The following is a 56864-nucleotide window of genomic DNA, read 5'->3' on the forward strand; positions in this document are numbered from 1 at the left end:
CTTACGCCGGACTGGCGCTCTCAAAGCGCTGTCCGCACCTTTTCCCTGGCGGCTATAGCGCTGTGGTCCCACCCGATCCCATCCCGAACTCGGAAGTGAAACGCAGCTGCGCCGATGGTAGTGTGGCGTTGCCCATGCAAGAGTAGGTCACCGCCAGGGGCTTCATCCTCAAACGCCTTCCCATTTGGGAAGGCGTTTGTCTTTGGGCGTTTCGCGCTTTACGCGCCGCTCGATCCGAAACCCTCGCGGCTCACGCTGCGGGGGTTTTTCGTTTGGACTTTCGACAACGCCGGGCGATGCGAATGGCCCGAATAAACCTCACCGTCATCCCCGCGAAGGCGGGGATCCAGTGCCTGTGCACGGGATGGACAACGCGACGGTCGTCGCGTCATGCCGCTCACGCCAAAGGCGCTGGATCCCCGCTTTCGCGGGGATGACGGTGAGGGGGAACTGGCGGTGAAGGAGGGCCGACGGTGAGGGGGATGATGGTGAGGAGAGACGACGGTAGGGAGGGCGGTGGAAGCATCCGCGCTGCTACCTATTCGCGCCGTCGTCAACGAATGCGGCCGTTCGTTATCGCCTATGATGCAGCGTGCCCTTGAGCGGCGTCCCGCGGAGCGACCTTCACGTGTTTGTCCATGTCGAAACCCGACGTCGTAAGCATGTGCAATGGGCGTCGACCCTGCTGGTGGTCGCTTGTGTGATCAGTTTCGTCTGGTTGGCCTTGCTGCCCGCGCCGCAACGCGTCTCGATGTGGCTGGAGTGGGGTACCGTGCCGGCCAACATCTTCGATGCGAAGTTGCCGATCCTCCCGCAGCTGCACGACCCGGCGCTGCTGCGCCTAGCCACGGCGTTGTTCATTCATCTGGCCTGGCTGCACTTGCTGGGCAATTTGCTGTTCCTGGTGATCTTCGGCATTCCGGCCGAACGCACGCTCGGCTCGTTGCGCTTTTTGTTGCTCTTCATGCTTGGAGGCATCGTCGCCAACCTGGTTGGCGCGCTGTCACTGGCTGGCGTGCGATCGCCCATCATCGGCTGTAGCGGCGCAGTGTCGGCGGTGCTTGGCACGTATATCGCGCTATTTCCGCGTGCGCGTCTCGGCCTGGTATTGCCACTGGGTCTGTATCTGGAGTTCGTGCGGGTACCGGCGTTTTTACTCATCGGTATCTGGGTCTTGCTGCAGCTGCTCTTCACCTATGCAGGTCCAAGCTATGGCGCCGTGGTCTGGTGGACGCATATCGCCGGGTTCCTGTTTGGCGTGGTATTTGGGCTATTGTCACGCGATGCGATCGCGCGTCGTCTGCGCGGATAACCTAGGCCTATGCGTAACAAGAAACTCTACAAAGTGACCTTCCTCCATCTGGGCAAGTGCTACGAGCTCTACGCTCGCCACGTGGCGTCCAGCAGCCTTTGGGGATTCACCGAAGTGGGCGAGCTGGTGTTCGAGCCGGTCGGTGAGGGCTTGTTGGTCGACCCGACCGAAGAGCGTTTGCGCGAGGAGTTCAAGGACACTCACGTGCTTCATCTGCCGATGCAGTCGGTCGTGCGCATCGAAGAGGTTGAGAGCAAGGGCGCGCTGGTCATTCGCGACGCCAGTGACGGGCAGAAGATCACGCCGTTTCCCATGCCGCCCCGGAACCGCTGAGATCCGCTCGGCGGGCGCTTAGACGTGCCGCATCACGGCGATGACGATCTCCACCACGATCAGCAAGATGATTGCCAGTTCCAGCAATTCGCCGCGCTTGCTTGACGCTTCTTCATAGAGCGCAGCGTAGCTGTCGCGAATGATGGCCAGCTTGCGGTCGACGGCCTTGCTCACGTGCGAGACGCGGAACAACCCCAACGCGGAGGCATAGACGCGGGCAAGGTACACGTCTTCGGTCACTTGCAGCGCGTTGTCGACTTTTTCGGTGATCTCGGTGACTTCGGCGACCAACGTATAAAGATGACGGGCCAGGTCCGCATAGCGGCGCGCAGCGAAGGGACTGGCGACGTGCAGGGTCGCTTCGACGAGGTCGTACATGCGCGGCAGTTCGGCATCGAGCAATTCGTCGTAGTAGCGCAATTCCAACAGCTGCGCATTGGCGACCTCGAGGATATCCACGACATCGGAATCGTTGCGCGGCTCGACGATGAAGGCGCGATCCCAGGTCAGCACGACCAGGTCATCGGCATAGTAAGAAAAGCGCTGCCGCAACAGCTCCTGGCGAGCCTGCTCGGACAGGGGCCGCGACTCGCCGGACAGCATCGGCACGAGGTCGATCTCGTGATGCAATGAAGCTGTCGTGCTCACGCCCTCCATCGCGTGTACGAGCCCCAGCAGATAGTCCTCCTGCAACGGGACGACGCTGGGCCGCGAGAGCGCAGGACGCATGATCGTGGTGATCTGTTCCACCAGCTTTGGCCACACCGATGCGTCCGAAGCCAGCCCTAGCGCAGCATCGACGGCGTTGACGCGCGAGGTGAAGTCGGCCCAGGAAAGGTCATCGGCCGCTACGCGCAGGGAAAAGGCGACGGCGCCAAAATCATAAAGCCGCGCCATGACGGTGGCCTGCATCGGCCGCCCGCCGATGTCGATCAGCTGGGGATCAAGCGTGAGCTGAACTGGCGGCACCCCAAATGCCACCGCCTTCGGCGGCGCGTTGATCAGTCGACCGCGCGCAGCGGCCGTACGTGCGTGATGTGCCCATAACGATTCGGCGGCGGTCAGATCAATGGCGTCGGCGATATCGACCAGACGCATCGCGATCACGGCGGCGCGATGTACATGCGGCTGCTTCAATGCCATATCGCCCATCCTCTCGCGGAGGGCGCGCTATACGCGGGAATGCGCCCGGCAAGCCATTCTAGGCGGACACTGTGACTTACCCGTGTTTGGCGAGCCCATGGTGCCGGGAGAACTGCCGCATCAGCCGGCGTGCCAGCGGGGTCGCTGCCACCTGGCGGAACGTGTGATGCGGATCGAAGCCTTCCTTGTCCATGGCATCGCGCTTGCGATGGATATACGCGCGCATGACGTCGGCGTTGAACTCGGGATGGAACTGCACGCTGACGGCGTTCGCGCCATAACGAAGCAAGTGGTGCGGGTCGCGCTCCGAGCTGGCCAGCACGGTGGCGCCCTTGGGCACTTCCAGCACGCTTTGCTCGTGCGTGGTGTGGGCACGAAATTCGGACGGCAGATCGGCGGCAAGCGGATCGTGCTTGGCGGCATCGAGCAGCTTGATCGGTAGCGTGCCGATCTCGCGTCCACCCGGCAGGTAGTCGACACGGCCACCGAGTGCGTGCGACATCAGCTGGTGGCCATAGCAGACGCCAAACATCGGCAGCTCAAGGTCCATCGCATCGCGGATCCAGCCCGCGGTGCGCTCGCTCCAGGGCGCGCGCTCGGTCACCATGGCGGCCGAGCCCGTGATCAGCGCCCCCGCTACCTCGGACGCCGCGGGAAGTGTCTCGCCTGCTTCCACATCGATGATTCGTACCCGCTCTGGCGACAGATTGGCGCCCAGGCGGAACCAGTGTGGAAAATCGCCGTGGCGAGCCCGGATGGCATCAGGGGCGCGACCGGTGCGGATGATCAGGACGGGTTTCATGCGATGCGGCGACTTCATAGGACGGAGAGACAGTGTGATGATGCGGATTCAAACTGAACTGTGTTCGATCGGCGGGATCACGTGGAGTACTTCCTGCACGGTAGTCACGCCGCGCGCGACCTGTGCGGCAGCGGAAATGCGCAATGGAGTCATGCCTTCGGCGAGCGCGGCATGACCGAAATGCCCAAGATCAAGTTGTGAAGAGATAAGGCCGCGCAGGCGCGAGGACAACTGCATCATTTCGTAAATGCCGGTGCGCCCCATGAAGCCGGTGTTGCGGCATTCCAGGCAACCGAGCGGCTTGAAGACCTTTTCGGGCAACGGAATGGACCAGCCATGGGTCAACGCTGTCCACTCGTGCGGATCCTGCGTCGTTTCCTGTTTGCAGTGCGCACACAGCGTGCGCACCAGACGCTGTGCCACCACGCCGGTAAGCGTGGACTGAATCAGATAGTGCGGCACACCCAAATCCAGCAGACGGGTGACCGCACTGGGTGCATCGTTGGTATGTAGCGTCGACAGCACCAAATGGCCGGTGAGCGAGGCCTGCACCGCCATCTGCGCGGTTTCCAGGTCGCGAATTTCGCCGACCATGATGATGTCTGGGTCCTGCCGTAGCAGGGTCCGCACGCCCGTGGCGAAATCGAGATCGATCGCCGCCTGCACCTGCATCTGGTTGAACTCGGGCGAGACCATCTCGATCGGGTCTTCCACCGTGCACACGTTAAGTTCGGGCGTGGCCAGGTGCCTGAGCGTCGAATACAGCGTGGTGGTCTTGCCGGAACCGGTCGGTCCGGTCACCAGCACGATGCCGTGTGGGCGTTCCACCATCGAGCGCCAGATGGCGCCTTCTTCGGCGGAAAAGCCCAATTGCCCGAAATCCTTGGCCACCAGATCCGGGTCGAAAATACGCATCACCACCTTCTCGCCGAACGCGGTGGGCATGGTCGAGATACGCAGTTCCACCTCGCGACCCGATGACGAACGGGTCTTGATGCGGCCATCCTGCGGCCTGCGCTTTTCCGCCACGTCCATGCGCGAAAGGATCTTGATGCGCGCGGTGACGGCCGTCATCACGGGCGGCGGCAGTTCGAATACCTTGTGCATCACGCCGTCGATGCGGAAACGCATGCGGCCAGCGTCGCGTCGCGGCTCCAGGTGAATGTCCGATGCGCGCTGCTCGAAAGCGTATTGCAGCAGCCAGTCGACGATATGCACGACATGGCGATCGTCCGCGCCGATTTCGCCGCCCTTGCCCAGCTCCACCAACTGCTCGAAATTGAGGATGGCGGAAGAGTCGTAGCCAGAGCCCTTGGCGTCCTGCGCCAGCTGGATCGAGCGCTGGACGCCGTAGAACTCCAGCAGGTAGCGGTTGATGTCCAGCGGATTGGACACCACCCGCCGCACGTCCCGCCGAATCATCTGGGCCAGATCCTTGGCCCAGGCGGCGTCGAACGGTTCGCAGGTGGCGAACGTGACCTCGCCCGGCGCAACGCCAACCGGCAGGATGCGATGCCGCTGCGCGTAGGCATGGCTGACCACCTGGGTCACCGCAGCCGCGTTGATCTTCATCGGATCGATCTTGAGGTAGGGCAGGCTGGCCTGGCCGGCCAGCCATTCCGTCAAGGCTTCGAGACCCAGGGGGCGGCCCGGCTCCCGTTGATTGGGCAGCTTCGCGTTGGCCACCAGTACCAGCGGATGCAGCTCCACCGTGCTGCGGCCGCTGCGTGCGCCCATGCGCACCAGCTTGGCGTCCTCGGCAAGCAGGTAGCCATCGACCACCAGCGTTGCCAGCAGCTCGTCCAGTTCCAGTCGGCCACGGCGACCGAGCAGGGACGCGGATTGCGGTGAAGCGACCATGCGGCAATCTCTCCGATGAGGGTTTCGCGCCGAAACGCCAGCAGCGAAAGCGGTCGCGGCTATACTAACGCGCTTTATTCAAGCCCACGGAAAGCCATGTCCGCGCGCACCTTCCAGGATGTGATCCAGACCCTGAACCGCTATTGGGCGGCCCAGGGTTGTGTCTTGCTGCAGCCCCTCGATACCGAGGTCGGTGCTGGCACCTTCCACCCCGCAACCTTCCTGCGCTCACTCGGTCCGGAGCCGTGGGCCGCTGCCTATGTGCAGCCCTCGCGCCGACCGACCGACGGCCGCTACGGCCAGAATCCGAACCGCCTGCAGCATTACTACCAGTATCAGGTGGTGATGAAGCCCAATCCGGACAACATCCTGGATCTGTACATCGGTTCGCTGAAGGAGCTGGGGCTTGACCCACTGGTGCATGACTTGCGCTTCGTCGAGGACAACTGGGAATCACCCACCTTGGGTGCCTGGGGCCTGGGCTGGGAAGTCTGGCTCAATGGCATGGAAGTCACCCAGTTCACCTACTTCCAGCAGGCCGGTGGCCTGGAATGCCGTCCCGTGACAGGTGAGATCACCTACGGTCTCGAGCGCCTGGCGATGTACCTGCAGAACGTCGACAACGTCTACGACCTGATCTGGACCGAAGGCCCGCGCGGCACGGTCACCTACGGCGACGTGTTCCATCAGAACGAAGTGGAGCAGAGCACCTACAACTTCGAGCACGCCAATGTGCCCGAGCTGCTCCGTTGGTTCGACGTCTGCGAGGGCGAGGCGAACAAGTTGATCGCCGCCGGGCTGCCGCTGCCTGCCTATGAGCAGGTGATGAAGGCCAGTCACACGTTCAATCTGCTCGATGCGCGCCGTGCCATCAGTGTGACCGAGCGCCAGCGTTACATCCTGCGCGTACGCACACTGGCCCGCAGCGTGGCCGAGGCGTATGTGGGGCAGCGCGAGAAGCTCGGTTTTCCGGGCCTTAAAAGGAACGTGAAGGAGCAGGCTGCATGAGCGCCGCCAGCAAGCCATTGTTGATCGAACTGGGTACGGAAGAACTGCCGCCCAAGGCGCTGGACGAACTTGCCGCGGCCTTTCTGCGCGGCATCTGCGATGGCCTCGCCAAGCGTGGTGTTGGCGGCGCGCTGGATGTCGCCAGGTCCTATGCATCGCCACGGCGTTTGGCCGTCTATATCCCGGATGTGGCGGTGAACCAGCCGGAGCAAACCATCGAACGTCGTGGCCCGGCGGTCAACGCCGCCCTCGACGCTAATGGCCAGCCTGGCAAGGCCCTGCTGGGTTTTGCGCAGTCCTGCGGTGTGACGGTCGAGCAGCTGGAAAAGCTCGAAACCGACAAGGGTTCCTGGTTCGTTTTCCGCGCCACCAAGCCCGGTCAGCCCGTGGCTGCGTTGCTGCCTGAGATCGTGGATGAGGCGCTCAAGGGCCTACCTATCCCCAAGCCGATGCGCTGGGGCGACCACGACTATAGCTTCGTGCGTCCCGTGCATTGGCTGGTGATGCTGCATGGCGCCGATATCATCGATGGCAAGGTGCTTGGCCTTACCAGTGGGCGCAAGTCACGTGGTCATCGCTTCATGCATCCGCAGCCGTTGCACGTGGTCGATGCCGACAGCTGGCTGGACGGCATGCGTTCGGCCAAGGTGCTGGCCGATCCGTTCGAGCGGCGCCAGAAGATTCGCGATGAAGTGGCGCGTGTTTCGAAAGAAACCGGTGGCGTGCCGCGGCTCGATGACGCGCTGCTCGACGAAATCGCCAACCTTACCGAATGGCCGGTTGCCATCGCCTGTACCTTCGAGCGCGAATTCCTCGCGGTGCCGCCAGAAGCATTGGTCACCACGATGGAGACCAACCAGAAATTCGTGCCGGTGTTCGATGCGGACGGCAAGCTCACTGAACATTTCATCGGCGTTGCCAATATCGACAGCAAGCAGCCCAGCGAAATTCGCAAAGGCTACGAGCGCGTGATCCGTCCGCGTTTTGCCGATGCGAAGTTCTTCTGGGACGAGGACCTGAAGACACCACTTGCTGGCTACCAGGACCAGCTCAAGAACGTCACCTATCAACAGTCGCTGGGCAGCCTGTGGGACAAGAGCATTCGCGTGGCCGAGCTGGCACGCATCATCGCCAACCGTGTCGATGTCGACGCCGGCGAAGCGACGCGTGCGGCTGCGCTCAGCAAGTGCGATCTGCTCACGCGCATGGTCGGTGAGTTCCCCGAGCTGCAAGGCGTGATGGGTCGTTACTACGCCGCCCATCATGGCGAAACGCCGGAAGTGGCCCAGGCGCTCGACAGCTACTACCAGCCGCGCTTTGCCGGTGACGCCATTGCCGCGGGCAAGGTGGGGCGCGTGCTTGCCGTCGCTGATCGCCTCGACACGCTCGCCGGCATCTTCGCCGTGGGCCTCAAGCCCAGCGGTAATAAGGATCCGTTCGCGCTGCGCCGCGCCGCGCTGGGTCTGGCGCGTACGCTGGTCGAAGGCGGTCTCGAACTCGACCTGCGCGGCAGTTTCGTCGAAGCGTTGGAGCTGTTGCCGGAAGCTGCCCTGGCGGCCGGCCTCAAGCCTGGCAAGGACGGCAAGGCTCCGCTGCTGGATGCGGGCAAGCGCCGTGCGGCCCTGGTCGACGAGCTGTATGACTTCGTACTGGAGCGTCTGCGCGGTTATTACGCCGAGCAGGGCTTCACCGGCGAACAGTTCGAAGCGGTCCTGGCGGTGACGCCGGCCAGCCTGGTCGACTTCGATCGGCGACTGCGCGCCGTCGCTGAATTTGGCCGGCGCCCGGAAGCACTGAGCCTGGCAGCGGCGAACAAGCGTGTGGCGAACATCTTGCGCAAGCAAGCGGAAGAGACGGGCGCGCCAAGCGTGGGTGCCACGGTCGATGCCGCCCATTTCGAAGCCGACGCTGAGCGTGCCTTGGCTGCGGCGCTCGATGGCGCACGTGCGGATACCGCCGCTCCGCTGCAGGCAGGCGACTATGCGGCCGTACTCACGCGGCTCGCGCAGCTGCAGGCTCCGGTGGATGCGTTCTTTGACAGCGTGCTGGTCAATGCGGAAAACCCGGCCGTGCGAGCGAATCGCCTGGCCTTGCTTGGCCAGCTCAAGGCGCAGTTCGGCGCGATTGCGGATATCGCGCGCCTTTAGTGTCAAGACGCGGGGTGAAGACCCCATAAAAAAGCGGCAGCCCAAAAGGGCTGCCGCTTTTTTTTTAATCCCCGAAAAGCAGGTCGTGCTTAGCCAATCACCTGGCGACCGCGCTTGACCCGTTCGGCAAGGCGGTGAGTAAAGGCCACCATCGCCGTTGCATCGACATCCGCACCACCCGGGCCAAGGATGTCGTAGAGATCAGCCAGCATGTCGGCGTTGTCAGCCAGAGTCAGGTGGCTTTCGGCCAAGTCCAGTTCCGACTGCAGGATGCGCAGCGCGGTATTCAGGCGCTGCGGATCCATGGCCATGCCGCTGGCGTGCAGGGTGTCGGCGGCGGTACGCAGCTTGGTGCGATGACGGTTGGCCGTGGATTCCGCATTCGGCTGATCTTCTCCCGAGGTGATCGCATCCGTCTGGATCGAACCCTCACCGGCGACCAGCCATACCAGCGAAATGCCCAGCGTCTTCGCGAGCGTCACGCAGCGGGCGCGCGAAGGATCGGTGTTGCCGTCGCGCCAGCTGCGCACCACGCCCTCGGAGAAACCGCACATTCGGGCGATCTCGGTGACGCTGCCTACGCGTTGGATCAGCACTTTGATGCGATCGGCGAAGGTGCCTGCCGTTTCGGGTGACGTAAATTTTTGCATGTTCATCGCAGTTTCCTGGCGGATGGCGACAAGTTGTGGTGAGCGTGAACCCGAAAATGAGTTGCCAGCGTCAATCAACTATTAGTAAGTCGTTGGCGATCGTGAAATCTTTCCGACTGATTCGTAACATATTGCGAGTAGTCGCGATATTCAGCAACTTCGCCAAGTTCAACAACGCAATTGTCGTTGATTGGTAACTACAAACTCGCTGGCTTGTTCAGCTGACAGACAGGAAAGTACGAAGGCACAACGCGCCTAAATCCTGCGACCTACGGTGTAAAAAGCAAGTTTTAGTTCCCTAGGTTGGCGCCGGGATCCCATCGCTTGGGGAGGAACGTTGCGGTTTCGTAAAAATATCAACAACAAACTTACGGCGCGCCAAGCGCCTCGCGTCACCCGTAGGTACCTTCGTGGCTATGGTCATGACCCCTCGCCCAGAGCGCCATGGGCCAGCGCGGGTCAGCCAGGACAATCCAACGAAGCTCGCGGCCACCCGCAGCACCGACATTGGTGCCGAAGCCAACGCGTAGATGGGCGAATAGGACAAGAACGACGGCCAGAAGCCGAGCCATGACCTCGCGCAAGGCAGGTCCAGCGAGCATGGCTTGATAAAGCCAAGTGCGCAGTATCAGAAGGGCGATCCGCTATGGGCCAAGGATCGTGGTTCGAGAGCTTGCCCGTCCGGTCGGATTTATTACCTCCCCGCCGATTGGAGCGGTATCTCCCGATAGGGCACTTTTACAGACCCGGTAGGTCAAGGTGGCTGCACGCGGGTTCGCGGGACCGATCCGCGGCTTGCCCGAACCATCGCCCCATCACGACAAGTCAGTACGCCAACGCGAATGATCACAGGACGTCGCAAACCAGTCGGGAGCGAACCTCACTTCGACTGGGGCGGCCCGATCATGTACTCGAGGCCGAGTGGCTCCATCGTGTACCGCGGCGGCATTGCTATTGGCCGCTTCTATTACCGGAAATATACCCCGCGTATCTAAGGCGGGTTAATGGCGTATTAGGGATGTCCAGTAATGAGCTGGTCTTTATTGGTTATGCGCCAATGGGCTGGCGATTAATTGCGGCGTACGCTGGCGAATGGAGTAAACTTTTACAGGGCATTCCCTTTGGGCTATGCTCAGAGCTTCCCCCGTGTAGAGTCGTGGCGTATTGGGCGCCGGTTGGTTCTCGCGCTTCGCTCTGACATTCGATAGAGGTTTTCCCCATGCGCAGGTTGGTTTGGTCGCTGATGTCGGTCGCTGCACTGGCTCTCGCCGGTTGCAGTAATTCTTCGGACTCATCGCAGACCGCGAACCAGGGCGGTGCGACGGCTCCCGCCACTACGCCTGCCGCGGCCAACGCGGTCACTGGCACGGTGACGCTGCGCGACGCCGCCACCGTATCGGCAGCGGCCAAGCTCGAGCTGACCCTGGTGGATGTGTCGAACGCGGACGCTACTCCGCTGGCGACTAAGACGGTCGATTCGGCCAACACCTTCCCGCTGTCGTTCTCGCTTGAGTTCAAGCCCAACGACGTGAATCCGGCAGGCATGTATGTGGTGAAAGCGGTGCTGGTCGATGGCGACCGTCATTACACGCCGCCGTTGCAGGCTCAGGTATTGACCAAGGGCGCACCGAGCCAGGTGAGCATCCAGCTGGTGGCCGAGCAGACTGCGGGCGAGAAGGAATTCGCTGCCTTCACCGCCGTGCAGAAGCAGATTGGCGGCATGAAGATCAGCAGTGGTACCAAGCTGGAGGCAAACGTTTCGCGCGGCTGGCAGGTGTTCCGCGAAGCGGGTGAAGTGAAGTTCATCCGTGAGCAGGTGGACTTCGGCGACAAGGGCTTCACCAGCACCGACTATGCGTTCAAGGACGGCAAGCCGTGGGTGGTGGTGCAGCAGAAGAAAGCCAGCAAGGATGCCAAGCCGACGTCGACCGAGCGCGCTGCGTGGAGTCAGGACGGCACGCTGGTGTTGAAGACTTCCGAAGCCGGTGGCAAGACCTCGCCGTTGGGCGATGACGCCGCCGCCGACCTGCAGAAGCAGGCCCTGGCCATTCTGAATCTGGCCACGGGCGGCAAGGGCAAGTAAGCCCTTCCGACACGGAACATAAAAAAAGCCGTCCGCTCGCGCGGACGGCTTTTTTGTTGGCTGAAGTTCGCCTTAGAAGTCGTACTTCATGCCGAGGTTCACGCTGCTGTAGCGCTGGCTGCTGTCCTCGAAACGGCCGCTGTAACCGAGCCAGCCGCTGATCGTGTGGGTGAACTGTGCGCTGACGCCCAGGTCACCCGTACCCCAGGTCTTGTCGGGCGAGAAGCCGGCCAGGCTGAAGGAGCCAGGCATATTGTTGAGACCGGCCGTGACGTCGCGCGGGTCGGCCTTGCTGTCATGGTTCCAGGCCAGTTCGGCGTAGGGCTTCAGCAGGATGTTGCCTGCCTGCCATTGACCTTCCAGGCGCCAACCGACAACGGAGAGCAGCGAGTCGCGCTGCTGGCGGCCGAACCACATGGCCGTGCTGGCGTTGCCGGCTTCGTTGTAGCCATTCACCTTGACCGTCTGCCATTCGACCGTGGCGAACGGGCCGCTGCGCAGGGTCGACATGTCGAACCAGTAGCCGCCCGTCACGCCACCACCGAGGTGGTTGCCGTCGGCCTTGGCGGTCTGGGTGCGCTGAGCATCACCTAGCTGGATGCGACGCTCGATGTCGGAGAAGTTGTCCGAGCCGAAGTCGACATAACCACCCACGTAGGCGCCGGCCTGGTGATAGGTGAGGTAGCCCAGGCCGGAGACATCCTGCAGCTTATAACCGCCGCCGCCGGTGTAGCTGGCGTTGTGCTGGCCGATATTGATAGCCATGCCAGCCGAGAGGTTGTCGGTGGCGCGCACATCGGCACCCAGGGTCAGGTTGACGTTGTTGCTGCTGGTGCGGGGCGAGGTGCTGCTGGAGTCAAAGGTCTGGTCGCCGTAGTCGACGTTGGCGAAGAAGCGCGTTTCGCCACCCTGGCCATCAGCCAGCATCTGGGTGCGGATGGCGCGGTTCTGCGCGGCGATCGAAGCCAGCGGAGCCTCGGCCAGGATGGACGCGTAACCCGGTGCGTTGAGCACCGAGAGCACGTACTGGCCCAGCACCACATCGGCACCGGTAGTCGGATGCACGCCGTCGGCGAACAAATAGGTCATGTTGGTGCCGGCCGCCCAGGTGTACGGCAAGCCGGAACCCGCCGGTCCGCACATCACCGAGCTGGAGCCGACGCCACAGGCCGGCGTGGTCACGTTGGTGAAGCCGTAGGCCGTCGGGTTGGCGATCACTTCGTTGATCAGGCTGTAGGTATCGAGCGAGATGATGCCCTTGCCCAGCGTGGCCAGGCCGGCGTTGAGCTGGCCATTGAAGACCAGGCTGAGGCCGGTCAGCGAGGCGGAGGCAGCGGCGCCCTGCGCCGTCCCGTCCGGGGTAGCGCCGATATTGGGCAGGTTGAACACCAGGATGTTCTTCACGCCGGCAGCCTGCAGCTGGCCGATCAGCTTCACTTCCTGCTGCGCGGCGGCGGCGATGGACGCCTGCGCCTGGTCCGGGGTCTGCAGGGACGACACGCCCGCTGCGGCGAGCACTGCCTGGGTCACCTGGGCGGTCACCACCTGGGTGATCTGCGGGGTGGCTGCCTGGATCTGTGCAGCAGTCGCGCCCTGGCTTTCCAAATAGGCGATCTGGTTGGCCACGGTCTGGGCGATCAGCTGTTGCGCCGTGGCGGCAGCGCCGACCGAGGTGGCCGCGGCGAAGATGTCGTTGGCGCCGCCCCAGATCGAGTACAGCGCCTTGCCGTCGACCTGGCCGCTGGCGAGGTAGGCGTTCACCTGGGTGGTGAGGGTCGGCACGGCCGAAGGCGTGCCGGGCGAGTTGGTCAGCACACCTGCGCCGCCCCAGGCGTAATCGCTGCCGCCAATGAGCGAAGGGTTCAGTGAAATGCCGTAATGGCCGGCCACGTTCTGCACCGCCAGCGAACCCGGGTTGGTGGTGAACTTCAGCGGCGGCTGGATGGCGGGGTTAAGCGCCAGCGAGATATTGCCGGCATCGCTCAAGCTATCGCCAAAGACGATGACGTTGTCGAACTGGGCATTGGCGGCGAATGCGGGGGTGCAGAAGATCAGTGCGGCGGCGATGGCGCCGGCCATAGTGCGAATGCGGGGCATGTCTTAACGCTCCTGGACCGGAATGGTCTTTTGTTATTCCCGCGTTACGGTAATGCATGCCCATACGTAAGCGCATGCTGCGCCGCATCGCGAGTGATTTCCCCTGATGGCAGACCACAACCCGACCGCCGGAACCCCCTCTTTCGGCTCCGGCGGGTGGTGCTTGACGACGGCCGTCCCAGGGGCCGGGTACTGCAGTGTCGCTGGTTAGCTCAGCGCTTCATAGCACGAGACATTGCATCGGCGAACGCGCTGTTGGACGGAGTCGGTGCCGGCTTGGGTGCACCGCCACCGGGGCGCGGGCCACGGTTGTCGCGCTGGCTGCCACGCGCGTCATTGTCGCCAGCCGGGCGGGCACTGCGCGCCTGCTGACCTGGCTCATCATCCAGGCGCATGGACAAGCCAATGCGCTTGCGCGGCAGGTCGACCTCCATCACTTTCACCTTGACGATGTCGCCCGCCTTTACGGCATCACGCGGGTCCTTCACGAAGGTGTGCGACAGCGCGGAGACGTGCACGAGGCCGTCCTGGTGCACGCCGATATCCACGAAGGCACCAAACGCCGCCACGTTCGTCACGCGGCCTTCCAGCACCATGCCGGGGCGCAGATCCTTCAGGTCTTCCACGCCCTCGGCAAAACTCGGGGCGACGAATTCAGGGCGCGGATCGCGGCCGGGCTTTTCCAGTTCCTTGAGGATGTCGCGCACCGTCGGCACGCCGAACTTTTCATCGGTGAACTGTTCGGCCTTGAGGCTGCGCAGGAAGCTCGCGTCGCCAATGATGGCGCGCACTTCACGACCGCACTGAGCAATGATGCGCTCGACCACCGGATAGGCTTCCGGATGCACGGCGCTGGCGTCGAGCGGATTGTCGCCACGGGGCACGCGCAGGAAGCCGGCGCACTGCTCGTACGCCTTGTCGCCCAGGCGCGGCACTTTCAGCAGCGCCTTGCGATTGGTGAACGGGCCGTTGGCATCGCGATGCTTCACTACATTCTCGGCGACGCTGGCGCTGAGGCCGGCCACGCGCGAGAGCAGTGCGGCAGAGGCGGTGTTTACATCGACGCCCACGGCATTCACGCAGTCTTCCACCTTGGCATCCAGCGCGCGCGCCAGCTTCACCTGGTTCACGTCGTGCTGGTACTGACCCACGCCGATCGCCTTCGGCTCGATCTTCACCAGCTCAGCCAGCGGATCCTGCAGGCGGCGCGCAATCGACACGGCGCCGCGCAGGCTTACGTCGACATCCGGGAATTCCTTGGAAGCGACTTCAGAGGCCGAGTACACCGATGCGCCCGCCTCGCTCACCACGATCTTGGAGAGTTTGAGGTCTGCGTGCTTTTTCATCAGCTCGGCGGCGAGCTTGTCGGTTTCACGCGACGCCGTGCCGTTGCCGATGGCGATGAGATCCACGCCGTGTTGTTTGCTGAGCACGGCCAGACGCGCGATGGATTGATCCCACTGGTTGCGCGGTTCATGCGGATAGATCGTGTCGGTAGCCAGCAGCTTGCCGGTGGCGTCGACGACAGCGACCTTCACGCCGGTACGGATACCGGGATCCAGGCCCATCACGGTCTTGGCCCCGGCCGGTGCGGCCAGCATCAGATCCTTGAGGTTGTCGCCGAACACGCGGATGGCTTCGTCTTCCGCGCCTTCGCGCACGCGACCGAACAGGTCGAGGGTGAGATGCAGATGCAGCTTGACGCGCCAGGTGAGGCGCACGGTTTCGCGCAGCCACGCATCGGCCGGGCGGCCTCGATCGAGGATGCCAGCGTGTGCGGCTACGCGGCCTTCGCCTTCCAGGTGGCCTTGCTCCATGTCGACGGTGGGCGCCAGTTCAAGCTCGATCACGCCTTCGTTGCGCGCGCGCATCAGCGCGAGCAGGCGATGGGAGGGAATCTTGCCGATCGGTTCGATGTGGTCGAAGTAGTCGCGGAACTTCGCGCCTTCGTTCTCTTTACCAGGCACCACCTTGGCGCGGATCTGGCCCTTGTCCCACATCCAGTCGCGCAGTTCGCCGAGCAGGCCGGCGTTCTCGGCGATGCTTTCCATCAGGATGGCGCGCGCACCATCGAGCGCCGCGCGCACATCGGCCACGCCCTTCTCGGCATCGACGAACGCGGCGGCAACCGCTTCCGGTGATTGCGCGGGATCTTCGCGCAGGCTGAGCGCCAGCGGCTCGAGGCCCGCTTCGCGCGCGATCTGTGCCTTGGTGCGGCGCTTGGGCTTGTACGGCAGGTACAAGTCTTCCAGGCGTGCCTTGGTATCCGCGTAAAGAATGTCGCCCTTCAGCGCGTCGGTGAGCTTGCCCTGTTCCTCGATGCTGGCCAGGATCGCGCTGCGACGCTCTTCCAGCTCGCGCAGGTAGCGCAGGCGTTCCTCAAGCAGGCGTAGCTGGGTGTCGTCAAGACCCCCGGTGGCTTCCTTGCGGTAGCGGGCGATAAACGGCACGGTGGCGCCGCCATCGAGCAGATCCACGGCGGCGTTGACCTGTTCAGGTTTGGCGGCAATGTCCTGGGCAATACGTTGTTCGATGCTGAGCATGGGGCTGAAGCGATTCCTGTGCGTTCGACAAAGCGACACGCCGCCTGCGTGGCATGCCGAGCTGCCGATCATAGCAAGTCACTCCCTCGCTCAATCCTGCGCGGCGGGCACTTGCTCTGGACGAAGCGTCAGATAACCTGAGGCTTGCGCCTGCGAAGGGTCATCCCCACGGGGCGATAGATAGCCGGTGGCGATGCGGCGGTTGCGTGGCCAGTGTCGTGGATGCAGGGAGCGCGGATCGGAAGCATGCGCAAACGGCATCACGACCAGGGCCGGGCGCGGCCCAGTACTGGGCAAGGACAAGTGATCGTGCGGAGGGAACCCCATGCTCATCGCAGCCAGCATGGCGGCAATGATGGCCAGCGTGATCGCAGCGGGTAGCCAGCGCGCGAGCGTCCGAGTGAGCCTGGACTTGCGCTTGAACTTGGGCGCAGGCGTGGCAAGCGCCGGATGGATGTCGATGCCGGGCGGCGACTCGACCACCGCGTGCCCATTGGGTGATTCGGCGGGCACGGCTGGTATGGGTATACGCCGGACATCACCAATGAAGCGATAACCGAGACTATGCACGGTGCCAATGTAATGGGGATCGGCCGCGCAATCGCCAAGCGCACGCCGTAGCTGCGAAATGGCACGCGAGAGTACGCCGGGTGTGACGTGCCGATGGCCCCAGGCGGCATCGAGCAAATCGTCCTTGCTGACGACATCGCCCGCGTGCTGCAACAGCGTCGTCAATACCGCGTAGGCCTTGGGTTCGACAGCTACGGGGGTACCCGCGCGCTCGAGACGATGCGCGCGTGGCTCGACGACGATGTCGTCGCATTGGTAGATCCAGCCACTGTCTGTTTGGGACTGGGCCATGACCTTGCCTGGTGGGCGGCCCCCCGCAATCGGAAGCATGCGCTCAGAAGATCAGGCACGCATCCGCCATTGGTCATAACCGACGTCTTTCGTGCAACGTGGCATGCATGGTGCACATGCCGCGGCCTGGATGACGCTTATGTGTCATCTGCCCCGCGCACGCATGGCGAGAAGCTCACGCTCGTGAGGTCTCTGTCGCCATGAGCTTCCGTCAGGCGTTGAACGAGCCCGCGTTGGCACCGGTTTTTTTTCTAGAGTCCTTGAGCTCGCCGGCGCGGCCGTTAAGTACCAGTGTATTGACGATCAAATCGTGCAGACCCTGCTTGCGTTGCGTCCAGCCAACCATCAGGAAGCCGACGCCAAAGATGAGTGCGCTGAGGTATTTGGCCGGATAGCGGCCGAACGCGCGCAGGAAGCTGATGCGTTCACCCTGCATATCGGTCACTCGAATGCGCAGCGCGAGCTTGCCGACCGTCGCCTGCCAAGCCGAGCTTTCGCAAATCGCGAAATACAGCCAGATCATCGCAGTGATGATGAGAAACGCGGGCATCATCGTCGTGTAGTACTGGCTGAGCGCGGCCAGCATGGCTTGCGCATCGTCTGAAGCAGCGAGTTGCGCCTGTTCCAGTGTTGCTTGGGCCGCGTCGCCGCCCAGCATCTTTTCGATTAGCGCGCCGGGGATGGAGAGAATGATGCTGTCGATGAGGTACGCGGCCACGCGCTTCCAGAACCCCGCGTTATTGTCCAGCGAGGTGGTCGTCGCTGGCGACGGCTGCACCGGAGTGATCGGTGGGGGATAGGTCGAGGACGGGGGCGGCTCCTCAGGAAACAGTGCGGATAGCGGCTGCCAGTCGGCCAGGCCTTCATGCCAGCCCAGGTCGCTCGCGCTTACCTGGCCGCTGCGCAGCCATTGGCGTACTTCGACTTCCGTGTACGGGCCATGCCGTTCTCCGTCCCGTCCGATCCAGACTTCCATAAACGCATGCTCCGCATAGTCGATGGCAGCCATGATGCCATGCGCGGCGCAAAAGCGGCTTTCACGCCATTCCGATCAGGGCGTCGGTCAGTCAGCCTGGATCAAGCGGCGTGGCGTTTCAGATGCACGAGCAACAGCGAAATGGCTGCCGGCGTGACGCCGCTGATACGCGATGCCTGGCCGATGGTTTCCGGCTGCGCGCGCTTGAGCTTCAGCAGCACTTCGGCCGACAGTCCGCGCACCTTGTCGTAGTCGAAACTGCCGGGAATCGCGGTCTGCTCGTGACGGCGCTGCCGTTCGATTTCATCCCGCTGGCGCTCGAGATAGCCGGCGTACTTGGTCTGTACTTCGACCTGGTCGGCCACGTTCTCGTCGTCCACCGCCGGCGCAATGCCATCCACCGAGGTCAGCTTGGCATAGTCAAGTTCGGGACGGCGCAGCAGGTCGAGCGCATTGGTTTCGCGGCTCAGCGTGATACCGAGCTGACGCTCGATGGCCGCACCCAGCGTGTTGGTCGGTGCGGCCCACAACGTACCCAGGCGCCGCGTTTCCCGTTCCACGGCGTCGCGCTTCGCGCGCAGCGCGTCGTAGCGCGCCTGCGGCACGACGCCGAGGCGATGCCCGGTTTCGGTAAGCCGCAGATCCGCGTTGTCCTCGCGCAGATGCAGTCGGTACTCGGCGCGCGAGGTGAACATGCGATACGGCTCGATGGTGCCATTGCTGGTGAGGTCATCGATCAGCACGCCAACATAGGCCTCATCGCGGCGTGGATACCAAGGCGCCTCACCCTTGACCGCCAGCGCTGCATTGAGTCCTGCAATCAGGCCTTGCGCACCGGCTTCTTCGTAGCCGGTGGTGCCATTGATCTGCCCGGCGAAGTAGAGACCGGGGATGGTTTTGGTTTCCAGCCACGGGTGCAGACCGCGTGGATCGAAATAGTCGTACTCGATCGCATAACCCGGCCGCGTGATGTGCGCATTCTCGAAACCCTTGATCGAACGCACGAGCGCCAGCTGCACGTCATAAGGCAGCGAGGTGGAAATGCCGTTCGGGTAAATCTCGAAGGTGTCGAGACCCTCTGGCTCAATGAAGATCTGATGCGAGCTCTTCTCCGCGAAGCGCACGACCTTGTCCTCGATCGATGGACAGTAGCGCGGACCGACGCCTTCGATCTGGCCGCTGTATAGCGGCGAGCGATCCAGCGAGCCGCGGATCAGTTCGTGCGTGTGCTCGCTGGTGTGGGTGATCCAGCAGCTGACCTGACGGGGATGCTCGGCGCGCGAGCCCAGGTAGGAGAACACCGGGGCGGGATCATCGCCTGGCTGCTCTTCCAGGCCGGAGAAATCGATGCTGCGCATATCGATGCGTGGCGGCGTGCCGGTCTTCAGGCGGTCAGCCGCGACAGGCAGTTCGCGTAGCTTCTGCGCCAGCGTGCTGGCGGGCGGATCACCGGCACGGCCGCCAGCGTATTGCGCGGGGCCAATGTGGATCTTGCCAGCCAGAAAGGTGCCGGCGGTCAGCACCACGGTGCGCGCATGGAACTTCAGGCCCATCTGGGTCACCACGCCGGTGACGCGCCCGCCTTCCAGGACCAGGTCGTCTACTGCCTGCTGGAACAGTTCCAGGTTTGGCTGGGTTTCCACCATGTGCCGGATCGCGGCCTTGTACAGCGCGCGGTCGGCCTGACAACGGGTGGCGCGCACGGCCGGCCCCTTGGAGGCGTTCAGCGTGCGCCACTGGATGCCGGCGCGGTCGGCTGCATGGGCCATGGCACCACCGAGGGCGTCGATCTCCTTCACCAGGTGGCCCTTGCCAATGCCCCCGATGGCCGGGTTGCAGCTCATCTGCCCGATCGTTTCGATGTTGTGGCTGAGCAGCAGCGTGCGCGCACCCGCGCGCGCCGAGGCGAGGGCGGCTTCGGTGCCGGCATGGCCGCCGCCGATCACGATGACGTCGTAGTGGGTCGGATGAAACATGAAACTGCCCCGAAAGCGCAGGAATGGACCAAATGCGGCGCCTATGGTAACTCCACAAGCCCTGTCTGGCCGCTGGCACGCTTCCTGCTTAGCCCAGTCAGCACTTTCACGGGCAGAAGCTGCGCGGCAACGCGCGCCGAGATCGAACGACAGGGGTTCGATTGCGTGCCGGGAGAGGAAGCAAGACGGCGCCCCTAGGGGCGCCGTCGCCTTTTTCAGGTCTTGAATAAGATCTGGCGCCCGGCGGTCTCAGGAACAGGGGGAATCCAGGATGACCGTGTTGCCGGGCGCCAGAAACCGTGAAACGGATGACTGGCAGCAGCTAAGTGCTGCGCTACGGGTTGGATATTTACGCCTAGCGCGTGAACGTAAAGTGACTAAAACGCTCGTTTGTGCCGAGCCTCGGCACCTCATGACGTACAGCGTCATTTCGTGATCTAAGCCCTCTGCGAATGTGATCGGCATCACATTGATGGCACGGGCATTGCTTCAGCAGACAAGCCAGCCAAGGCAACTGTACTGGGGGAACTCGTGTCATGGATTTCAACTTCGATATGCAGCCGGTTTACCAGCATCACGACCTGCTCGTTGAGCTGGGCCGTGTCGAAATGGCCATGGAGCATCTGGATGCACGCAGCGAGAACGAGCGCCAGACGCTGCGTCCGCGCCTGCTGACCCGGCTGGGCCGCCTTCGCGACGCGTTGGAACGCCTGCCTGCCTGACACCCGCGCAGGCTGCTCATGCCTCGGCCGGATGGACGGCTAAACGGATATTGAGTGGCAAGCAATAAAAGTCCCGGGCGCACGCTCCTCACAGGGGCCTTCCGCGACCGGGTGATGTACTCCCGGCAATAACATTACGCCCGGGTGCCCCGTCCTAGGCGGGCAGCACTCGGGCGTTTTCTTTTGGCATGCGACAGCGATTGCCGCCATGCAGCGACCGTTGAAGGGTTAGTCGTGCAGCATGCTCTGCACGATTTCGGTGAGGTTGCGCGACAGCCCGGGTTGCCCCGCGAGGGAGTCGATCGCGGCCCTGGCCACGGCGTGTCGCGTGGGTTCCAGGCGTTGCCAACCGTTGAAAGCGGTAGCCAGTCGCGCCGCGACCTGCGGATTGATCGCATCGAGCTGGGCCAGCCGTTCGGCGAGCAGCCGATAGCCGCTGCCGTCGGGGCGGTGGAATCCATCAGGATTATTGCGCGCCCACGCGCCAAACAAGGCATTGACGCGATTCGGGTTCTTGAGCGTGAAAGTCGAATCCGCTTCCAGCTCGCGAACGCGATCTAGCACGATATCGCCGGGCAACTGTGTCTGTACCGAGAACCACTTGTCCGTCGCCAGCGGGTTGTCTGCATAGCGCTGGCGGAAATGGACCAGTGCTGCGGCGGCTTGCGGGGCATTGCCTCGCGCCAGCACGGCCAGCGCGGCAAGGCGGTCCGTCATGCTCGGCGCGTTGTCGTATTGAAGGGTGGCAAGCTTCTGCGCGCCGTTGGGATCGACCAGCGCAAGCAGGTCCAGCACGCGGCGCTTGAGCCGGCGCCGGGCCTGGCTGAGAGCGTCGAGATCCCGATTCGTGTGGCCGGCAAGCGCCTCGTATCGCTGCAACAGGGTTTCGTCGCCGATGCGTCGGGCCAGGCGCTCCTGCAATTGCCGACGCAAGCTGTGCACGCGCGAGGGATCGACCAGGCGCTCGCGCTCGGACAGTTCGATTTCGCCGGGAGGCGTCAACAGATCAGCGAGCAGTGCCGGATCGAGCGTGGTCTCGCCAAACAGGGCCGCCAACGCGTCGCACCATGCGTCCACGGCGGAGCTGCCAGCACCATCGCGCAGATTGTCGAAGGCGCGGGCGGCAAGCTGCTGGCCGGCTTCCCAGCGATTGAAGCCGTCCACGTCATGGCGCAGCAGCAAGGCGAGATCGGTGGGCGCGTAATCGCATTCGAGGATCACCGGTGCGGAGAATCCACGCAGCAGCGAAGCGACCGGCGAGGCGTCCACATGGTGGAACACGAAGGCCTGTTCGGCGCGATCCAACACCACGACGCGCTCCGTCGAACCGGTAGCTGCGTCACCCGCGAGATGCAGCGGCAGCATGCGGCCCTCACGATCGAACAGCGCCAGCTTCACCGGGATCGGCAGCGGCTGCTTTTGCGGCTGTGCCGCGGTGGACGGCGTGTGCTGCGACAGGGTCAGCGTATAAGTGCGCTGCGCGGAATCGTAGTGGCCGCGCGCCGTCAGGCGTGGCGTGCCGGATTGGCTATACCAAGCAAGATAAGGCATCAGGTCGATGGCATTGGCATCGCCAAGGGCGCGCAGGAAATCCTCAAGGGTGGCGGCGTGGCCATCGTGACGCGAGAAGTACAGATCCATGCCACGGCGGAAGCCTTCGCGGCCCAGGTGACCGGCCACCATGCGTACCAACTCCGAGCCTTTCTCGTAGACCGTGGCGGTGTAGAAATTGTTGATCTCGCTGTATTGCGCGGGACGCACCGGATGCGCGAGCGGGCCGGCGTCCTCCGGAAACTGGGCGCGCCGCAGCAGGGCGACATCCTCGATCCGCTTGAGCGAGGGCGAGTTCATGTCGGCGGAGAACTGCTGTTCGCGGAAAACCGTGAGGCCTTCCTTCAGCGACAGCTGGAACCAGTCGCGGCACGTCACGCGATTGCCGCTCCAGTTGTGGAAGTACTCGTGTGCCACCACGGCTTCCACGGCGCGGTACTCGTCGTCGGTGCTCGAATCGGGGTCGGCCAGCAGGTACTTGGCGTTGAAGATATTGAGGCCCTTGTTCTCCATCGCGCCCATGTTGAAGTCGTGTGTGGCGACGACATGGAATACGTCGAGGTCGTACTCGCGGCCATAAGCCTGCTCGTCCCAACGCATCGAGCGCTCCAGCGCATCCATGGCGTAACGGCAGTGGCCGATGGCATCGGGCTCGGCCCAGATCACCAGCTTCACCGCGCGACCGCTGGAGGTCACATAGTCCTGCTCGATTTTCTGCAATCGGCCGGCGACCAGGGCAAACAGATAGCTCGGCTTGGGGTGCGGGTCGACAAAGCGTGCCCAATGACGGCCGTGCTCCAGCTCGCCCTGGCCATCCGGATTGCCGCCGGCCAGCAGGACGGGGAAACGATCGCGATCGGCGCGCAGGGTGACCGTATAGCTGGCCAGCACGTCCGGCCGGTCGGGGAAGAACGTGATATGCCGGAAGCCCTGCGCCTCGCACTGGGTCAACAGGAAGCCACTTTCGCGCTTGCCGGAAAGATACAGGCCTTCGAGCGCCGTGTTGGCGGCAGGCTGCACGCGCACCCGCGTCTCCAGCACGCTGCCGTCGTTGGCGCCATCGACCTCCAGCACATGGTCCGCGTAGCGCCAGGCCGTTTCGGGCAGCGCCTCACCGTCCAGCGTGATCGACAGCAACTCCAGGCCCTCGCCATCCAGGCGCAGCGGCTCCTGTTGGTCGGGTTCGCGCAGCAGATGCAAGCGCGAGGTCACCTCGGTCGTGTCGATACCGAGGTCGAAGACCAGTTCCACCTGCGCAACGCGCCAGGCGGGCGGGCGGTAATCGTTGAGCCGGATAAGCGTGGGTGCGGCGTCGCTACGCATAGTCATCGAAACAGTTGGGGCCAGTGAGACCAATCAGGCTAACATGCGGCCCTTTCCAGGCAGGACAAGGCGATGTCGGACTATCTTGCGGAACGCGACCATTGGGGCCCCCACGAACTCGCCGTGCTGACCGATCAGGCGCGCGGCCGTCGGGTACGTATCGCACGGCGCGGGGCCACCCTGGTCAATTTTGAGGTGCCGACGCGAGATGGCACGCACGATCTTGCCGATGGCTACCGCGATGCCGGCGAGCTGGACTCCCGGCCCAGTTCCCGCTTCGCCATCATGGTGCCCTTTGCCAACCGCATTGCCGATGCACGCTACAGCTTCGACGGCGAGGCGCATGATTTGCAGCCTGGCGTCGAGGGCGTCCAGCGTGCAGCCCGCCACGGTTTCGTGCGTGGCGTGGATTTCGACATCACCGAGCTGTCGGCGGATGCGCAGGCGGCGCGCGTAACATTCGCGACGCAGGCGATTCGCCCCGGTCTGCATCCGGGCTATCCGTTCGCGATCGATCTGGCGGTGACCTACACGCTCGATGCGGCCGGCCTCGCGCTGGAAGCGCAGATGCGCAATGTGGGCGATCAGGCGGCGCCCTGCTTCTTCGGCTGGCATCCGTATTTCAAGCTTGGCGACAGCCCTGTCGACAGCTGGGAGCTGCAGATTCCCGCCGACAGCGTCGTGCGCACTGACGCCGACTACATTCCCTTGCCCGGCGACGCGGCGTGCGTCGACATGGAACATGAGCCCGAACTCGATTTCCGCCGCGCTCAGGCCATCGGGGCACGGGAACTCAACCACGCCTATGCGGATCTGCGTTGCGATGGCGACGGGCGCTCACGTACTCGCCTGCGCGATCCATCGCGTGGATTGGCCATCGCCCTGTGGCAGACCTCCGGTGTGATGCTGGCCTTCACGGCCGATACGGTGACGCGCGATATTCGGCGTTCGGTCGCACTCGAGCCGATGGAAAGCTGGGCGGACGCCTTCAACCGTCCCGATAGCGCTGCCACCATTCGTCTCGAACCCGGTGCCGAAAGGCGCTTCCTCTGCGGCGTGGAGATCGCATCAGCATGAGCCCAAACATCAACCCGGCGGCGCTACCCAGCTTCGATCAGGTCCAGCAAGCGGCGGCGCGTATCGCACCCTATGCCGTGCTCACGCCAGTGCTTCGCAGTGCCACGTTGAATGCGCTGACTGGTGCCGACCTGCATTTCAAATGCGAGAACCTGCAGCGTGGCGGCGCGTTCAAATTCCGCGGCGCGTGCAATGCAGTGTGGTCACTGGATGATGAGCAGGCGGCACGTGGCGTCGTCACGCATTCGTCCGGCAACCATGGCAACGCTCTGGCGCTGGCCGCTGCGACGCGCGGCATCGCCGCGCACGTGATCGTGCCGGATGGCGCCGTGCGCACCAAGGTGGAAGCGATCGAACGTGCTGGCGCGATCCTGCATCGCTGCGAGGCGACCCAGGCCGCCCGCGAAGCCAAGGCCGAGGAAGTGCGCCGTGCCACGGGGGCCGAACTGGTACATCCCTATGCCGATACGCGCGTGATGGCCGGGCAGGGCACCGCAGCGCTGGAATTGCTGCAGCAAAGCGGTGGACTGGATGCGCTGATCACGCCGGTCGGCGGTGGCGGTCTCGCGGCAGGCACGGCCATTGCAGCGCACGGGCTGGCGCCTCAGCTCATACTGCATGGTGCCGAGCCGGAAGGTGCGGACGATGCCGCCCGTTCGCTGGCTCAAGGCCATCGAGTCGGTCCCTTTACAGCCCACACGATTTGCGACGGTCTACGTACGTTGATCGGCGAAACCAACTACGACGCGCTGCGCATGCATCGCGTGCAGGTGGCGACGGTGAGTGACGAGGAAGTCGTCGCTGCGATGAAGCTGCTGTGGAACGAACTGAAGCTGGTGGTTGAGCCTTCCAGCGCGACGGTGCTGGCGGCGCTGCTCAGGTATCCGGAGCGTTTCGCGGGCCGTCGCGTGGGGCTCGTGCTCAGCGGTGGCAATGTCGATCTTGATGCGTTGCCGTGGTGACTAAGCATCCTCTCCCCTTCGGGCGACCCGAAGGTAGTCCCTGTGGGAGAGAGGACTGAGTTGAGGGGTGGGTGCTCGCGGGAAGGTTTCAAGCGAGCCTGCTCCTACGGAACCCACTCGCAAGACCGGCCCATCACCCTACCCTCTCCCCGCAGGGGAGAGGGATAAAGTCAGCGCTCAGACCTTCTTGATAAAGCAGCTCTTCAACACCAGCGTGGAGCGCCCATCGCGGCATTCGACTTCTTCAGGATTGTCCTCGTCCACGCGAATGGACTTGAACACGGTGCCGCGCTTGAGCGTCTGCGACGAGCCTTTCACCTTGAGGTCCTTGATGACCTGCACCGAATCGCCGTCGAGCAACACGGCGCCATGACTGTCTTTCACGTTCAAGACGATCTTCCTGCTGGAAACATGCTGCTTATTTTAGCGCCGCGCTGGCCAGTTGACTCAGCTACGGCGCAGTCGCAATCCGCTCACGGCGACCAACCCAAGCAAGACAAACACGATGCCCACCACTTCCATCGCGCTGGGGCGCTCGTGCAGGATCGCCCACGCCAACAGCACGCTGACGATGGGCACGCCAAGGCTGGCCAGGCTGGCGACTGCGGTCGGAAGGCGCTGAAGCACCACCAGCCACAAGCCCCAGGCAAGGCTTGAGGCCATCACCACGCTATAGGCAAGTCCGCCGATAAAGCCCCAGCTCCAATCGATAGAGCGCTGCGGTACACATAGCGTGACGATGACCAGGGCGATCGAACCAAACAGCATCTGCCACGCGGTGAGATTGAGTGGTGTCGGTGCGTGATGCAGAAATACACGCTTGCTCAATACCGTGCCCATCGCCCAGGCCATGCCTGCGCCAATCGCCAGCAGCGTGCTGCCAGTGTTCCCCATGCCATGCCAGGGCTCGATGATGCAAACCAGCCCGATCGCGGCAAGACCGAGGCCCAGCCAACGGCGCGGCGTGAGTCGTTCGTGCAGGATCACCCACGCCAGCAGCACGGCCCAGAACGGCATCGTGTAAGCCAGCAGGGCGATACGGCCAGCACCACCATTCACCAGTGCCCACTGCCCCAGCCCCTGGAAGGCGGCGGTCTGGCATAGGCCAATCAGGGCGGTGGGCAGCAGCGGCGGCGGTCGCAGCGACTGGCCTGTCGCCAGCAAAGCGCCAAACAAAAGCAGCGCCCCCAGCACGTAGCGCAGCGCGGCGAAATCGAAGGGGCCGGCATGTTGCAGCACCTGCTTCATCACGATCCAGCTGTAGGCCCAGATCAGGATCGTGGCGAGTAGCGCCAACACGGCGCCACGCGGATGCGGCGATGCAGTCATGGATACTGGCCAGGCAGAAGGGGGTGGCGCGAGCGTGCTCTTGTGACACGCCAATGGGTGGGATAGCGTCGTGGCTTACCCGGAAACTTACAAGGGGAGAGACATGGCCGGAACGAGTTCATGGAACGCACCCGTGGCCTGCGCGGGATTGGCGGCGTACATCGGCATGCTGTTCCGCTTTCCACTGCTGGTGCAGATGGTCCAGGCAGGCGAGATTGCCATGCTCAGTGCCGTGCCGACGGTGCTCGGTGCCTTGCTGTTGCTGGTGGCGTGCTTCGGCATGCTGCTGAAAAGGCCGGCTCGCGGATGGCTATTTGCAATCGCTGCCATCGCCTTGCTGATCGGCTTGATATGGCTGCCCACCCTGGTGTTTTCGTTCTGGCTTTGGTTGGCCGTTGTCGTCGCGGTGGCGGGGACGGTGATTGGTTTTCGCTCCCGGCGCCGCGCTGACGCGCCGGAATGATCCAGGCTTGGGCATGGCGATCGCACGTCATTGCAAGGAGTTCATCACATGAAGCGTTGCCACTGGGGCGAAAGCGCGGACATGCACGATTATCACGACACGGAGTGGGGCGTGCCGCTGCATGACGATCGTGCGTTGTTCGAATTTCTCTGCCTGGAAGGCGCACAGGCCGGACTGTCATGGCGCACCGTCCTGCTGAAGCGCGACAACTATCGGCGTGCCTTCCATAACTTCGACATCGCCAAAGTGGCGGCGATGAAGGATCGCGATCTCGAAAAGCTGCTGTTGGACCCAGGCATCATCCGCAACCGCCTAAAGGTGACGGCCACGCGCGACAATGCCATCGCAGCACTCGATGTCATGGCCGAGCGCGGCAGCCTGGACACCTATCTGTGGTCGTTCGTCGACGGCAAGCCCATTCGCAATCGCTGGCGTGAGCAGGGCGAAGTGCCGGCCAGCACGCCGCTGTCGGACCGCATGAGCAAGGACCTTAAGAAGCGCGGCTTTCGCTTCGTCGGCACCACCATCTGCTACGCCTTCATGCAGGCGACGGGCATGGTCAATGACCATGTGGAGGGGTGTTTCCGCTACCGGAGCTTGGATAAGTAGCTCCCGTGCCGGAGGACATTTCGCGTTCTCGAGGGAGGCCCTGGGGGTGGGGCGTGGGGTCACGAGATCAGCAAGCTCGCAAGAACTTGTAACAAAAACCCAAGTGACGTCGAGCCCGCGCGCAGGTCCTCGCGGTGGGCGGCAAGGCATGCGACTATCCCGCGGCCGCCGTCCCTCTACGGCAGGGCTCATTGCTGGGATCTATGGGCTGCGAAGGGCAGCAACCTGGCGCAAGAGCTCGCGTTGGTTGACGTGCGGCAGGTACACCATCCAATGCAATTCCACAGGGGGAATCATGCTACGTAAGATGTTGATGATGTTGTCGTTGGTGGCCATGTTGGTGCTGTCGGGTTGTGCGAGCGTCCCGATGGCCAGCAAGAGTGACGATGCAAAGGCCAAGCTCTTCTCGCCGTCCACGGATAAAGCCGTGGTCTACATCTACCGCAGCGAGACCCTTGGTGCAGCCATCAAGATGCCGTTGCTGATCGATGGCCAGACCGTCGGTGATACCGCGTCCAAGACCTACCTCCGTCGCGAGTTGGCGCCGGGTTCGCACGTGATTACGTCCAAGACCGAAGTCGATTCGTCTGTGAGCATAGACATGCAGGCTGGCCAGACATATTACGTCTGGCAGGAAGTGAAGATGGGCATGTTCGCCGCCCGCTCGGCCCTCCATGTTGTCGATGAGACCAAGGGGCGCACCGAAGTACAGCGGTGCACGCTGATTCTCTAATGCACCCTTGAAAGCGAAAGGCGGGCGCATGGCGCCCGCCTTTCGTCAACGCCACGCGTCAACGCCGGCGCGACCCGCGCAAACTATCCACTGAGAAACTGGCCATCTCGCCGCCGCCGGGTGTGCGACGGGACTGGCCGTGAGGCGGGCCCCAGGCGTGGGCTGTGACGACTTCCCAGGTGGCGGGAATGCGCCCATCGATGCGCAGGGTTTCGTAGGCCGCCAGCATGCGCTGGTAGTGGCGCTTGCCGAGCAGGTGGCGCTCGCGCTCGCGGTCGGCATTGGTGGCGCCCAGGCCCTGCAGTTCCTTCAGCAACAAGCGTGGCTCGCTGTAGGTGAGTGTATAGCGATCCACATCGAGCACGGGGTCGCGCAGGCCCGCGTTGATCATCGCATCGCCGAGGTCATGCATGTCGAGAAAGCGGCTGACGTGCGGCTGCTGGTCGGCTTCCGCCCAGGCGGCGCGCAGTTCCTTCAGCGTATCGGGCCCGAAAGTGGAGAACACCAACAAGCCACCGGGCTTGAGCACACGCACGCATTCGCCGAACAGGGCTGGCAGATCGTCGATCCACTGGAAGCACAGGTTGGAGTGCAGCACGTCTACGCTGTGGTCGGGAAGCGGCAGTGACGTGGCATCGGCACATACGCGCTGAAAGGGCTTGAGCCAGCTGATGTGCTTCTTTGCGGCGCGCAGCATGGGCAGCGCGAGGTCGGCGGCGATCACCTGCGCTTTGGGATAGCGCTTGCGCAGCAGCGCCGTGCCGCGCCCGGTCCCAGCTCCCACGTCGAGCACACGTGCAGGCGCTTCGAGATAGAAACCGAGGCGATCCAGCAGCAGTCCCTGCACTTCCTGTTGCAGCGCGTCGTGCTGTTCATAGGTATTGGCGGCGCGGCCGAAGTTCCGGCGCACCTGGCGCTTGTCGAAATGCGATTCGCTCACTGCATCGTATCCAGCAATGGCGCCAGTGCGTTCGCTACGTCATTGGCATAACCGAAGAAAGGCGCATGGCCGGCGTGGGCGATCTCGTGATACGTGCCGCGAGCTTGTTCGGCGGACCATGCCATCGCAGGTGGTGGTACCAAGCGATCACGGTGTCCGGCGATCCAGGTGTTCGGCACCGAGAGCGAGGCGAGGTTGGCGCGGCGGTCGGTGGTTTCCAGAATGCGAATACCTTCCTGCAGCACGCGCATGTTCGGTTCGCCGCGGGTGAACATCAGGCTGCGCAAATGGCGCAGCTCGGCGCGCGGATCAGGGCTGCCCATCGCCTCAAGCGCGATGAACCGTTCGAGGGTGGCGTGGTAGTCGGTTTCCAGGTCGTCAGCGAGCTGGCGCACCAGCTTGGGGTCGCTGCCGCAGGGCCAGTCTTCGTCGCGCGAGAACTTGGGTGTGCCGGAAATGACGCCGAGGCCACGCGCATGCTGCGGATGTTCGAGGGCCGCCGTCATCGCCACCAGGCCGCCGAGCGACCAGCCAATCCACAACGCGGGTGGGGTGCGTTCGGCAATCGCCTGGGCGCAAGCGGAGGGTTCCAGTGACAGCGTGCTGTCACGTGAATAGCCATGGCCGGGAAGGTCGACCACATGCATCGAGCAGCGATCCGCCAAGGCGTCCACCAGCGGCTCCATCATGCCTCCGTGCATGGCCCAGCCATGCAGGATCACGACGGGGATCGGGCCGCGGCCGTGGGTTTCGATGTGAAGCGTCATGGCGCCGTTACTTCCTCTCCCCGATGGGGAGAGGATTGAGGTGAGGGGTGGGTGCTTGCGATGGCGTTGAACGAAGCTCGCTCATCTGTTTCATCATCGCAAGATTGGCCCCTCACCCCAGCCCTCTCCCCGCAGGGGAGAGGGAGTGGAGGCGCGGGCGCCAGGCTCTTGTCCACGGCACCGCGCTCATCAAACACGAAACAGTCGCCGCGCCAATGCGTGCCGTTGGTTTCCTCGAAGTATTTCAGGATGCCGCCTTCCAGCTGGTAGACGTTGTCGATGCCGATGTCCTGCAGATGCAGGGCGGCCTTTTCGCAGCGAATGCCGCCGGTGCAGTACGACACCACGGTCTTGTTCTCGTAGCGTGCGCGGTCGGCGGCAATCGCCTGGGGAAATTCGGTGAAGCTGCTCAGGCGATAGTCCACCGCGTTCTCGAACAAGCCGACATCGGTTTCGTAATCGTTGCGCGTATCGAGCAGCACCACTTCGCGACCTTCGTCGTCACGACCTTGCGCCAGCCAGCGCTGCAGCGTGCGCGGCGCTACGGCCGGCGCTCGCGTGCCTTCCGGACGAATCGCCGGCATACGCATGGTGATGATTTCCTTCTTGAGGCGCACGCGCATGCGGCCGAAGGGCGCCTCGTCGGAAATCGATACCTTCGGCTCCAGCCCGGCAAATCGAGGGTCGGTGCGTAGCCAGTCCATGAAGCTATCGATGGGTTCGCGCGGGCCGGCCAGGAACAAGTTGATGCCTTCGGGCGCCAGCAGGATGGTGCCCTTCAGCGCGAGCGCCTCGCAGCGTTCGAGCACGCGTTCGCGCAGTGCGGGAAGGTCGTCCAGGCTGACGAAGCGGTAAGCGGAAAGATTGATAATCGACATGGGCAGAGGGGTACGGCGAGGCCGCCATTATACGGGGCGTGCCGGAGGGGCCCCGGCGGGCAGGCGGGAGAGGGCATCCAGCAGCCGGTCCACGTCGCTTTCCGAGTGCATGGTGGAAAGCGTGATACGCAAGCGCGCCTTACCCTGCGGCACCGTGGGCGGACGGATCGCGGTGACCAGCAAACCCTGTTGTTCCAAGGCTTCCGCGGCATCCAGCGCGGCCTGGGCGTCGCCCAGCAGCAGGGGTTGGATGGCGGTCGGCGAGGGCATCAGGGGCAGGCCCAGCTGCGCCGCGCCCTGACGGAAGCGTGCGATCAACTGGTTCAGCTTGTCGCGTCGCCAGCCCTCCCTTTGGGCCAGCCGCACGGCTGCCAGCGTGGCGGCAGCGAGGGCCGGCGGCATCGCGGTCGTATAGATATAGGTGCGGGCCGACTGCACCAGGCCATCGATCAGCTCGGCCGAGCCGGCCACGAAGGCGCCGCTGCAACCCAGCGCCTTGCCCAGGGTGGCCATCAATACCGGCACGTCGTCCTGGCTCAGTCCGCTGTCGACCACGCTGCCTTCGCCTTGAGCGCCGAGTACGCCCAGGCCGTGCGCGTCATCCACCATGAAAGTGGCGCCCTCGCGCTGGCACAGGGCGGCAAGCGCGGGGAGTGGCGCGATATCGCCGTCCATGCTGAAGACGCCATCAGTGGCGAGCAGGGCCGCTGCATCGCTACGGCTGCCGAGCTGGCGCGCGGCGCCGTCCACATCGGCGTGTGGGTAGCGCTTGAGTTCTGCGCCGGCGAGCTGGGCGCCATCGAGCAGGCAGGCATGATTGAGCTTGTCCTGCACGCACAGGTCGTCGCGTTGCAGCAACGCTTGCATCACGCCCAGGTTCGCCATATAGCCGGTGGAGAAAAGCAGCGCCCGCTCGCGCCCGGTCCACTCGGCGAGTGCTTCTTCCAGCGCGGCGTGTGCCGAGCGATGGCCGCAGATGAGATGCGCCGAGCCGCTGCCTACGCCGTCGCTATCGGCGGCCTGCTTGAGTGCGGCGATCAACTGCGGATGCTGGGCCAGGCCGAGGTAGTCGTTGCTGCAGAACGCGAGCAGGCGCTGTCCGTCGCGCTCCACCCAGGCGCCATCCGCGCGATCCACCGTGCGCAGGCGCCGGCGCAAACCCGCCTGGGCGCGTTCGGCGCCGTGGCGGGCGAGACGCTCGGTGAGCGACGGACGGGTCATGGCGGAAACGGGGAGGGTGGTCAGGCCGCCGCGCTGCAACCGCAGCCGTTGCCGCAGCTGGCCGCTTCGGCTTCGAGGATGTCGGCATGCACGGTGTCGGTTTCTTCGGCCACTTCCAGCGGATGCAGGTCGAGGCGGGCGAATAGCCGGCGGTCGTGTTCCACGTCGGGGTTGCCGGTGGTCAGCAGCTTCTCGCCGTAGAAGATCGAGTTGGCGCCGGCAAAGAAACACAACGCCTGCACCGCGTCGTCCATCTGCTGACGGCCGGCCGAGAGGCGCACCATCGAGGCCGGCATCAGGATGCGTGCCACCGCAATCGTGCGCACGAAATCGAACGGGTCCAGCGCCTGCGTACCGTTCAGCGGCGTGCCTTCCACCTGCACCAGCTGGTTGATCGGCACCGACTGCGGGTGCTCAGGCAGGGTGGCCAGGGTCTGCAGCAGGCCAGCGCGCTGGTCGCGTGTTTCGCCCATGCCGACGATGCCGCCGCAGCAGGTCTTCAGGCCCGCTTCGCGCACGTGGTCCAGCGTGTCCAGGCGGTCCTGGTACTGGCGCGTGTGGATGATCTCGCCGTAGAACTCCGGCGCGGTGTCCAGGTTGTGGTTGTAGTAGTCCAGGCCTGCCTGCTTCAGCGTCTGCGCCTGCTCGCCACTGAGCATGCCCAGGGTGGCGCAGGTTTCCAGGCCCAGGCCCTTCACCGCGCGCACGATGTCGGCGACCTTCTCCACGTCGCGGTCTTTCGGGCTGCGCCAGGCCGCGCCCATGCAGAAGCGGCTGGCGCCGGCGCTCTTGGCGGCCTGCGCACGTGCCACCACGGCGTCCACGCTCATCAGCTTTTGTGCCTGCACACCCGTGTCGTAACGCGCCGCCTGCGGACAGTAGGCGCAATCCTCGGGGCAACCGCCGGTCTTGATCGACAACAGGGTCGACACTTGCACCGCGTTCGGATCGTGGTGCTCGCGGTGCACGCAGTGCGCGCGATGCAGCAGCTCGTTGAACGGCAGGGCGAACAGCGCGGCCACTTCGGCGCGGGTCCAGTCGTGGCGGATGGGTTGGGCCATGGCGGGCATTCCGGGGTAGGGAAGCGCGATAGTTTGGCAGGGCGGAGTGCCCTGTCAACTTTGCGAGACCGTGCTGAGTTGACGATGCGCAAACGTATGGCTGCCGCTACCATCGGGACCAGTCACCCCATGGAGTCAATGGCATGAGTGCAGGACAGGGCAGTACCGGCAATGTGCTCGCGGCCATTTGCAGCTTCTTCATTCCCGGCCTGGGCCAGCTGGTGCAGGGGCGTGTGTGGATCGCCCTGGTGATGTTTGTGCTCGCTGGGATCCTCTGGATCGTCTGGCTGGGCTGGATCATCCACCTGTGGTCGATCCTCGACGCGGCGCTGTTCAAACCCAAGAGCTGAGGCAAGGAGGCCGCGCATGGAGGCGCTTTCCTGGTGGCGATGGGCAGCGGATGCGTTGCAACGCTTCGCCTTGCCCTTGCATTGCCTGTTATGCGGCGGGCCCGGTGACGATGGGCTCGATCTCTGTCGCGACTGCGCGGCCGAGCTGCCACGCAACCGCAGCTGCTGCGCTCGGTGCGCCTTGCCGCTGGCGCTGCCGGCGGCTTTATGCGGACAATGCCAGCGGCACCCGCCACCATGGGACGCGGCTTGGGTGCCGTTCCGCTACGCGTGGCCGTTGGATCGCTTGGAGTCGCGCTTCAAGTTCGGCGCTGACCTTGCGGCGGGTCGCGTGCTGTCGACACTCTGGTTGCGTGATATGCCTCCCGTGGAGCGCCCGCAACTGATCATCCCGGTGCCGCTGCACCGTTCACGTCTGCGCCTACGCGGCTATAACCAGGCCTTGGAGCTGGCGAGGCCCTTGGCGCGCGAGTTGCGCCTGCCCGTGCGACATGACTTGTTGAAGCGCGTCCGCGCGACCGATGCACAAACCGAACTGGGCGCCCTATCGCGTCGTCGCAATGTGCGCGGTGCCTTTGCGGCGAAGGCTGCTGCCCTTTGGCCCGCCCATGTCGCTCTGCTCGATGACGTGATGACCACGGGCGCCACCGTTGCCGCATGCGCCCGCGAGCTCAAACGAGCCGGGGTGAAACGCGTCGACATCTGGGCGTTGGCGCGCGCGCCGGAGTCGCGCAGTTAGTCTCAGCGACGCCTCGGCCTCGATGCCGGCCGGGCTTCAGTTAGGATGCAACGCGACCCCTACCTGGAGTGTGCATCGTGGCGCTACGTCGTTCTGTTCTGGCCGCCCTTCTGTTGGCATGGCTTCCCACGGCTGCATCCATGGCGGCGGATACCAAGCCAGCGACGGACAAGGACTTCGTTGCGTATGCGCAACCCGTCATCGCGTTCACGCATGCGGACATCGTCGATGGCACGGGCCACAAGGCCGCGCACGACCAAACCCTCGTCATCGACAAAGGCCGCATCGCGGCGCTGGGCAAATCCAGCCGCGTGAAAGTGCCCGATGGCGCCACCGTCATCGATGCCCACGGCAAGACCTTGCTGCCGGGCTTCGTGCTGATGCACGAGCACATGTTCTATCCCGCGGGCGAAGCCGCCTATAACGAGATGACCTTCAGCTTCCCGCGGCTTTATCTCGCCGGTGGCGTCACCACCATGCGCACGGCCGGCACGATGATGCCGTACGCCGACATCAACGTGCGCGATGCCATTGCGCGGAGCGAGTTGGTCGGTCCGGACATGGACGTGACCGGTCCCTATCTCAACGGCCCGGGCCTGCCCATTCCGGGCGTGCATGTGCTCAGCGGCGTCGACGATGCCGAGCGCACGGTCAATTACTGGGCTGACGAGGGCGTCACTTCGTACAAGGCCTATATGCAGATCAGCCGCGCCGAACTTCAGCGCGCCATCGAAGTGGCGCACCAGCGCGGCCACAAGATCACGGCGCACCTGTGTTCGGTGACCTATCGCGAAGCGGTGGAGCTTGGCATCGACAATTTGGAGCACGGTTTCTTCGTCGCCAGCGATTTCGTGCAGGACAAGAAGCCCGATACCTGTCCTTCCGGCGGCGCCGTGCAGAAGTCCCTGGTCGATCTGGACCCCGCGTCGCCCGAAGCGAAGGCGCTGATCAAACTCCTGATCGACCACCATGTGGCGCTGACCTCCACCCTCACCGTCTTCGAAACGTTCGTGCCAGGTCGACCGAAGGCGCCACAAGGTGTGCTCGACCTGATGATTCCCGAAGTACGCGCGCAGTATGAGGCGCAGTGGAACAAGGTCCAGGGCAGCAAGACCGCCTGGACAACGCTGTATCCAAAACTGGCCAAGCTCGAAAAGCAGTTCGTCGATGCCGGCGGCACGCTGATGGCTGGCACGGACCCGACCGGCTACGGCGGCGTGGTGCCCGGCTATTCCGCCCAGCGCGAAATTGAATTGCTGGTGGAAGCGGGTTTCAGTTTCGAGCAGGCCGTCCATATCGCTACCTTCAACGGTGCGCACTACATGGGCCGCGATGCCGATATCGGCACGCTGGCCGTTGGCAAGCGCGCCGATATCGTGGTCATCGACGGCAACCCGCTCAAAGACGTCGCTGCCATTGAACACATGCCGTTCGTGTTCAAAAACGGCGTGGGCTACGACAGGCACGCGATCCTGGGTGCGATGAGTAATACGGTGGGCTTGCACTAAGCGGCATTCCGTTTCGACGCAGGCTCTGTCGATGACGACGGGCCGCGTGGGTGTGCTTCAACGGCGGCCAGGCGAAGCCATGACCAGGGAGTATCGAGACGAATGGCCATCCACCTGTTTCACGCCGACACCGATGAACAGATCGCGGCGACCTTCGATGTCATGCAGCAGCTGCGTCCTCACCTCCAGCGTTCCGAGTACGGAGCGCTGATCCGGAGCCTGATGGCAAGCGACGGCTTGAGGTTGTTGGCACTGGCGGATGGCGACGTGGTCAGGGCCGTGGCCGGGTACCGCGTCATGAACATGCTGTATTGCGGCCGGGCGCTCTTTATCGATGACCTTGTCTCGGACGAACACGCGCGCTCGCTCGGCTATGGCTCGCAATTGATCGCACGGATCAAGGACGAAGCGCAGACGCTCGGCTGCAGCGAGGTCCAGCTGATCTCCCGCGTCACCCGCGAGCAGGCGCATCGCTTCTATTTCCGCGAGGGCTTCGGCATCGAATGCTTCCACTTTCGCAACAAGCTCGCCTGAGCATCGCCTAGCCCGTTAGGCTTTTGGAGCACGAACACGAAGAGGCCCGGGACGGATCCCGGGCCTCAGGTGCGCTGGCGTTTGCGGTCTCCAGCCTTGCTGTGGTCGCTATTGGGCTAAGGTGTTGATCAAGGCCGCTTTCGGGCTACCCCAGCCCGTCACCAGGTCATAGCCGGTCACCGCCGAATAGCTGCCGGATTTTCCACTGGTGATGTCATGGAAGTTCGTGGCATAGCTGCTGGTGATGTTCAGCGGATAGATGGTGGCGTTGAAGTTACCCACGCGCGATCCACCGTTGGCAATCGCCTGCTGGTTGACCAAGGCGATGAAGGCCGCCCACATCGGCGCGGCAAAGCTGGTGCCGCCGTAAGCGTTGGCCTGGCAGGTGGTCTGGTCGGCGCAGGTGTAGAACGTGAAGTTGGCATTGGCCGAGACGTCCGGGCCGTTGCGCAAGGTGGTCGAGCCCTTGTTGCTGGTATTGATCACACCCGACAGCTTTTGCCAGGAAGGAATGGCGATCTTGTCGGGCGAGATGCCGCCGCCACTATCGACCCACGCGGTCTCCGACTTCCAGGCGCCGCCCGCACTGCTGGTAGTGAGGTCGGTGCCGCCGACGGAGATGACGTACGCGTCGTCTGCCGGCCACGCTTCGTTGCGCCTGGACCACGTCGAGCTATCGCCGGAAGCGGCGAAGAAAGTCTGGCCCTGCGCGGCCATCTTCTCGAAGTACGGATCAAGCGTCGACGGATCGGCCGGCGTCCAGCCCCACGAACAGCCAATCGTCGTGGGCAGCGGACTGTGCGTTGTCATCGAGCTGATGATGGCGGTATCGGTGGAACCGATATACATCACCAGGCTGCTGAGCCCGGGCGCCATGCCGAGTGCCTGGGTCATGTCCAGCGTCTGTTCGGTGTCGTCGCAGCCACTCTTGTACAGGCAGGCAGTGCTGGTGCCGTCGGTCGAGAGCAGGGTGACGGGCACGTTGTTGGTCTGCCCGACGTTTTTGTAATACGTCGTGAGGTCGGCCAGGTCGGTACCTTCGTATTCGAACAGGCCCAGGTTCTGGCCTGCACCGGTGAGTGCCGTGCCGCCGTAGTAGGCCGCGCGCATATCACTACCGAGGAACGAAGCCGACGGGCCCGAACCCGTGGTGGCATGCGAGACGACGGCTTCGGGGCTGATGCCATTGGCCTTGGCATAATCACTCTTCTTGACGTAGAGCGGATGCGGCAGCGAATAGTTGTCCAGTCCGGAGACATGCCAGAGTGGAATTCCCAGGGCGGTCGTGGGCTCGCGGTCCGGGCTGAAGAACACGCGGTTTTCCGTGGGATGCTGATAGGTACGCATCTTGACGTTGAAGGCAGCTTCGACGGCGGCAACCGAACCCCTGACTTGCACGTCCATGCCATCGCGACTTCCGCCGGTGATGGTCAGGCCGTTCCTGCCCAGATAACGCACGACATTGTCGTAGTCGCTCTGTGTCGGACCAAACCTCGCCGTGAATTGCGCCGGCGTGAGGAACTGATGGTAGGAAGGGCTGGCAGGATTGTTGACGTTCGCCACGAATGCGTCGAGGCCCGCCTGGTCGCGCACTGGCAACACGACATCGAGACTCATCACCTGGTTGGCCGCAAGGCCGCCCACCTGCGCCGCTGTCTTGCCGCTGACCGCATCGCGCACATGATGCGTCAACACGTCCGCAGCCTGCGCGGCGGCGGTGGCACCGAAGGCCAATGCGATGGCGACGGATAGACAACAGGTCTTGCGAACCAAGCCTGATACACCGTTCCTAAGATCCGTTCCAGTCGAAGCTGTTCTATTCATTGGAAGCTACTCCCCATATAGACAGTGACAGTGAAAATCGGAATGCCTGACGGCATGCTCCCCCGGTGTGCCGATTGGCCGCGGGAGCGTAGGCTCGCGTTTGTTGCCGTCGGGTGAAGTGAGCGCCGAATAGGCGAGGAAAGTTTTTGCGATCGGCGCAGGATCTCCCATTGCGCCTTGAGCCGATCGTCTTGAGCTCCCGCAAATTCTCAAAGCACGCTTGAAAATAGAGGTTTTACCTCGCCGAGGTGGCTGCGCGGTTGAATGGCCCGGCGCCGGAACTTTCGCTTTCGAGCGCTATGGGAATTATTCCTAGATGGCAGGCCGCAGCCGCTCGGCATGCGCCTACACGCCTGCTGCATCCGTGGAAAACCCTTGGGACGACGGATCGAGCGCGCGTCTCGCATATGCCTCGGCGCGCGAGCCGAGGACGAGCTCGCACTCTGAGCGCCATGCACTGACGCGAGGGTGTTCCGTCGTCTCGCAGCTGAACTCGCCACCGGTGCTTCGCTGCACCGGTCGGAGCAGCAATTACTTGCAGTCACCGGGAACGGCGGGCAAGCTAGATCGTTTGAGCAAACGGAGGTTCCATGTCTAGCGAAGAAACCATCATCCAGATCATGCCGGCTACCGGCTGGGTTGCCGTGTACGAGATCGAAGGCGAGGAAAGCGCCGAAACCATCGTCTGCTTTGCGCTGGTCGAGTCAGTCGAGGATGGCGTCAAGCGCCGCGACGTCCGTCCGATGTGCGCGGAAGGCAAGCTCATCGAGTTCGCCGACGACGCCGAGAATTTTGTTCGGGTCGAGGAACTGGCCGAATTCGAGGAAGAGGAAGACGAAGACGAGGAAGAAGAGGTCGAGGAGTAATCCGGGCTTCTCACCAGCCTGAGTTTGCCCGCCTTCGACCCAAGGCGGGCATCTCCAAGACGCACGCTGCCTACCAGGTCAGGTCGTCTGGCACCTGGAACTGCTTGTAGTACTCGTCGTCTGTGTCCGCCGCGTTGCTGGCGGTGGTCACGCCATGATCGAGCACGATGGCGGTCGCGTCGCGCGCGTAGATCTTTTCGGCGGCAGCGCGAGGCAGCAACTCAAAGCCCTGATCATGACGGGCGATCACCAGCGTGCCCTTGGCCAGCTGCGTGCGTTGCGCTTCGTTGACCAGCACACTCTGGATCTTGTCTTCGACCGTGAAGCGATACGTGAGCTCACCGTCGCGCTTGATCTTGTGCGCCTCCACGATCTGGCGAATCTGGGCGCGCAGCTCATTGGCACGAATCTGCGCGTTGTGTTCCGCGGCCAGGGCGCGATCGCGTTCTGCACGTTCCGCCTGCAGGCGCTGTGCATCCACCTGTTCAGTGCTGGCCGGCGCCGGCGCCTTGCCCTGACGCTGTTTGGTCTGTTCGCGCACGACCTGGGCCACCTTGCCTTTCTTTACCAGGCCGGCCTTGAGCAGTTGGTCTTGCAGGGGATTGCGCATGGGAGGGAGGCGTGTGGCTGTGCGAGATCGCGGATCGTCATTGTAACGCGGCCACCCGAGCCCGCAGGTGGGCCGTCCACCGAGGCTCGTAGGGTCAGCCGTTGGCCCGTACGCGCAGGGTCAATCCCTTGAGGAAGTTGCGCAGGGCCTGGTCGCCGCAGAGACGGAAATTCTTGTGATCGGGCTGGCGGAACAGGGCGGTCAGTTCCGGCTTGGAAATCGGGAAGCCGGCGTCCTCGAACGCCTGATGCATGTCCACGTCCTTGAGCTGGAACGCGACACGGAGTTTTTTCAGCACCACATTATTGGTGACACGCTTTTCAATCGGTCGCTGCGGCTGGCTCTCGTCCTTGCCGCGGTAGTGGAATACCAGTCCATCGAGAAAATGCGCGAGCACGCGGTTGCTGCACTCGACGTAGCCTTCCTCGTCGTCCTTCTTGAGAAAGGCCTGCACATCCGTCTTCTCGATCGGAAAATCGGCATCGGCGAGCTTGGTGATCTCGACCACCTTGATGTCGCTCAGATCGAGCATGTAGCGGATGCTGCGTAGTACGTCGTTGTTGATCATGACTATTCCGTGGTGCAACGCCTGGTGGCGCCTAGGGCAACGCAGATTCTAGTGGCTTATGGTCGCGGCAGGGCTCGGCTGGCGAGCTCCCACCCAGTCGCCTCAGTAGCCAATCAGCACGGCAGGCGTGGGAAACGTCTTGACGCCAAACCACTGCTCGCGCTCGTCGCGGCACCCCGGGCTGCCCATGGTGAATTTGCGGCAAATGGCGGGGCGCTGCTCATAGATGGTGCAGCGTGAGGTGTTGGGATCCACCGCCGCACACCAACCGTCCTCGCCCTTGGCCAGCGTTTCCATGCCGTGGGCGTCGCGATCAATCAGCCACTCCGGCACATGGTCATCGGGCATCAGGACCACGGTGAGTCGGCAACAAACCGCCTCGCAGTCGTTACAGCTGACGGACGGGTCGACGCTCTCGGCGTACGGATCGAGGGGGATATTCACGCGTCATTATGACGGCTTTCCCATGCGGGTTTATGAACCCCGCACCGGCGAGACTCTGCCGCAGCTGCCTTAGTCGGGATAGTCGAGCTTCGGGTACCAGTGACTGTCGCGGCCTTCGGGGGTCATGTCCAGGACCGTCCAGAGTGGCATGAGATCGGGTGCACCACGCGGATCCTGGCCGGGATCCGCGCTTTCGAAACCCATTTCGCCGGCCCACGAGTGGCGGATGACGCCGTCGCGGCGAGTGAACACGTTGATCGCCGCATCGTCGCCACCGTCCTTGTCGATGCCGTGGTAGTCGCGGCTGAAGCCACCGTCGATATCGGCATACAGCTTCAGGTGGCGCCAGCCACGCTCATTCTTGAAAGCCACGAGACGCTCGATCGGCGACCGCGCCACCACCGCAAGCGCAATGCGTTGCTCCATGTCGCGTGCCTCACCATCCCATGCACTGAGCAGCGAGGTGCACATGGGGCAGGGGCGCTCACGCTGCGGACCGAACATGTAGCTGTAGATCACCAGCGTCTGCTTGTCGCCGAAGAGACCATCGAAGTCCACCGGCCCGCGTTCGCTCTGGAAACGGTAGTCACCGGTCACCTCGCCACCCGGAGGCAGGGCGCGGCGTTGCTCCGCCACGCGTTCGATATGCCGGCGCAGTTCGATTTCCTCGACCAGCAGGGCCTGGCGCGCCCGGCGGTAGTCGGCGCTTTCGTTCGGAAACGTCATGCCGTTGCGCTTGGCGAGTTCGGCGGCCGGAACGAGCGTAGGGATCTGTGCCATGGAAGTCTCCAGAGTGAGAACCAATTAATCGCGATCGGGCGCGCCAAGTGGGAAAAGCGGACGGTAGATGCGCGCCTCGTCGACGGCGCGTGCAAACGATGGCCGTGCCAGCAGCCGGCGTCGGTAAGCGAGCACATGGGTGAACGCGGTGTCGATGCGATGCGTCCAGTCGGCATAGAACAGGAACGGTGCGGCACCGCAATCGGCAAGGCTGAAGTGATCCCCGGCGGCCCACTCGCGTTCGGTCATGACCTGGTCCAGCCAGGCGTAGGCGGTGTCGAGCATCTCGCGCGCATCCCTGACGCCGCGTGCATCGCGTTCGGCCTCAGGTCGCAAGGCGTCTCCCACCACCCGCTGTTGCGGCGTCGAGATGTAGTTGTCGAAGAAGCGGTCCATCGCGCGCACCTCTAGCGCCGCGCGTGGATCCTGGGGCAGCAAGGGCACCGGCCCCGGATAGTGCAAGCCCAGGTACTCGACGATGATGCTCGCCTCCGGAATGGTGCGCCCGCCATCCACCAGCACGGGAAAGCGCTTCAGCGGCCATAGCGCCGCGAATTCTCCCAGCAGTTGCGGATTGTCGTGTTCCAGCAGGCGCCATTCGAACGGCGTGTTGTTTTCGTACAGCGCGACCAGGACCTTCTGGCAGTACGAGGAAAACGGGTGGGCGTAGAGCTTCAACGTCATCGTGGTTCACCTGGTGGAAGAGGGGCTCTATTCAATGACGAATGGGCTCGGTGGAAATCGACATGCCGTGCAAAGCCAGCGGTGGCTGGCCGCCCTGCCCGATTCTGCAACCCTTCGGGTAAGCATGCCTCACCGGCGGCTAGCGCCATTTGCCTGAACGTCGTTCACGCCAGGAACACAACGCGCATCGCCCGTGGCGGGTCCCATCGAGGTCGCAGCGTGCCCTAAGTATCCCGAGTCAAGCGCAGGTCGTTGAACTTTCGACGTTCGATCAGCGCGTTGACCCTGCCGTGCGCGTCACGGCGGAAAATCAGCAGGTTGCGTTCGTCGTCGCTGCCCATGAACACGTCCTTGGCGATCGGCTCAAGCACGTTCGCCGGTCCGCCGGGCTTGGTGACGTAACTGAGTACGCCGTGCGCATGGCTGACTGTCCAGGCCCGGTCGGGCGCGTAGCGGTAGGAGCCGCTGTAGTCGTCGAGCGCAAGATGGGCGACGGCCAGCTTGGGCGGCGAGGTGGGCAGCGTCACATCCTCGTAACCGGCAAGCTTCCAGGTACCCGACTGCTTCACGAAGGTGAGCAACGACTGATAGCGAACGATGAAGTTCTGCCCGAATACGCTTTCGCGCTCGTACTCCTCCGTTTGCAGGATTGCCGTGTCGCCGAATTGCTGTACGTGGGCATCGCGTAGTTCGATGCTGCCCGATAGGCCCGCCGGAAACGGATGCAGCGACGCCACCGTATCGGCCTTGTGCGCCACACGGCCAAACTCGTCGACGATAACGGCATCGTCGGTAAGCGCCCGCTCCCAAACCGCCTTGTCGCCGGTCGGAATCGCGTCGACCAGTGCTTGCGTCATCTGCAGCAGTTCATCACGCAATGGCTGGGGCGCTACGTCGGCTTGTGCAGACAGCGGCGGACTCAACGCAAGCAAAGAGGTGAACAGAAACCCGGGCGATCGCATAGGCATGACGACTCCCATCAAGGATTTCGCGAAGCATACGCCGACCACAAAACCGGGTACCCGTGCGTGAAGTCACTCCATGAATACAATACGCGCGGGGGCAGGCAAATGACCCAGGGCACGACTGTCGCCGTTGGCCTCGCCTGGTCTTTAAGATTGAAGAACGTCTTGATGGGCCGGACCTTTCGGGCACGGCTAGCGGTTGGTAGCCGCTCCCCGGGAGCACCAGGTTCGGCTGACTCAACCTTGCTGTGGCGTGTGCGCCGAACCAGGAGCGTAGTGACATTGAAACTGCTCCCTCAGTTTGTTCTTCAGTACTTTGCCCGTCGCGCCAAGGGGGAAGCCGTCGACAAAGACAATGTCGTCCGGCTTCCACCACTTCGCCAGCTTGCCATCGAAGAAAGTGAGGAGTTCGTCCTTGCCCAAGTCACTTCCCGCTCTTCTGACAATCAACAGCAGCGGACGCTCGTCCCACTTGGGGTGTCGCGTTCCAATGCACGCCGCGCTTGCCACTTCTGGATGCAGGCAGGCGACGTTCTCGATGTCGATCGAGCTGATCCACTCGCCGCCGGACTTGATGACGTCCTTGCTCCGGTCCGTGATCTGCATGAATCCGTCGCGGTCGATCTTGGCCACGTCACCGGTGGCAAACCAGCCGCCCTCCAGTGCTGCGGTGGTTTCGTCCCGATAGTAGCTGCGTGACACCCACGGGCCACGCACGAGGAGATTGCCTACCGCCTCGCCGTCCCAAGGCAGTTCCCCACCCTCGGCGTCGACGATTTTCATGTCGATGCCGAAGACGGCCCTGCCTTGCTTGGCCTGGATGGCGTGGCGCGCATTCGCCGACATGGAAACCTGATGGTGTTTGAGGCTGCAGACGGTGCCTACGGGACTCAGCTCCGTCATGCCCCAGGCATGCAACACGTCGACCTGATGGGTCTCCTGAAATTGCACGGTCATCGCAGTAGGACAGGGTGCGCCACCGATCACCGTTCGGCGCATCGACGAGAAGGTCCTGCCATGTTCGGATGCGTGCGACAGCAGGCCCTGCCAGACGGTGGGTACGCCGGCCGACACCGTGACCTGTTCCGCCTCAATGAGCTCGTAGAGCGATTTGCCATCGAGCGCAGGTCCCGGGAACACGAGCTTCGCGCCCACCATGCAGGCGATGTAAGGCAGTCCCCATGCGTTGACGTGAAACATCGGGACGACGGGAAGAATGGTGTCGCGCGCCGAGCAGTTCAGTGCATCCGGCAGCGCCGCCGCGTAGGTGTGCAGCACGGTGGAGCGATGGCTGTACAGCACGCCTTTGGGGTTGCCCGTCGTGCCGGAGGTGTAGCAAAGGGATGATGCGGTGTTCTCGTCCAGTGGCGGCCAGACGTAGTCATCGGCGTGGGCGTCGATGAGGGCCTCGTAGCAGAGCATCGAGACCTCCGAATGAATCGAGGCCGGCATATGGCTCGCATCGCACATCGCCACGAAGAGCCTTGGCTTGGTCATCCGGGCGGCCAAGGCCTCGATGATCGAAAGGAAGCCGAGATCAAAGAATACGACTTGATCGTCGGCATGCTCGACGATATAGGCGAGCTGATCGATGTGCAGGCGGGGATTGATGGTATGCAGCACGGCACCGGATCCCGACACCGCGAAATACAACTCCATGTGTCGATAACCATTCCATGCAAGCGTACCCACGCTGTCGCCTGGCCTGATGCCCAGGCCCTCGAGCGCATTGGCCATGCGGCGCGAGCGCGCGGCAAGGTCGGCAAATCGATAGCGATGGATGTCGCCCTCGACCCGCCGGGACACCACTTCCTGATCAGCATGATGCCGTTCGGCGTGCATCAGAAGAGAGGCAACCAGGAGAGGTTGCTCCATCATCAAGCCTTTCATTGTCAGCCGCTCCGGCTTTAGTCATCAATCACTGCAGGTGCCGAGGTCGCAACCCCACACCGATGCTCGCAAGTTGCCCTGCATCTGCCCAGGGATGGCGCAGATGCAGGGCGTGCTTCGATCAGAGCATGCTCGGATCAGAACGTGGTCTGGAACGTGAAGTCGACATAGTTGCGGTCACGCAGCAACGAAGCGAGACCGGCACTGGAGGTGACCTGGCCAGCTGCGTTGGTGGCGACCCGGCCTTCGAAACCGATGTACTTCAGGTCGAAGCGGTACTTGGAGCGGACGTCCGCGCCCACGCCGATGGAGAAGTTGCCGTTGCCCTTGTTGCCGCCGAAGGTGACCGCGGAATTGCCCACCAGGCCCATCGAATAGGTCAGCGGCAGCAGCAGGTCGACGCCTGGATAGACCTGGAACCAGGTCGGCGTGAAGTTCACCTGGGTGCCAATGAAATCCTTGGTCGGCTTGTCGATGCCGGTATAGGTGGCAGCGCCAAGGAACGCGGCAGGATTCTGCGTCACCTTGTCCCAGCGGTTGTAGGTGAACTCGACCACGTAGTTGGCGGTGTCGAACAGCGGTGTCTTTGGCACGATGCCAGCGAAGTCGGTGACGGCGTGCCAGGTATCGCCACGGGCACCGGCGGTCTCACCCTGCTCTGGCAGCGTGGTGATGGCCCCTGGAACTTTCTTGGCCAGTGCAGCCGGCAACAGCTGAATCGGCACGCTGACCAGCGGCATGTTGCGGCGGTAGTTCACTTCCGCGCTCACGCTGACACCCAGGATCTGCTTGGCGAAACTGGCGCCGTAGATATCGATGCCGCTGGCATAGCTGGCCATGTACTGACCGATATTGCCTTTCAGGATCTGCGAAATGCCGGCCATGGAAGGGTCGATATAGCAGACCGTCGGCGTGATCGGCTTGAAGCCAAGAACCTTACAGGCGGCCGAGGGCACGTTGGGCGCTACGGCAGGTGCCACGATCACCTGTGGCTGGATATCGGACGTCTCGCGATAGTACAGGCCGAGCGTGGAGTCGATCGCCTCCGGTGACCAGCGCATCGCCAGGCCCCAGTCGCCGTGATCACTCGGCGTGATGTCATTGCCGCGCAGCACGCGCTGGGCCGCATTGATGTAGAGCGACTGGCCACCCTGCAGCACGGCGTCATTGGGAGCCATGTAGGAACCTGACTCGGGGTAGAACACCTGTTCCCAGCCGAGGTAGTACTGTCCTTCGATCGAGAGCGTGGGTGTTGCCTGGACCTGCGCCGACACCTGCGGGCGTGGACGGAACAATTCCTTGGCTGTGACGCCCGGCACCGTGAGCAGCTTGCCGATGTCGAGCGAAGCCTGGCCGTAACTGAGCGAGTTGATCGGATTCAGCAGGGCTTCGCCCCAGAACACCGTGTAGCGGCCAGCCTTGGTGTTGACGTTGATGCCGTCAACGTCGAAGTTACCGAACGCGAACGCATCGAGCATTTGCCCGGAAGGGCCGTGGAAATACCGATTTGTGTAGTTGGGCAGGCCGAGCGCGGGCGCACCGTTGACGATGTGGTTGGACGATGCGACGTGCGTGTTGTCCAGCGACTGATAGGCCTGGTCGTACCAGCCATCCGCACTGAGGCGAAAGCCGTAGTTCTTCTTGTAGATGAAGTCGAACTCGCTCAGCACGTCGATGCGATTGGTGACAATCGAGTTGTTGCCGAAATTGCGATCACCGTCGTCGTAGTTGGGGCTGGCGAGAATCGACGCATTCTGGTCGTGCGCGCGATGGCCAAGGTTGTAACGAACGGTATTGTCCCAACGAATCGAAATGTCCGGGTTGCCGGTGTCGATCTCGACAGCCTGGGCGACTCCCGTGAACCCAAGCGCAGCCGCCACGGCAAGCGCCATCAGACGGATGGCCGTCCCACTCCGGCGCCTGTTCGCCCCATTAACGTTCTTCATGCAGCACTCCTCCCCCTAAAGCCATTTCTGCCATCCCGTCGGGGGCCCGACAACCACCGGCATCCGCACCATGTGCTTGGCACGGGACGCGTCATGTCGCACGTTGGCCGTAGCCGTTGTGCGGCCTGGTTGTCGGTACTCCACACGCGGGTACGTGTCGCCAAGCGGCCTCAGTAACTCCCCCCGGGCCACGCGACGAATCTCTTACCGGTGCCAACGCTTCGGGCCGGTCAACTCACGGCCGGGCCATTCGGCCCGATGTGAGTGATGCCAGGACCGTCACGACCCGCGTTCAGCTGGCCGCTCGTGTTTGTTCCGGTCTATTGAGAGTTATGCCGCCGCCGTCGAAAGACCCCCCCCACTCCGATGGGGGAGGGGCGTCTCACGGGGAACACGCGCGTGAATTCTCGCCAAACGAATGCGGCAAGCGGTGACGCGGTCTCGCGCGCCGGCGCTGCGACGAAGCCAAGCATCGTGCGTGACAGCAGTCGTCTCAGGGCTGGCGCGTGCATTGGACGAGCCAGCCGAGAACCTACGTGCAGATCATGGTGCCTGGAGCTCGCCATTGCCCAAATGCGGGCCGCGCGCGCTACAGGCGAACAGCGATTTCAGCATGGCCATTGCAAGCTTTTCCGGAGCATGCGCGCCCATACGGGGCACGCGATCTTCCAGTACGAAGCCCGGCACGCCCGCAATGCCCTGCTGCCGGGCGTCGTCGAGCCATCGCGGCAAGGCTGTCTCGTGCACGGGCGCAGCCAGCAGAGCGAGCATGCTCGTGCGCTCAAGACCGAACGCTTCACCGATGTCGACGAGCACCTGCAGGTCACCGATATCCTCGCTGCGACAGAAGAACGCGTCGAACAGACGATCGATAAGCTGAGCCTGGAGCGCATGACCACCCGACTGTCCGGCGTGTTCAATCAGGCGGTGCGCAGCGATCGTATTGGGCATGAGCACGATGTGCTCAAAATCGAAGCGCACGCCCGTGGCTAGCCCGACGTCGCGAACCTGTCGACGTCGCGCTTCGACCGCGCGCGCCGAACCCAGGCGCTTCAAGTAGAAGGCCTGGAACGGGACGCCTTCGAGCGGCAGATCCGGCAGCAGTGGCAGCGACCTCCAATGCACGACGACTTCAACATCCGGGTGGCCAAGCGCCAGCAGGTCGATGGCCTGCTCCAGCTGCCGCTTTCCAATCAGGCACCAGGGACAGACGAGATCGAAGTAGAACTCGACTGCGAGGCGCCGCCGTGTCTTTTGCGCATCAACTTCCGCCGGGCAGTTCATCGCAGCGAATCGATGAGCGTCTCCGCCAGCGGCCACGGTCCATAACCCGCGGCAGGGTTGAGGTGACCGACATCGCCGAGCTCGACGAGGCGGCTGCCCCAGGCATCGGCAAGTCCGGCTGCGCAGCGGGCGCTGCACAGCGGATCGGTGCTGCTGGCGGCAAGCACGCTGGGAAACGGCAGGCGCCTGCGCGGAACGGGCAGCCACCCGTTGTCGCTCAGTGCATCCATGTTCGGGTAACCGGCCGGCATGGGTGATTCCAGGTCGGCCGGCGTGGCGAGCACTGCGCCATGAATGGGGCGGTGATGCCGCTGTGCCCAATGCACCGTGATCAGCACGCCGGCACTGTGCGCGACGAGAATCACCGGACCGTCGATGTCGGCGAGTGTCTCGTCGAGTGCCGCCACGCGCGCTGCGAGACTGAGCTTGTCGTGTTGCAGCGGCGGTACCGAGCGGGTACCGGGAAGCTTCGCTTCGAGCAGGGTCTGCCAGTGCTCGGCGACGTGGTCACGCAGCCCGGGCACGCACAGGATCGTCGGGTTCGAGAGGTTTTGCATCGATGGCGAATCCGTGGATGAAAAGTCAGTGCGCCGCGGATGCCGAGGCCTGGATGCGTGCGAGATCGTTGGCGTAATGTCGGCGACCCATCCAGAACGCGGTCGCCGCGAACACCGCCATCAGCGGAATCCACTTGAAGGCGCCGAGCAGGCCCACGTGGTCGGCCAGCAGGCCGGTAAGCACGGGGCCGGGCGCGAGCCCCAGCAGATTGTTCGCGAGGGTGAGCGTGGCGAAGGCGGAGGCGTGAATCGGCGTCGGTGTGAGATTGGCGACCATGGCGCCAGCCGGACCGGCCGTGCCGGCGGCGAGGAACATGCCCAGGCCGATCATGCTCAGCTGGCCGGGTCCCGGCGGCAACTGGAACGCGATGCCGAGCATGATCGCCGTGATCAAGCAGAACGCGATGGCAAGCGCCATCTTGCGCGATGGCAAGCGGCGGCACAGGCGATCCGTGACGACACCGCACATCACCATGCCCAACGCGGCAATCAGCACGAAGGCGGCGGCGGTAACGCCGGCCTTGTCGGGAGTTAACCCGTAGTAACGGTTGAGGAAACTAGGCATCCAGGCCATCACCGCGGCCATGATGAACAGCTGCAAGCCACTGCCGATGTAGGCGCAAATCACCGATGCGCTGGAAAACAGGCCGCTGAAAAGGCTGCGCAGCGACAGGCCAAAGCCTGGCCGGGAGGTGCTCGGGCGTGAGCCTTCGTCGCCACGCTCGCGCAGCCTGCGCTCGTTCACCGTCACCGCATAGAGCAGCACCAGTGCGCCGCCGAAGGCCGCCATCGCGGCGAACGCCCAGCGCCAGCCGAGATGCGTGGCAAGAATGCCGCCCAGCGCCATGCCGGCTACCGAGCCGAATGCTCCGCCCGCCATGAAGGCGCCGGTGAGCGTGGAGCGCAAGTGCGCAGGGAACACGCTGATGATCAGCGCAATGCCGACGCTGCCATAGGCGGCCTCACCCAGGCCAACAAAAAATCGTGCAGCGAACATCTGCCCGAAGCCCGTTGCCAGGCTGCAGGCAAGCGTGGCGAGGCTCCACAGCGTAGCCATCAGGATGATGCTGCGTACGCGTCCCCAGCGGTCGGCCAGCACCGAGAGCGGGAAGGTCAGCAGGCCTACCAGCAGCGCGACGATGCCGGAGAGCGAGCCCAGCTGCGTATCGGACAGGCCCCATTCGGCCTTGAGCAGCGGAAAGACCGCATTGAGCACCTGGCGCGACATGTAGTCCGACAGCAGCAGCCCGAACGTGAGGGCGAACACCAGCCACGCGTAAAAGCGCGGCGCAGCGGTGGACGTGGCAAACGTATGCGGTGAAGCTTCGGCGTAGTGCATTCCCAAAACGGTATCCTCGCCAGCATCCATGCCGTGATTGATGGCGCGATTGCGCGTCTCACGCGGTAGGTCGACTGGGTGGAGCGCCCACGGCGCTCCGCCCAGTCGACGGTGACGGCTCAGGCCGCGAGGTCGCTCAGACCACGCATGGCTGGCTTGCGATTCGGCGAAAAGCCGTTGGCGGCCAGCGTCTCCTCGATGGTGTCGTAGAACACGCCGATCTTCAGGATCTCGCGCGCCTCCTTGCCGTCGGCGATCTCGCGACCGAATTCGCGCGACATGCGCACCAGCTGTTCGATCTGTTGCACCGTCGTCATCTTGCCGGTGCGCGACTGGTTCCACAGGTTGTCCTCGATGCCGCAGCGCACGTGCAGGCCCATCGCGATGCCCATCATGTTGATTGGCAGCACGTTGCGCATGCTGCTTTCCACCGTCAGCATGGTGCCGTCAGGGATGGCGCGCACGAAGTTGGCCAGGCTGTAGATGGTGGGCTGGTCCATGCCGCCGCCAATCGCCACCCAGTTGCACACCAGCGGGCCCTTGTAGACGCCGCGGCGGATCAGGCGCTCCACCGTCTCGTAGCTGTTGATGTTGTAGAACTGGAACGCGCTCTGGATGCCGGCGGCGGTGAGGCGCTTGACGTGTTCCTCGATGAAGCCGGGGCCGGAGGGTACGATCATCTCGCGATAGGCCTGGTAGTTGTGCGGCTCGGCCAGGGACGTGCCGGCGAGGTCCGCCATTTCCATCTGCTCGACCACGTTCATCTGGGTCGTGTTGACGGTGACCGTCACCTGATCCGGCTTGGGGTCGAGTTCGGCCAGCATGTGGCGGGTGTCGTCCTGCAGCCACTGGGCGGCGGCGCCGTCGGACTCGGGCGCGAAGGAGATCGAGCCGCCGACCTGGATAACCATGTCCGGCACCGCCTTGCGCACGCCGGCAATCAGTTCATTGAACATGGACAGGCGCTTGGAGCCCTTGCCGTCCAGTTCGCGCACATGCAGGTGCAATACGGAGGCGCCGGCGTTGTAGCAGTCGACCGCCTTCTGCACCTGCTCGGCCATGGTGACGGGAATGTCTTCCGGAAAATCCGAAGGGATCCACTCGGGACCATAAGGCGCTGCGGTGATGACCAGCTTGTCCTGGTTTTCGGGAAACAGCGAACCGTCGAGGAAGTTCATGGCTAGTCCTGTTGATATGGAGTGGTAGGGGCAATTCAGAACGTGGCGTTGCCGATGATGCCGGCGCGTTCCATCTTTCGATGGCAGGGCGGGTAATCCATGACGGCGTAGTGTTGGGTGGAACGGTTGTCCCAGATGGCGACGCTGTTCTTCTGCCAGCGCCAGCGCACCTGGTATTCGGGGATATAGGCCTGGCTGATCAAATAGCTGAGCAGCTGGCTCGCACCCGGGTTGGCGTCCTGGCCGAAGCGCACGTTGTCCTTGGTGTGGAAGTTGCTGAAGTGCGTGGTGAAGGCGTTGACGAACAGCACCTTCTCGCCGGTCTCCGGATGCGTGCGCACCACCGGATGCTCGGCATCGGGATATTGGGCCTTGAGCGCGAGGCGCCGTTCGATCGGCATCGCCGCGCCGAACGAGGCCTCGATGCTGTGGCGTGCTCGCAGGTTGGCGATCTGCGCCTTCACGTGCTCGGGCAACATCTCGTAGGCGAGCACCATGTTCGCCCACATGGTGTCGCCCCCTACGGGCGGGCATTCCACGCAGCGCAGCACGCAGCCCATCGGTGGCACCTCGCGCCAGGTGGCATCGGTATGCCAGGCGTTTTCGTAACGGTCGTTCGGCGTATCGGGCGTCTTGTAGATCTGCACCAGGCCCGGCGCATCGGGATGGCTCGGTGCCACCGGGTGGTCCTCCAGCTCGCCGAAGCGGCGCGCGAAGGCGACGTGGTCCTGGCGGCTGATGTCCTGGTCGCGCAGGAACAACACGCGGTGCTTGAGCAGGGCCGCCTTGATCTCGGCGAACAGGGCCTCGTCGTGGGCGGCGTCGGCGAGACTCACGCCGAACAGTTCAGCGCCGATATGACAGGTCAGTGGCTCGATGCGCATGAAGGTTCCTCAGAGGACGAAGATCGACGAGCCGGTCGTCTTGCGCGCCTCGAGGTCGCGGTGCGCCTGCACCGCATCCTCGAGTGCATAGCGCTGGTTGATCTCGATCTTGATGCGGCCGGAGGCGACGTGGCTGAACAGCTCATTGGCGAGCTCGGCCTTTTCGGCGGGATCGGCAATGTAGTCGGCCAGCGCCGGGCGGGTGAGGTAAAGCGAGCCCTTCATGGCGAGGATCTGCGGGTCGAACGGCGGGATCGTGCCGGAGGCGGTGCCCACGCAAACCATGAGGCCACGACGGCGCAGCGAATCCAGCGAAGCCATGAACGTGTTCCTGCCGACCGAATCGAACACGACCGACACACCCTTGCCGTCGGTCAGCTCGCGCACGCGCGCGGCCACGTCCTGGTGGCTGTAGTTGATCACGTCGTCACAGCCGTGGGCGCGCGCAACGGCGGCCTTCTCGTCGGTCGAGACCGTGCCGATCACGCGCAGGCCGAGCAGCTTGGCCCATTGGGCGACGATCAAGCCAACGCCACCGGCGGCGGCATGCAGAAGAATCGTCTCGCCCGCCGCGAACGGGTAGATGCGGCGCATCAGGTACGCCGCGGTCAGTCCGCGCATGGTCATCGCCGCAGCGGTTTCGCTGCCAATGGTGCTCGGCAGCCGGACCAGCGGCGTGGCCGGAACCAGGCGGGCCGTGCTGTACGCGCCGAGCGTGTTGAGAAAGCCGGTGTAGGTAACGCGGTCGCCCACGGCGACGTTGGTCACGCCTGCGCCGACTTCCTCGACTATGCCCGCCGCCTCCACCCCAATGCCGTTGGGCAGGGGAATCGGATAGGTGCCGTTGCGGAAATAGGTGTCCGCGAAATTCAGGCCCACCGCCTGGTGACGCAGGCGCACTTGGCCCGGGCCAGGCGCGCCGACTTCGACTTTTTCGTAGCGCAGCACATCAGGGCTGCCGGCCTCGTAAAAGCGGATTGCATGTTCCACGCGATACTCCTTGAATCAAACCCGGGCAGGTGCGCCTGAGGTGTGGCTGATGAGGTTCTAGCTGTCGGCTGAATCCGGCGCGAAATTGACGATGCGGGAGAACAACTGCCGATGCTCGGCCTCGTTCTCCTCATCGCGGCTGTCGACGAACGCAGCGTGGACCGCGCGCCAGTCCGTTTCGGTGAGATAGCGCTCGGCGGCCGGAATAATTACGCCCTCCTCGCGCCCCATGTGTTCCCACATGAAATGTGCGTACTGTTCGACGGCGTCACGCAACTCACCCAGGGTGGCGGCGTTGCGGTCGTAGCGCTCGAGCAGGGCGGCGTGTGCCTCGACCAGGGAACGGCCGCGTTCGTGCTGGCGCTCCAGCTCGTCGAGCTCGGCATGGAACACCGCGGTCCGTTCGCGCAGGCGCCTGTACAGCTGGTCGTGTCCTTTCACGCGGCGCGCGGCGGCCGGAAATTCCATGATGTAACGGACCATGGCCCGCATCAGTGGAACATCAGCGGTGCCGCCCTGTTGTGCATAGGTGTTCACCAGACGCAGCCACGCATGCAGAACCGCGGCTACCGAGCGGTGCTCTTCGCGGATCCTGGCAATGACGGGATTGGCGTCGCCCGTCTCTCGCATCGCAGACACCAGCACGGGCAGCTCGCCGTGCGTAAGCACGTTAAGCGTCTGCGAGCCGAGCGTCATGCCCGTGCGGGCCTTGTGACCATGCGAGGCCATGAAGATCAGGTCGCATCCGGCGTCGCGCGCCACGTCGAGTATGGCCTGGTACGGCGTATCGCCGCCGCGCACCAGTGAGTCGCAAGGCACACCGAGTGCACGGGCAGCCGACTCCGCCATGGTGAGCAGCGCCCGTGCACGGTCCTGGTAGGTATCGCGGTACTCGGCCAGCGAGGACGGGCTCACCACGTCGGCGTTGCCGGCCGCCCGTGAAGCATGATCCGCTTGCACATGCAGATAAGTCACACGCGCGCCCAACGTATGCGCGAACTTGACGGCCCGACTGACCGTCTCGATCGACAGTTCAGTGTCATCGAGTGGAACAAGCAGATGACGATACATACTGACTCCTGACAGGTGTGCTACCCGTGAACCTGGACGGGACCGCCCCACCAGCGCCGGACGCTGCTGGAACCCACCGCTGCTGCCGTGAAGAGGAGTCCCTGCCGCCCGCGCCCGATGCCGCCGTTTGCAGACATCGATCTTCGAGAGCGTAGGTCCGGTCGCAAGACGCTCCACTTCAAGTCGTTCACGCCGGCGTCGCAGCCGGGAGTCCCCCAACCCTAAAACGTCGCGAGGCCAAGCCTATGTCTCGCCATGCATGGGCTCCCCCCCCGGCAAGGAGGGGGGTGAGTCGCCCGATGGCAAGTGGTCACGAGCGCTGCGGCGTGCCTACAATGTCTGGCGGTCGTGCACCGCACGCGCTCGCGGACTTCATCGGTCGGCGCGCATCCGTGCCAGCGATCGCGTCGCCCGTTCGGAGACCTTGCTCCAGCGCACCACGGGAACCTGTCTGATGGCCACCACCTCCAGCGAGGCCGTACCCGCCATCGCTGAGCTTGTTCTGAAGACCATGCCTCCGCGGACGCCTCGTCATCGGCTGATCCGTCCGCGGCTCGGTCTGGACGATGAGCAGTTTCGCGATTGCCCGCTGATTCTCGTGCAGGCGCCGCCCGGATTCGGCAAGACGTCGCTGCTGGCACAGTGGCGACACGAATTCCTGGCGCGCGGTTCGGCCGTGGCCTGGATCTCCGCCGATGGCAGCCCCGATCCTCAGCGCGTGTTGCACAGCCTGGTGCTGGCGGTGCGGATGGGCTGTGGCCGCCCGAATTTCGGTACCACGCTGCTGGAAGGCGGCGCGGCGACCATGGGTGATCTGGAGCGCATCACGGCCTGGTTGAGCGAGGTGGCCCAGGCTTCGTTGTCGTTGGTCTTGATGATCGACGAGGCCGAGCGGATGTCGGCCAACAGTCTCGCGGCGCTCGATTACCTCTTGCATAACGCACCGCCGAATCTACGCGTGGTGGTGGCTGGACGTGGCGCGCTGGATGGCATGGTGGCCGATCTGCTCACCTACGGCCTGTGCACGTCAGTTGGCATCGAGAGTCTGCGTTTCACCCTCGAGGAAACCATCGCCCTGGTGCGCAATCGTGTGGGCAACAAGGCCGATGCCGACACGTGCGCACGCCTGCACGACATGACCGAGGGTTGGCCGCTTGGGCTGCAACTCGTGCTGGCGGCCATGGAGCGCGGTAGCGACCCACGCAGCATTCTCGGCACCCATTTGTCCGGCTCCCGTAATCAGCTCGTCGAGGCACTCACGGCCGAGCTGGCGCCCGAAGATGTGGCCTTTCTTACGCGGATTGCCGTGGTCGACCAGTTGCATCCGGACTTGTGCACGGCGCTGACCGGCGATGCCGAGGCGCCGGAACGATTGGCACGGCTGGCTCGTGACACGCCCATCTTCGTGGAGGGCGAGGATTCTGCGTGGTACCGCCTGCACGCGCTGGCCTGTGATGCGCTGCGCGCACACCTGGCGGAACTGCCCGCGCAAGAGCGCGCCGAGTTGCACGGACGGGCGCAGACCTGGCTTGCAGCGCACGGCATGTTCACCCAGGCCGCGCGTCATGCGCGAGAAGCGGGGCGGGAGGGTGTGGCCATTGAACTGGCCCAGCAAGGCCTCTACGAAGCCGTCACGCAAGGACACATCGGGACGGTGCGTGACTGGCTCGAGCTGCTCCCCGAAGTCGTACTGGATCAACATCCCCGGCTCCGTCTGGCGGCGGCATGGGCACTGGCAGTGAGCGAGCGCCACGAGGAAGCCGAGCGCATGGTCGGACTGATCCTCTCGCGTCCGGATGTCGATGTCGCCTTGCGTTACGAGTGCGTGCTGATTGCCAGCGGCGCGGCCTATTTTGCCGACGATCCCGATCGCTGCGTGGCCATGTTTGCACCGTGGAGCGAGGCGCCAGCCGGGATCGAGGTGCGCATGCGATGGATGCATGTCAACCGCCAGGCCATGCTCGCGCTGCTGCAGGGCGATCCGGTGCAGGCGCGCCGGCTCCTGCAAAGCGCAGCGCGCCCGGACCTGCCACAGGGAACCGACTATGTGGCGCGCTGGGGCGAGTTCATCATCGGGCTCAGCTATTTGTGGGAGGGACAAGTGCGGCTCGGCGAGGAGGGGTTGCGGCTCGCCCTTGGTTCCATCGATGCCAAACTTGGTCGACGGCACCCGCTCTCCTGCATGATCGCGGCGCTGCTGGCGGCGGCAGTCTATGAGGCCGGACGACTGGACGAGGCGGTCGCATTGCTCGCCAACCGGCTCGATGTGCTCGAACGCGTGGCGGCACCGGAGGCCATCCTGGTGGGTTATCGCACGGCTACCCGGATAGCCGCTGCCCAAGGCGAAGAGCACCGCGCACTCGACATCCTGGAGGCTTTGTTCTCCATTGGCGAGGCACGCCGCCTGCCGCGCCTGTGCATTGCGA

Annotated in this window: 50 protein-coding genes and 1 rRNA gene (1 of these 51 running past the window's edge); 18 read left to right on the forward strand and 33 right to left on the reverse strand. The window is 63.8% G+C overall.

The annotated features are described in order from the left end of the window. Positions 1-44: 44 nt before the first annotated feature. The 3 genes from rrf to OUZ30_RS16675 all read left to right on the forward strand — a co-directional run bounded on the left by rrf (position 45) and on the right by OUZ30_RS16675 (position 1645). Positions 45-159 (forward strand): 5S ribosomal RNA (rrf, locus tag OUZ30_RS16665). Between the two features lie 469 nt (positions 160-628). Continuing rightward, positions 629-1312 (forward strand): rhomboid family intramembrane serine protease, encoded by a 684-nt coding sequence (locus tag OUZ30_RS16670; protein ID WP_266183566.1) that lies wholly within the window; start codon positions 629-631, stop codon positions 1310-1312. 9 nt (positions 1313-1321) lie between these two features. After that, complete coding sequence (locus OUZ30_RS16675; protein ID WP_266183567.1) at positions 1322-1645, forward strand: DUF1820 family protein; 324 nt, start codon at positions 1322-1324, stop codon at positions 1643-1645. 18 nt (positions 1646-1663) lie between these two features. Here the strand turns inward: OUZ30_RS16675 and OUZ30_RS16680 are convergent, their stop codons facing one another. The 3 genes from OUZ30_RS16680 to tfpB form a co-directional block, all read right to left on the reverse strand. Continuing rightward, positions 1664-2788 carry a hypothetical protein gene (locus tag OUZ30_RS16680; protein ID WP_266183568.1) on the reverse strand — a complete coding sequence of 375 codons (1125 nt, stop codon included), beginning with the start codon at positions 2786-2788 and terminating at the stop codon, positions 1664-1666. A gap of 76 nt (positions 2789-2864) precedes the next feature. Beyond that, positions 2865-3590 carry a glutamine amidotransferase gene (locus OUZ30_RS16685; protein WP_266183569.1) on the reverse strand — a complete coding sequence of 242 codons (726 nt, stop codon included), beginning with the start codon at positions 3588-3590 and terminating at the stop codon, positions 2865-2867. 48 nt (positions 3591-3638) lie between these two features. Then, positions 3639-5450, reverse strand: a complete 1812-nt coding sequence (gene tfpB / locus OUZ30_RS16690; protein WP_266183570.1) for a type IV pilus assembly ATPase TfpB — start codon at positions 5448-5450, stop codon at positions 3639-3641. A gap of 96 nt (positions 5451-5546) precedes the next feature. On the opposite strand from tfpB, the gene glyQ reads away from it, so the two are divergent. After that, complete coding sequence (glyQ, locus tag OUZ30_RS16695) at positions 5547-6458, forward strand: glycine--tRNA ligase subunit alpha (protein ID WP_266183571.1); 912 nt, start codon at positions 5547-5549, stop codon at positions 6456-6458. Then, positions 6455-8605, forward strand: a complete 2151-nt coding sequence (gene glyS / locus OUZ30_RS16700; protein WP_266183572.1) for a glycine--tRNA ligase subunit beta — start codon at positions 6455-6457, stop codon at positions 8603-8605. The genes glyQ and glyS overlap by 4 nt, the downstream gene beginning before the upstream one ends. An 89-nt stretch (positions 8606-8694) precedes the next feature. Here glyS and OUZ30_RS16705 read toward each other — a convergent pair whose 3' ends face one another. After that, positions 8695-9261: a helix-turn-helix domain-containing protein gene (locus OUZ30_RS16705; protein WP_266183573.1), complete on the reverse strand. Its 567-nt coding sequence runs from the start codon at positions 9259-9261 to the stop codon at positions 8695-8697. A gap of 1213 nt (positions 9262-10474) precedes the next feature. Here OUZ30_RS16705 and OUZ30_RS16710 point away from each other — a divergent pair. Continuing rightward, positions 10475-11338, forward strand: coding sequence for a YbaY family lipoprotein (locus OUZ30_RS16710; protein WP_266183574.1), 864 nt, complete (start codon positions 10475-10477; stop codon positions 11336-11338). Between the two features lie 72 nt (positions 11339-11410). On the opposite strand, the gene OUZ30_RS16715 is transcribed toward OUZ30_RS16710, so the two are convergent. The 5 genes from OUZ30_RS16715 to mnmG all read right to left on the reverse strand — a co-directional run bounded on the left by OUZ30_RS16715 (position 11411) and on the right by mnmG (position 19791). Then, positions 11411-13435, reverse strand: a complete 2025-nt coding sequence (locus tag OUZ30_RS16715) for an autotransporter outer membrane beta-barrel domain-containing protein (protein ID WP_266183575.1) — start codon at positions 13433-13435, stop codon at positions 11411-11413. Between the two features lie 212 nt (positions 13436-13647). Further along, on the reverse strand, positions 13648-15978 hold the full coding sequence (locus OUZ30_RS16720) for a Tex family protein (protein WP_266183576.1): 2331 nt from the start codon (positions 15976-15978) through the stop codon (positions 13648-13650). A 90-nt stretch (positions 15979-16068) separates the two neighbouring features. After that, positions 16069-16839, reverse strand: coding sequence for a winged helix-turn-helix domain-containing protein (locus OUZ30_RS16725; protein ID WP_266183578.1), 771 nt, complete (start codon positions 16837-16839; stop codon positions 16069-16071). 211 nt (positions 16840-17050) lie between these two features. Further along, positions 17051-17848, reverse strand: a complete 798-nt coding sequence (locus OUZ30_RS16730) for an RDD family protein (protein ID WP_266183579.1) — start codon at positions 17846-17848, stop codon at positions 17051-17053. Positions 17849-17916: 68 nt separating this feature from the next. Then, a complete protein-coding gene (gene mnmG, locus OUZ30_RS16735) occupies positions 17917-19791 on the reverse strand; it encodes a tRNA uridine-5-carboxymethylaminomethyl(34) synthesis enzyme MnmG (protein WP_266183580.1) in 1875 nt (624 codons plus the stop codon). Between the two features lie 536 nt (positions 19792-20327). On the opposite strand from mnmG, the gene OUZ30_RS16740 reads away from it, so the two are divergent. Then, positions 20328-20513 (forward strand): hypothetical protein, encoded by a 186-nt coding sequence (locus OUZ30_RS16740; protein ID WP_266183581.1) that lies wholly within the window; start codon positions 20328-20330, stop codon positions 20511-20513. Positions 20514-20741: 228 nt separating this feature from the next. Here OUZ30_RS16740 and pepN read toward each other — a convergent pair whose 3' ends face one another. After that, a complete protein-coding gene (pepN, locus tag OUZ30_RS16745) occupies positions 20742-23393 on the reverse strand; it encodes an aminopeptidase N (RefSeq protein ID WP_266183582.1) in 2652 nt (883 codons plus the stop codon). Positions 23394-23459: 66 nt separating this feature from the next. On the opposite strand from pepN, the gene OUZ30_RS16750 reads away from it, so the two are divergent. Beyond that, positions 23460-24464, forward strand: a complete 1005-nt coding sequence (locus OUZ30_RS16750; RefSeq protein WP_266183583.1) for an aldose 1-epimerase — start codon at positions 23460-23462, stop codon at positions 24462-24464. After that, positions 24461-25426, forward strand: coding sequence for a pyridoxal-phosphate dependent enzyme (locus tag OUZ30_RS16755; protein ID WP_266183584.1), 966 nt, complete (start codon positions 24461-24463; stop codon positions 25424-25426). The genes OUZ30_RS16750 and OUZ30_RS16755 overlap by 4 nt, the downstream gene beginning before the upstream one ends. A gap of 177 nt (positions 25427-25603) precedes the next feature. Here OUZ30_RS16755 and OUZ30_RS16760 read toward each other — a convergent pair whose 3' ends face one another. Both OUZ30_RS16760 and OUZ30_RS16765 read right to left on the reverse strand, forming a co-directional pair. Further along, on the reverse strand, positions 25604-25810 hold the full coding sequence (locus OUZ30_RS16760) for an alkylphosphonate utilization protein (protein ID WP_266183895.1): 207 nt from the start codon (positions 25808-25810) through the stop codon (positions 25604-25606). A gap of 63 nt (positions 25811-25873) precedes the next feature. Beyond that, positions 25874-26755: a DMT family transporter gene (locus tag OUZ30_RS16765; RefSeq protein ID WP_266183585.1), complete on the reverse strand. Its 882-nt coding sequence runs from the start codon at positions 26753-26755 to the stop codon at positions 25874-25876. Positions 26756-26858: 103 nt separating this feature from the next. Here OUZ30_RS16765 and OUZ30_RS16770 point away from each other — a divergent pair, with 103 nt between their 5' ends. The 3 genes from OUZ30_RS16770 to OUZ30_RS16780 all read left to right on the forward strand — a co-directional run bounded on the left by OUZ30_RS16770 (position 26859) and on the right by OUZ30_RS16780 (position 28560). Then, the gene (locus tag OUZ30_RS16770) at positions 26859-27218 is read left to right on the forward strand and encodes a hypothetical protein (protein WP_266183586.1); all 360 of its coding nucleotides are present in this window, start codon (positions 26859-26861) and stop codon (positions 27216-27218) included. A gap of 48 nt (positions 27219-27266) precedes the next feature. Then, the gene (locus OUZ30_RS16775; RefSeq protein WP_266183587.1) at positions 27267-27827 is read left to right on the forward strand and encodes a DNA-3-methyladenine glycosylase I; all 561 of its coding nucleotides are present in this window, start codon (positions 27267-27269) and stop codon (positions 27825-27827) included. A gap of 295 nt (positions 27828-28122) precedes the next feature. Continuing rightward, positions 28123-28560 carry a DUF2846 domain-containing protein gene (locus tag OUZ30_RS16780; RefSeq protein ID WP_266183588.1) on the forward strand — a complete coding sequence of 146 codons (438 nt, stop codon included), beginning with the start codon at positions 28123-28125 and terminating at the stop codon, positions 28558-28560. A gap of 58 nt (positions 28561-28618) precedes the next feature. Here the strand turns inward: OUZ30_RS16780 and bioC are convergent, their stop codons facing one another. From bioC to bioB, 5 genes are read right to left on the reverse strand one after another with little or no spacing between them, the layout of a single operon-like run. After that, on the reverse strand, positions 28619-29500 hold the full coding sequence (gene bioC / locus OUZ30_RS16785) for a malonyl-ACP O-methyltransferase BioC (protein ID WP_266183589.1): 882 nt from the start codon (positions 29498-29500) through the stop codon (positions 28619-28621). Then, on the reverse strand, positions 29497-30267 hold the full coding sequence (gene bioH, locus OUZ30_RS16790) for a pimeloyl-ACP methyl ester esterase BioH (protein ID WP_266183590.1): 771 nt from the start codon (positions 30265-30267) through the stop codon (positions 29497-29499). The genes bioC and bioH overlap by 4 nt, the downstream gene beginning before the upstream one ends. Beyond that, entirely contained in the window at positions 30264-31145 is an 882-nt protein-coding gene (locus OUZ30_RS16795; RefSeq protein WP_266183591.1) for a sulfurtransferase, read from the reverse strand. Before OUZ30_RS16795 ends, bioH begins: the two co-directional genes overlap by 4 nt. 27 nt (positions 31146-31172) lie before the next feature. Further along, positions 31173-32366, reverse strand: a complete 1194-nt coding sequence (bioF, locus tag OUZ30_RS16800; RefSeq protein WP_266183592.1) for an 8-amino-7-oxononanoate synthase — start codon at positions 32364-32366, stop codon at positions 31173-31175. A gap of 20 nt (positions 32367-32386) precedes the next feature. Continuing rightward, positions 32387-33427 carry a biotin synthase BioB gene (gene bioB / locus OUZ30_RS16805; RefSeq protein WP_266183593.1) on the reverse strand — a complete coding sequence of 347 codons (1041 nt, stop codon included), beginning with the start codon at positions 33425-33427 and terminating at the stop codon, positions 32387-32389. Positions 33428-33570: 143 nt separating this feature from the next. Between bioB and OUZ30_RS16810 the strand changes: the two genes are divergently transcribed. The 4 genes from OUZ30_RS16810 to OUZ30_RS16825 all read left to right on the forward strand — a co-directional run bounded on the left by OUZ30_RS16810 (position 33571) and on the right by OUZ30_RS16825 (position 36558). Then, complete coding sequence (locus OUZ30_RS16810) at positions 33571-33777, forward strand: hypothetical protein (RefSeq protein WP_266183594.1); 207 nt, start codon at positions 33571-33573, stop codon at positions 33775-33777. 16 nt (positions 33778-33793) lie between these two features. After that, positions 33794-34516 (forward strand): ComF family protein, encoded by a 723-nt coding sequence (locus tag OUZ30_RS16815; protein WP_266183595.1) that lies wholly within the window; start codon positions 33794-33796, stop codon positions 34514-34516. Between the two features lie 77 nt (positions 34517-34593). Beyond that, the gene (locus OUZ30_RS16820) at positions 34594-36024 is read left to right on the forward strand and encodes an amidohydrolase family protein (protein ID WP_266183596.1); all 1431 of its coding nucleotides are present in this window, start codon (positions 34594-34596) and stop codon (positions 36022-36024) included. 102 nt (positions 36025-36126) lie between these two features. Then, the gene (locus OUZ30_RS16825; RefSeq protein ID WP_266183597.1) at positions 36127-36558 is read left to right on the forward strand and encodes a GNAT family N-acetyltransferase; all 432 of its coding nucleotides are present in this window, start codon (positions 36127-36129) and stop codon (positions 36556-36558) included. 108 nt (positions 36559-36666) lie between these two features. Here the strand turns inward: OUZ30_RS16825 and OUZ30_RS16830 are convergent, their stop codons facing one another. Beyond that, positions 36667-38331: a S53 family peptidase gene (locus OUZ30_RS16830; RefSeq protein WP_266183598.1), complete on the reverse strand. Its 1665-nt coding sequence runs from the start codon at positions 38329-38331 to the stop codon at positions 36667-36669. Positions 38332-38972: 641 nt separating this feature from the next. On the opposite strand from OUZ30_RS16830, the gene OUZ30_RS16835 reads away from it, so the two are divergent. After that, positions 38973-39248 (forward strand): hypothetical protein, encoded by a 276-nt coding sequence (locus tag OUZ30_RS16835; protein WP_266183599.1) that lies wholly within the window; start codon positions 38973-38975, stop codon positions 39246-39248. Between the two features lie 70 nt (positions 39249-39318). On the opposite strand, the gene OUZ30_RS16840 is transcribed toward OUZ30_RS16835, so the two are convergent. The 15 genes from OUZ30_RS16840 to OUZ30_RS16910 all read right to left on the reverse strand — a co-directional run bounded on the left by OUZ30_RS16840 (position 39319) and on the right by OUZ30_RS16910 (position 54438). Further along, positions 39319-39858, reverse strand: a complete 540-nt coding sequence (locus tag OUZ30_RS16840) for a DUF2058 domain-containing protein (RefSeq protein ID WP_266183600.1) — start codon at positions 39856-39858, stop codon at positions 39319-39321. 94 nt (positions 39859-39952) lie between these two features. Beyond that, positions 39953-40426 carry a YehS family protein gene (locus OUZ30_RS16845; RefSeq protein ID WP_266183601.1) on the reverse strand — a complete coding sequence of 158 codons (474 nt, stop codon included), beginning with the start codon at positions 40424-40426 and terminating at the stop codon, positions 39953-39955. Positions 40427-40528: 102 nt separating this feature from the next. Next, positions 40529-40870 (reverse strand): YkgJ family cysteine cluster protein, encoded by a 342-nt coding sequence (locus OUZ30_RS16850; RefSeq protein WP_266183602.1) that lies wholly within the window; start codon positions 40868-40870, stop codon positions 40529-40531. A gap of 69 nt (positions 40871-40939) precedes the next feature. Next, a complete protein-coding gene (locus tag OUZ30_RS16855; RefSeq protein WP_266183603.1) occupies positions 40940-41650 on the reverse strand; it encodes a DUF899 family protein in 711 nt (236 codons plus the stop codon). A gap of 24 nt (positions 41651-41674) precedes the next feature. Next, positions 41675-42334 carry a glutathione S-transferase family protein gene (locus OUZ30_RS16860; RefSeq protein ID WP_266183604.1) on the reverse strand — a complete coding sequence of 220 codons (660 nt, stop codon included), beginning with the start codon at positions 42332-42334 and terminating at the stop codon, positions 41675-41677. A gap of 224 nt (positions 42335-42558) precedes the next feature. Beyond that, complete coding sequence (locus OUZ30_RS16865; RefSeq protein ID WP_266183605.1) at positions 42559-43302, reverse strand: nuclear transport factor 2 family protein; 744 nt, start codon at positions 43300-43302, stop codon at positions 42559-42561. A 234-nt stretch (positions 43303-43536) separates the two neighbouring features. Then, positions 43537-45189, reverse strand: coding sequence for a 3-(methylthio)propionyl-CoA ligase (locus tag OUZ30_RS16870; RefSeq protein ID WP_345781053.1), 1653 nt, complete (start codon positions 45187-45189; stop codon positions 43537-43539). Between the two features lie 137 nt (positions 45190-45326). Next, positions 45327-47135 carry a DUF1302 domain-containing protein gene (locus OUZ30_RS16875; RefSeq protein ID WP_266183606.1) on the reverse strand — a complete coding sequence of 603 codons (1809 nt, stop codon included), beginning with the start codon at positions 47133-47135 and terminating at the stop codon, positions 45327-45329. Positions 47136-47678: 543 nt separating this feature from the next. Continuing rightward, the gene (locus tag OUZ30_RS16880; protein WP_266183607.1) at positions 47679-48419 is read right to left on the reverse strand and encodes a DsbA family oxidoreductase; all 741 of its coding nucleotides are present in this window, start codon (positions 48417-48419) and stop codon (positions 47679-47681) included. Continuing rightward, positions 48416-48976, reverse strand: a complete 561-nt coding sequence (locus tag OUZ30_RS16885; protein WP_266183608.1) for an RBBP9/YdeN family alpha/beta hydrolase — start codon at positions 48974-48976, stop codon at positions 48416-48418. The genes OUZ30_RS16880 and OUZ30_RS16885 overlap by 4 nt, the downstream gene beginning before the upstream one ends. 25 nt (positions 48977-49001) lie before the next feature. After that, positions 49002-50315, reverse strand: a complete 1314-nt coding sequence (locus OUZ30_RS16890; RefSeq protein WP_266183609.1) for an MFS transporter — start codon at positions 50313-50315, stop codon at positions 49002-49004. A gap of 119 nt (positions 50316-50434) precedes the next feature. Continuing rightward, a complete protein-coding gene (locus OUZ30_RS16895; RefSeq protein WP_266183610.1) occupies positions 50435-51493 on the reverse strand; it encodes a beta-keto acid cleavage family enzyme in 1059 nt (352 codons plus the stop codon). A gap of 35 nt (positions 51494-51528) precedes the next feature. Beyond that, positions 51529-52377 (reverse strand): TauD/TfdA dioxygenase family protein, encoded by an 849-nt coding sequence (locus OUZ30_RS16900; RefSeq protein WP_266183611.1) that lies wholly within the window; start codon positions 52375-52377, stop codon positions 51529-51531. A 9-nt stretch (positions 52378-52386) separates the two neighbouring features. After that, a complete protein-coding gene (locus OUZ30_RS16905) occupies positions 52387-53367 on the reverse strand; it encodes a quinone oxidoreductase family protein (RefSeq protein WP_266183612.1) in 981 nt (326 codons plus the stop codon). Between the two features lie 57 nt (positions 53368-53424). Further along, the gene (locus OUZ30_RS16910; RefSeq protein ID WP_266183613.1) at positions 53425-54438 is read right to left on the reverse strand and encodes a universal stress protein; all 1014 of its coding nucleotides are present in this window, start codon (positions 54436-54438) and stop codon (positions 53425-53427) included. A gap of 454 nt (positions 54439-54892) precedes the next feature. Between OUZ30_RS16910 and OUZ30_RS16915 the strand changes: the two genes are divergently transcribed. Then, positions 54893-56864: the 5' portion of a winged helix-turn-helix domain-containing protein gene (locus tag OUZ30_RS16915; protein ID WP_266183614.1), read on the forward strand. It continues 719 nt past the right edge of the window; the window shows 1972 of its 2691 coding nt (coding positions 1-1972); its start codon is at positions 54893-54895; the stop codon falls past the right edge of the window.

Origin of the sequence: Dyella humicola, assembly GCF_026283945.1 — a bacterium.
Lineage (GTDB): Bacteria > Pseudomonadota > Gammaproteobacteria > Xanthomonadales > Rhodanobacteraceae > Dyella > Dyella humicola.

Excerpts from the sequence above, each read along its gene's own strand:
- OUZ30_RS16675 (WP_266183567.1), top strand. The coding sequence starts at position 1,322 with ATGCGTAACAAGAAACTCTACAAAGTGACCTTCCTCCATCTGGGCAAG.
- OUZ30_RS16680 (WP_266183568.1), bottom strand. The coding sequence starts at position 2,788 with ATGGCATTGAAGCAGCCGCATGTACATCGCGCCGCCGTGATCGCGATG.
- OUZ30_RS16685 (WP_266183569.1), bottom strand. The coding sequence starts at position 3,590 with ATGAAACCCGTCCTGATCATCCGCACCGGTCGCGCCCCTGATGCCATC.
- tfpB (WP_266183570.1), bottom strand. The coding sequence starts at position 5,450 with ATGGTCGCTTCACCGCAATCCGCGTCCCTGCTCGGTCGCCGTGGCCGA.
- glyQ (WP_266183571.1), top strand. The coding sequence starts at position 5,547 with ATGTCCGCGCGCACCTTCCAGGATGTGATCCAGACCCTGAACCGCTAT.
- glyS (WP_266183572.1), top strand. The coding sequence starts at position 6,455 with ATGAGCGCCGCCAGCAAGCCATTGTTGATCGAACTGGGTACGGAAGAA.
- OUZ30_RS16705 (WP_266183573.1), bottom strand. The coding sequence starts at position 9,261 with ATGAACATGCAAAAATTTACGTCACCCGAAACGGCAGGCACCTTCGCC.
- OUZ30_RS16710 (WP_266183574.1), top strand. The coding sequence starts at position 10,475 with ATGCGCAGGTTGGTTTGGTCGCTGATGTCGGTCGCTGCACTGGCTCTC.
- OUZ30_RS16715 (WP_266183575.1), bottom strand. The coding sequence starts at position 13,435 with ATGCCCCGCATTCGCACTATGGCCGGCGCCATCGCCGCCGCACTGATC.
- OUZ30_RS16720 (WP_266183576.1), bottom strand. The coding sequence starts at position 15,978 with ATGCTCAGCATCGAACAACGTATTGCCCAGGACATTGCCGCCAAACCT.
- OUZ30_RS16725 (WP_266183578.1), bottom strand. The coding sequence starts at position 16,839 with ATGGCCCAGTCCCAAACAGACAGTGGCTGGATCTACCAATGCGACGAC.
- OUZ30_RS16730 (WP_266183579.1), bottom strand. The coding sequence starts at position 17,848 with ATGGCTGCCATCGACTATGCGGAGCATGCGTTTATGGAAGTCTGGATC.
- mnmG (WP_266183580.1), bottom strand. The coding sequence starts at position 19,791 with ATGTTTCATCCGACCCACTACGACGTCATCGTGATCGGCGGCGGCCAT.
- OUZ30_RS16740 (WP_266183581.1), top strand. The coding sequence starts at position 20,328 with ATGGATTTCAACTTCGATATGCAGCCGGTTTACCAGCATCACGACCTG.
- pepN (WP_266183582.1), bottom strand. The coding sequence starts at position 23,393 with ATGACTATGCGTAGCGACGCCGCACCCACGCTTATCCGGCTCAACGAT.
- OUZ30_RS16750 (WP_266183583.1), top strand. The coding sequence starts at position 23,460 with ATGTCGGACTATCTTGCGGAACGCGACCATTGGGGCCCCCACGAACTC.
- OUZ30_RS16755 (WP_266183584.1), top strand. The coding sequence starts at position 24,461 with ATGAGCCCAAACATCAACCCGGCGGCGCTACCCAGCTTCGATCAGGTC.
- OUZ30_RS16765 (WP_266183585.1), bottom strand. The coding sequence starts at position 26,755 with ATGACTGCATCGCCGCATCCGCGTGGCGCCGTGTTGGCGCTACTCGCC.
- OUZ30_RS16770 (WP_266183586.1), top strand. The coding sequence starts at position 26,859 with ATGGCCGGAACGAGTTCATGGAACGCACCCGTGGCCTGCGCGGGATTG.
- OUZ30_RS16775 (WP_266183587.1), top strand. The coding sequence starts at position 27,267 with ATGAAGCGTTGCCACTGGGGCGAAAGCGCGGACATGCACGATTATCAC.
- OUZ30_RS16780 (WP_266183588.1), top strand. The coding sequence starts at position 28,123 with ATGCTACGTAAGATGTTGATGATGTTGTCGTTGGTGGCCATGTTGGTG.
- bioH (WP_266183590.1), bottom strand. The coding sequence starts at position 30,267 with ATGACGCTTCACATCGAAACCCACGGCCGCGGCCCGATCCCCGTCGTG.
- OUZ30_RS16795 (WP_266183591.1), bottom strand. The coding sequence starts at position 31,145 with ATGTCGATTATCAATCTTTCCGCTTACCGCTTCGTCAGCCTGGACGAC.
- bioF (WP_266183592.1), bottom strand. The coding sequence starts at position 32,366 with ATGACCCGTCCGTCGCTCACCGAGCGTCTCGCCCGCCACGGCGCCGAA.
- bioB (WP_266183593.1), bottom strand. The coding sequence starts at position 33,427 with ATGGCCCAACCCATCCGCCACGACTGGACCCGCGCCGAAGTGGCCGCG.
- OUZ30_RS16810 (WP_266183594.1), top strand. The coding sequence starts at position 33,571 with ATGAGTGCAGGACAGGGCAGTACCGGCAATGTGCTCGCGGCCATTTGC.
- OUZ30_RS16815 (WP_266183595.1), top strand. The coding sequence starts at position 33,794 with ATGGAGGCGCTTTCCTGGTGGCGATGGGCAGCGGATGCGTTGCAACGC.
- OUZ30_RS16825 (WP_266183597.1), top strand. The coding sequence starts at position 36,127 with ATGGCCATCCACCTGTTTCACGCCGACACCGATGAACAGATCGCGGCG.
- OUZ30_RS16835 (WP_266183599.1), top strand. The coding sequence starts at position 38,973 with ATGTCTAGCGAAGAAACCATCATCCAGATCATGCCGGCTACCGGCTGG.
- OUZ30_RS16840 (WP_266183600.1), bottom strand. The coding sequence starts at position 39,858 with ATGCGCAATCCCCTGCAAGACCAACTGCTCAAGGCCGGCCTGGTAAAG.
- OUZ30_RS16845 (WP_266183601.1), bottom strand. The coding sequence starts at position 40,426 with ATGATCAACAACGACGTACTACGCAGCATCCGCTACATGCTCGATCTG.
- OUZ30_RS16855 (WP_266183603.1), bottom strand. The coding sequence starts at position 41,650 with ATGGCACAGATCCCTACGCTCGTTCCGGCCGCCGAACTCGCCAAGCGC.
- OUZ30_RS16860 (WP_266183604.1), bottom strand. The coding sequence starts at position 42,334 with ATGACGTTGAAGCTCTACGCCCACCCGTTTTCCTCGTACTGCCAGAAG.
- OUZ30_RS16865 (WP_266183605.1), bottom strand. The coding sequence starts at position 43,302 with ATGCCTATGCGATCGCCCGGGTTTCTGTTCACCTCTTTGCTTGCGTTG.
- OUZ30_RS16870 (WP_345781053.1), bottom strand. The coding sequence starts at position 45,189 with ATGAAAGGCTTGATGATGGAGCAACCTCTCCTGGTTGCCTCTCTTCTG.
- OUZ30_RS16875 (WP_266183606.1), bottom strand. The coding sequence starts at position 47,135 with ATGAAGAACGTTAATGGGGCGAACAGGCGCCGGAGTGGGACGGCCATC.
- OUZ30_RS16880 (WP_266183607.1), bottom strand. The coding sequence starts at position 48,419 with ATGAACTGCCCGGCGGAAGTTGATGCGCAAAAGACACGGCGGCGCCTC.
- OUZ30_RS16885 (WP_266183608.1), bottom strand. The coding sequence starts at position 48,976 with ATGCAAAACCTCTCGAACCCGACGATCCTGTGCGTGCCCGGGCTGCGT.
- OUZ30_RS16890 (WP_266183609.1), bottom strand. The coding sequence starts at position 50,315 with ATGCACTACGCCGAAGCTTCACCGCATACGTTTGCCACGTCCACCGCT.
- OUZ30_RS16895 (WP_266183610.1), bottom strand. The coding sequence starts at position 51,493 with ATGAACTTCCTCGACGGTTCGCTGTTTCCCGAAAACCAGGACAAGCTG.
- OUZ30_RS16900 (WP_266183611.1), bottom strand. The coding sequence starts at position 52,377 with ATGCGCATCGAGCCACTGACCTGTCATATCGGCGCTGAACTGTTCGGC.
- OUZ30_RS16910 (WP_266183613.1), bottom strand. The coding sequence starts at position 54,438 with ATGTATCGTCATCTGCTTGTTCCACTCGATGACACTGAACTGTCGATC.